Genomic DNA, 49,498 nt, shown 5'->3' with positions numbered 1-49,498 from the left:
ATATCCTACTCGCTTGTTGACTTCTTGTCAACAAGTTTTTGATATTTATTTTTGTCTTCAATTATCTTTCGTTAAGAAAGCGCTTTGTGTTTCGCTTGAAGACATTTACTACTTTACCCCCATTTTTTGTTTTCGTCAATCTTTATTTTCAATTTTCTGCTAATTTTTCTCAGCTTTCATTTGCCAGCTTTTTGCAATTCATCCCTGCTCTGTTTTTAGCCACTCCCCTTTCCCGGGTCTAGCCCAGCTTGTAAAAAGTGAAACAGTTCACTATTTTTGCTTTTTTCTGCGCTTTCATCATTCTACTCTAGCGTGATTGTAAGCATTTACACACTTTAGATTCATTGAAATTTATGGCCTTTTTTGGCTTGACAAAGAAAACAAAGGTACTATCATATTAGGTGAAAAGGTTCACAAGAAATAGTTGGACCTGAGAAAAAATGTAGTAATTTTTAGGAGAGAAAAAATGGTTGATGTAAAGAAAGTTCAGACCACTGTTACTGCTGCCAAGGAATTGTCAGCTGATGAAAAGATGGAAGAAGCCAAGCGCTATACAGGTGAATTAGTTAACAAAGCCTTGGTCGCTGAAGAAGCCTACGCGACCTACAGCCAGGAACAAGTTGACAAGATTGTCGCTGCCATGGCTTTGGCCGGCAGTGAGGCCTCCCTCGCGCTTGCTCATGAGGCAGTAGACGAAACTGGCCGCGGCGTGGTCGAAGACAAGGATACCAAGAACCGCTTCGCTACCGAAAATGTCTACAACTCAATTAAGCATGAAAAGACTGTTGGCATTATCGAAAGAAACCAGGTTGAAGGCTATATCAAAGTTGCTGCTCCTCTTGGCGTTTTAGCCGGGATCGTGCCAACCACCAACCCGACCTCAACAACCATGTTCAAGATCCTGGTAGCTTTGAAGACCAGAAACGCCATCATCTTCTCCTTCCACCCGAAGGCCCAGAAGTGTTCAATCCATGCTGCCCAGATCTTGTATGACGCAGCGCTGAAGGCCGGTGCCCCAAAGAACATCATTCAATGGATCGACAAGGCCAGCCTGGAAAACACCACCGCCTTGATCCGCAACCCAAAGATCGCTTCTATTTTGGCAACTGGTGGTCCCGGCATGGTGCACGCAGCGCTGCAATCTGGCAACCCGTCAATGGGGGTCGGGGCCGGCAACGGTGCTGTTTACATCGACCACACCGCTTTCTTAGACCGGGCTGTTGAAGACATCCTTTTGTCCAAGCGCTTTGACAACAGCATGGTTTGCGCGACTGAAAACTCAGCCATAGTTGAAGCACCAATCTACGACAAGTGGCTGCAAATGATGCAGGACAAGGGTGCCTACCTGGTTCCAAAGAAAGACTACCAAAAGCTGGCCGACTTCGTCTTCAATGACAAGCACGGGGTCAACGGTCCGGTTGCCGGGATGAGTGCCCGCTGGATTTGCGAACATGCCGGCGTTACCCTGCCTGAAGGCAAGGATGTCCTCCTCTTTGAACTTGATCCAAAGAATATTGGCGAAAAGCTGTCATCCGAAAAACTCTCCCCGCTCCTGTCAGTTTACAAGGCCAAGGACCGGGAAGATGGGATCAGAATCGTCAAAGCCCTGCTTGACTACCAAGGTGCTGGCCACAATGCCGCCATCCAAATCGGCTCCCAAAACGATCCGTTCATCGATGAATATGGCAAGGCAGTCCAAGCTTCCAGAGTCCTGGTTAACCAACCGGACGCTTTGGGCGGGATCGGCGATATCTATAGTGATGGCCTGCAGCCAAGCTTGACTTTGGGGACTGGTTCATGGGGGAAGAACTCCCTGTCTCACAACCTATCGACCAGCGACCTCTTGAACATCAAAACCATTGCCAAGCGGCGGAACCGGCCGCAATGGATCCGCCTGCCAGAAAAGATTTTTTACGAAAAAGACTCCATTACCTACCTTTCAGATGAAAATGAGCAGGACATCAAGCGGGCCTTTATCGTCGCTGACCCGGGCATGGTCAAGTTCCACTTCGTTGACAAGGTCTATGAACAGCTGGCTTTAAGAGATGAACACGTCGACACGGCCATCTACAGTGAAGTCTTGCCTGACCCGCCGCTGAGCCAGGCAATCAAGATCGCCAAGCAGATGAAGAAGTTTGCACCAGACACCATTATCGCGATCGGCGGCGGCAGCGCCCTGGACGTCTCCAAGATCGCCCGCTACATCTACGAATACAGCCTGGACCAGGAAGATGGCTGGCTGGACAACTACGACAATGTGAGCGAACTCTTCAAGGAACTGCAGCAGAAGTTTGTCGATATCAGAAAGCGGATCGTCAAATTCAAGCATGAGACCCGGACCAGTCTCGTCTGCATCCCAACCACGTCAGGGACTGGGTCAGAAGTCACCCCATACGCCGTCATCACCGACGACAAGCAGCACGTCAAGTACCCGCTGACTGACTACGAACTGACCCCGCAAGTTGCCATCGTTGACCCGGCCTTCGTCATGACCGTGCCAAAGCATACCGTGGCCTTCTCCGGCTTTGACTGCCTCTCCCACTCTTTGGAAAGCTACGTCTCTGTTGCGGCCAGCGACTTCACCCGGCCATGGTCACTCAAGGCCATCCAGTTGATCATGAACAACCTGGAAGCTTCTTACAAGTACGACCCAAAGCACCCGACTTATGAAGGAGAAAAAGCCCGGGAAAACATGCACTACGCGGCAACCTTGGCTGGGATGGCTTTTGCCAACGCCTTCTTGGGCCTCAACCACTCCATTGCCCACAAGCTGGGCGGGTCCTTCGGCTTCCCGCACGGCCTCTGCATTTCAATTGCCATGCTGCCGGTCATCAAGTTCAACGGTGCCAGCGGCAATGTCAAGCGGACGCCTTACCCAAGATATGAAGTTTACCGGGCCCAAAAAGACTATGCTGATATCGCCCGCAGCTTAGGCCTGCCAGGCAAGAGTGACGCGGAACTGGTTGATTCTCTTTGCAAGCGGATCCGGGAACTGATGAAGGCCTGCGATATTGAGCCCTCACTTTCAGCCAACGGGGTCAGCAAGGAAGCCTTTGACGCCGCCTTGCCAGCCATGATCGACCGGGTCTACGATGACCAGTGCACGGTGCAGAACCCACGCCAGCCAAGCATGGCTGAAATCAAGCAGCTCTTGCTCAGCATGTATTAAAAATACTTTCCCTGGATTTTTCCTAAAATTTTAGTCATCTGTAATCCACCAATAAAACAAAACAAGTCCTGTTTGAGTTGATCAAGCAGGACTTGTTTTTTTAAAAGGAGTTTTCAATTAATTATTGCTTATCCTTGGCAGCCAGCCAGTATGGCAAGGCTACAAAGACGATGCCGCCGACCATGTTGCCCAGGGTTACCCAGAGCAGGTTGTAGAACATGCCGCCGGCTGAAACGGCGCCCGCCCCTTGCACTGGATTCAGCAAGGCAACGATGAAGGTCGTCATGTTGGCCACGCTGTGCTCAAAGCCAGTTGAGAAGAAGGCCAAAAGGCACCAGAAGATCATGATCAGCTTAGCTGAGTCGCTCTTGGTCTGGAAGCCTGACCAAACAGCCAGGCAGACCAAGATGTTACAGAGAATGCCCCGCAAGAAAAGCTGGCCAGCTGGCGCGGCCATCTTAGCAACTGCCGCCTTGGTGAAGACAGTTGCTGTAACCGGCAGATCCAGGCCGGATTTGACAAACATCCAAGCCAAGATGCCAGCCCCCAGCAGGTTGCCCAGCCAGCAAACCAGCCAGAGAAGACCCGCTTGGCCCAGCTTGACCTTCTTTTCCAAAAGGCCCGCACTCATCACGAAGTTGTTGCCAGTAAAAAGTTCAGCTCCGGGAATGACCACCAGGCTCAAGGCAACCCCGAAGATCAGCCCCTTGATCAAGTTGGCAAAGAGGCTTGTCCCTAATTGTCCCCCAACCGTGAAGGCCAGCAAGATCCCGAAACCGATGTACATCCCTGCCAAAATAGAAAGCACGACATAGCCGGCTGGATTAGTCTTCAGCAGGTTAAATTTCTTTTGCGCCGCGCCAGCAGCCGCGGCAAATGATTCCTTATACATTATGTTACCTCTTATTCTTGTGCATGAAAGCACTTAATTCCTATAAATTATTATATGCTTTTCTTCGGGCTGTGTAAACGCTTTTCTTGATATAAATCAAATATTTTTCTAGTCAAAAATATTATCAGCAGGAATATCAATAAAACGAAGTCCCAAAGAAAAAAAGCCCAAACCCGGCAGTCATGCGGGATTGAGCTTTTTACAGATTATTAATGAACCAGTCAATGACCTTGTTCCAAAAATGCTTCCAGTGGTATGAGACCAGTTCCCAGCCGTGCAGGCGGTTGTCATAGTAGACTCTTTCCCCGTCCGGGCTGGTGATGACAAGGTCTTTGAAGGCTCCGTCATAAACGTCGTCAGCGATATTGCGCTGGCTTTGGCCAAAGCCGCCAAAAGCACTCTCCAAAGCTACTCCGCCGGCTGCTTGCTCCTTGATCTGCCGCTGGCAGAGCTTTTGGCCATTAACCGTTAAAGTTAAGCTGCTCCCTTTTACGATCAGCTCAGCTTTAACATCGCCTGGATCCTGGATCTGGATTTCCGGGACATACTCCTTTGCCCCTTCTTTGACGCTCTTAGCCTTCTGCCACTTCTTTTTAAAAGCCTTGAGCTTGTATAAAGAGGCAGTGGTGCTGTTTTGGGCAAAGCGGCCGCGGACATTCAGTTCTGAACTTAAAGCCGCCCGCTTGTCCTCGGGCACGGAGACCGGCTTGTCGTCCTCCAACTTAAACATGTCAACCTTGTATATGGTCTTGATTGCCCCGCCCTGTTTTTGCCGCAGGTAAAGAATGTTGTTTTCTAAAGACAGAGACAAGTAGCTGGAAAAATTGTGCTTGCCCGATGCGGTTCCCTGGGTTTTTAAGTAGACCGTCTGCTGGCCGATCTTGTTGCCCAAAAATTCGCAGTTCAGCTTGCAGTCGCCCACTTTCGCCTTTTTCAAAGTCAAAAGGCCATTGCTCTCCGATTCAGAAGTCAAGGCAATCAAATTCTGTTTGAATTCCGCCGCCCCTTTAACCAGCTGCCATTTCTTATAGCGGCGCTGGCTGCCCTTGACGAACTTGATCTGCTTCTGCTCTTTAGCCGGCAGGTCATCTTTAACCCGCATCAAAAGGTGGTTGGTGTACCACCAGGCCTGAGGCTGAAGGCGGGTCAAGTCATAAGGCGAGGACTTCCGGTTATTGTAGGAAAAGCCTTCCCGGTTGACGTTCAGCTTGAACATCTTTTCCAGACTGGCCGCGTTGGCACTTGAGACATTAGCATTGTCCCCATAGCGGCTGGTGTTGGAGTGCATGATGCAATAGAGGTCCGGCACTGCTCCCACCTGCTTTTTATAGACCTGGTCCATCAGCTGGTAGTCACGCTTGATCCGCTTTTGCATCTCCTTGGTAGTCTCCACCGGCATCCCGTCCTTGTCTCTGATGTAGTCCATCAGATAGTGGTTGTAATTCCGGCCAATATACTGCTTGATCTCCACAAACTCCCTGGAGTCCAGCTGGCCTAAAAAATGCTTGTAGCGGTCATAGCAGTTGATATAAGACAGGCGGTAGCCGTTGGTCCCCAGTTCCCAAAAGCCTTCTTTTTGCAATTTCCGCAAATCCTTGGCAGAGATGAATTTCTGGTCATCCCGTTTGAACTTTTCCCCGTAGGTTAAGATCGTGGCCTGGTAGTTCAATTTCTCCAGCAATTTTTCCGTAAAAAGAACCGTGTCCTTTCTCCCGTCTTCAAACATGAGAAAAAGGGCCTTTTTGGGCAGGGGCTTGCCCCGGTAATAGTAGTCTTCCAGGTCTTTTTGGCTGACCGTCACATAGCCCAGCTGCTTTAAAGCCGTCAGCTCCTCTTCCAGCCTTTGCAAGGAAATCAAGCTGTCAGTGCCTTCCCGGTCAACCCCAAAGTAGGCCAGGGAAATAAAGCCATGGTCGCGGCTGTCAACGACTTCCGGATCGTTTTTGCTGTAAGGCTGGTAGCTTTTAAAAACAAAGAGGGCCTTGACCACCATGACCGCTAAAACGATCAAGCTGACCCATTCAAAAATTGACCGGACTAATTTAACCGCGTCCTTCTTGGTCTGCAGCCAGGGCCGGCGCTTATCCTTTTTCATTTGCACCACCCTCCATCTGCGCTTGCCGCTTCAACTTCCGCTGGCCTTTTTTCTCCTCAGCAGCCACATCGCTCGGCGTCTGCCGGGTTCCCCAGGTCGACTTCCAGAAGGTAAGCCAGGCAATTGGCATCTGCCAGAGCAAGACCAGCTCGTAGTAAATGCAGAAAAGGAAGCCAAAGGTCCAGGTCGTGCTCTTTCTTAAAAGGAGCTGGGCAAAAGACATCATCAAACTCATCAATAAGAGGCCGACCAAAAAAGTCCGCGGGAAAATGTGCTGGGTCAACGGCACATAAAGCAAGTTATAAACCACCACGACCGGAGCCATGATCGGTACAATTAGGCCAATATAAAAATTGACTGCCGCGTAAGGCTCCTTGCGCCACATAAAACGGCCGGCCATCAAGGATTCTCTCAGCCAGGACCGCTTCCAGCGCATCTGCTGCTTCAAAAATACCCGGTGCTTGCGGGGAACGATGGTCGAGCAGACCGCCGTATCCTGGTAGCCGCAGCGGTGGTGGTCAAGGATAAAGTTGGTCATGGCCCGGTCATCGCCAAAAGTAGCCTTGTGGCCCAAAAAGCGCTGGTTAATCCAGCGGTCCTTGTACTTCATGACCAGGTCCCGCCGGTAGCAGGACAAGGGCCCGCTCAAGCAGGTCACCGCGTCAAAGACCCCTTCAGCCGCCTTCATGATCCGGAAGGCGATGTAGTAGCGGACCGACTGCATTTCGGTCAAGGCATTGGTGTAAGTATTAGCCACGTCACATCTGCCTGCGCAACCGCCCATCTTCGGGTCCTGGAAGGGCTGAACCAAGTTGCGGACGGCATCTGGCTCTAAGAAGGAGTCAGAGTCAACAAACATGACCAGGTCAGTATCGGTCTGCTCCACCCCCCGGACCAGGGCCGCCCTTTTGCCGGCATTTTTCTCCTGGACAAAAAGCTTCACCCGGTCATTTACCCGGTAACGGTCCCCTTCCTTGTCGTTCAGCCGCTCTAAGAGCTCATGAATTTTGGCTACTGACTGGTCGCTCGAGCAGTCGTCAACGACATAGACCTTCAGCTTGTCAACCGGATAGGCCTGGTCTAAGCAGGACAAAATCGTCCGCTGGATCCATTTTTCTTCATTAAAGCAGGGAATCACGATCGTCACCGAGGGGGTAAAGTCAGGATTGATCGGAACCGGCCGGTAGAAACTACCGAAAAGGTAGCGGGTCAGCAAAAAGGCAGCCGCGATCAAGGAATAGCTGTATAAGACCGCGTTGTATTTGAAGTAGATGACTGACTCCGCCCGCATCAAGACCACGCAGAGGCTGACAAAGGCCAGGAGGATCGCCGCGCACAGCAATAAATAGCGGTCCTTGTGCCGGTCCATATAGCTGGGCAGGGTCTGGGAAAATTCAATCCCTACTGCCTGGCTGGAGTCGACGCTGCGGACGATTTGCCCGCTGATCCTAAAGCGCATTTCGTGCCCTTCCGGCATGCTGCCGGCTGGAACTTTAAAGTTAAGGTGGACATTTTTGGCCTCTTTTAAAAGATCATAGTCCTTTTCTACAGCTAAAAGCATCCCCGTGTCCGAAATATCCCGGCACTCCCCAGTCACTTTAAAAGGCCGGCCCTGGCTCTCTGCCTTGACTTTGACTGGAAAGCGGCTAATATAGCGGACCCCTAATTCATGTTCTTTTAAAAGGGTCGTCAAGTCTTCGTCGTTAGTGTACTTGCCCCGGCGGTCAAGATTGGTCCGCTGGCCCAGAGGGTCTGGAACGTGCGGCAGCAGCCGGCGGTCGCTTTTTTCTTTTAAGAGGACTTCCTCTTCGTTTGCTTGGCCCTTAGCCATCTTGCTCACCCCTTTTTCTATTACAGGCGCCAGTAAGTCAGACCCAGCGCCTCTTCTTCTTCAGCCGGATAGAGGCCCTTGACATCAACCAGGACCCGGTCTTTTGCTGGCAGGTCTTTTTGGTAAAAGCTATTTAGGTCCAGCCTTTTAAATTCATCATGGGCCACGGCAATGACCAGGCCGTCAAGGTCCTTCATCTCGCTCATCTCCGTTAATTCAATCCCGTACTTTTGCTTGATATCCCGGGGATTTGCATGCGGATCGGCCACTAAAACCCGGACGCCGTATTCTTCCAGGCCCTTGACAATGTCAGCCGCCTTGCTGTTTCTGGCATCAGCCACGTTTTCTTTAAAAGTGATCCCCAAAAGGCCAAGCCGGGCGCCTTTGACCGGCCGGCCAGTTAATGCCAGCAATTTGATGATTTTCTCTACCAAAAAGCCGGCTACCCGGTTGTTAATCTCCCGGCTCATCCGCAAAAGGCTGGCATCGGCATTGACTCTTTCCGCCTGCTGGATCAAATAGTAGGGATCCACCCCGATGCAGTGGCCGCCAACCAGGCCCGGCTGAAAGCCCAAAGCATTCCACTTGCTGTTCATCCCCTTAAGGACTTCCTGGGTATCCAGACCCAATTTGTCAAAAATCGCCGCGCATTCATTCATAAAAGCGATATTGACATCCCTTTGGCTGTTTTCCGTCACCTTGATAGCTTCAGCCGCCTTGATCGAGGAAACCGGCACCGTCTCTTCGATGACCAGGTCATAAACCGCCGTGACCGTCTGGCAGGTCTCCCGGTCCATGCCGGAAACGATCTTTTTGATATTGGTCAAGTGGTGCTGGCGGTCACCGGGATTGATTCTTTCCGGGGAATAAGCAATTTTGAAGTCTTGGCCAATTTTCAGCCCGCTCATTTTTTCCAGGATCGGCCCGCAAAAGTCTTCCGTCATCCCCGGGTAAACAGTCGATTCATAAACAACGACTGCTCCCCTTTGCAAATTCCGGCCCACAGTCTGGCTGGCCCCCTTTAAAGGACGGAGGTCAGGCTCATTGTCCGCAAAAACCGGCGTCGGGACCGCGATGATCACAAAGTCAGCTTCCTTGATCCGCCGCTCATCGCTGGTAAAATCGATCCCGCTTTGACTGACGTCACCCATGGAATGGGTCGGGTCAAGCCCCTTCCGGTAAGCATTCAGCTTGTCTTCATTAATGTCAAAGCCGATCACCGGCACCTTTTTCGCAAATTCCACGGCCAGGGGCAGGCCGACATAACCCAGGCCTACCACGCAGAGCTTGCCCTGCTCTTTGGTCAGTTTATCAAAAATTTTCATTTCCTTAATCCTCCTCTTTTATCTCTTTTTAATTGCTTGCTTTTGCTCTTTGCCGGGAATAAGCCGCCGTATACTGGTCAACCCGGGCAAAGCTGTAGCCCGCTTTTTTCCAAACAGGAATCATAATGTCCAAAACCTGGGCGGTATACTTGGCGTTTTCCAGCATGTGCATGACAATCACGCTGCCGTTTGTGACCTTGTAGTCATTGTCATCCTTGCTCGACCCGTATTTCAGATCATGCAAGTACTTCTGGAAGCTGGTCTGTTCATAGTCATTGGTTGAAACGTCGCCAGATACCGCGTACTGAAAGCCCACATCAAAGGCTGCCTCCAGGCCCTTTTTGGAAACTTCCAAAGTCGGCGGCCGGAAATCCAGAGAGAGGGCCTTTTTCCCGCCAACTTGGACATCACCGACATACTTATTCAGCTTCTGGTAAGACTTAGCCAGGTCTTTCCGCATGGCCGCGGTCTCCTTGGCCGTCAAATTATGATAGGCACCCTTTTTCCTGGTCGCCAGAGGCACGTGAGAGTTAGAGTGGCTGGCGATTTCATGACCATCAGCCGCGATTGCCCGCAGCAGGTTGGGATTTTTGTCCACGTTTTCGGTCAAGACGAAGAAAGTTGCCTTGACGTGGTGCTTTTTCAAGACATACAGGAGCTTATTAATGGATTCATCGCTGCCCCAGTCGTCAAAAGTCAAAAAGAGGACGCGGTCGTTAGTCAAGCGGCCAACTTGGTCTAGGCGGTTAGTTTCCCAGTAGTCAAAGCCCGGCATCTTGACCGGGGAAGTGACGAAATTGCTGCCAACATAGTGCTGCTCCATATAAGCAAACTCCCGCCAGTAGGGCTTGAGCTTGGTCAAGTTCCGCTTGCTGGCGTCTACCAGCTTGCTCTTTTGTTTGTTAAAGCTATAGCAGGCTTTCGAAGACTTAAGCTGGCTGACCGTTTTCAATTTGTAGCAACTTGCAGCTTCTATCTTTTTCCCCCGGGGATGATAGGCAATAGCATCCAGCTTGTCTTTAAGCAGGTCTTGCACCATCTGTCCCATGACGGTTTTCTCCCCTTTTTGCCGGACCTGGTCCGCCTCATAGTAGCCCAGGTTAATTCCTTCAATTGCTCCCCGGCTGAAGCGGAGTCTGGAGACGGCCTGGCGGTTTTTAGCCAGGCTGGAAAAAGTGCTGGCCTGGCTTTTGGCCTTGATCAAAGCCTGTTTAGGGGCAATAGCCGTCAAGCCTGCCGCCTTGACAGCTTCTAAGACTCCGGCCTTGGGCATTTTGCCAGAAACCACTACTAATTTTGGCTGGTAATTAAAGCGCCACTGGCAGTATTCCAGGCAGTTGTGCAAGTACTGGCTACTGCCTTTGAAAGTAGCTGGAAAAGCCTTGCTCTCTTGGTAGACCAAGGCCAGTTCATGACCTTCTTTTAAGAGCCTTTCAATGGTCAAGCCTTCTGCTTGGAGTTCGCCAAAAGAAGCCGCAAAGGTCGCGGCCCCATCCCGGTCCTTGACGATCTGCCCCACTTCCAGGTCAACCGCTGAGTGGCTGAGATTGGTCAAGAGCAGGGACAGGGCTGGTTCTGTTGTCAAAACTTGCGTAAGCGCCGGCTCTTTTTGCCCCTGGTTATCCTTGCGCATTTTGGCTATCTCTTGCTTGCTGAGGGCCTTGATGGCCGGATTTTTGACTAAGCTAGCCAGGGTCGTGAAAGAGTAGCCGGCCTTTTTGCCTTTCTTGGCAAAAGCCGCCATTTTGCCGGCTTCGCCAGCCTTGAAGAAGACAAAGCGGCCAGGCTTTAGTTCTTTAGCTGAATTTTCAGCAACCGGGGCCAAGTCCGTCTGCCAGCAGGCCCGTCTGACGGCGCTGGTCTGGTCACTCTTTTTCAAGACATAAGCAGCGGGTTTAGTAATTTTCGTAAGCCGCTCTTGCCCCTTTTTCAAGGTCTGGTAGGCTGTCCAATTGCTTTTTAAAGCGGTCTGGCTGGACAGCTGCAGGTCATAGCCGTCTTCCTTGATCTGCTTAATCAATGCATCCGGCGTTTTTTCATCGCTTAAAAAAGTTGCTGGAATTCCTACTTTAAGCAATTCTTTTTTAAACTTCCGGTAGCTGCTCTCCTCATGCAGCGGACCAATCACCAAGGCTGCTTCCTGCTTGTTGGTCAAAGAATAGCGGTAAAGCGTGGCCTGCTGGTCATCATCGGCCAGTTGCTCCTTGATATAGCTGGCGGACTTTACCGGCTTGAGCTTGCTTAAAGGCTGGCAGGGAATTTTTTCTGCTTGCAAATCTTGCAAAAGCAGGCGGACGACCTGGACAATTTCCAACTCCTTCTTGGCTTTTTTCTGCTGGTCAGCCAGCTGGGCCTGCTTGTCCAAGGCCGGTTTAGCCACCTTGACGGCTGGCTCCTGGTGAACGGGCTCCTTTAAGCCGGCCAGGTTGACCACAATGATCCGCTGGCCGGACAGTTGCTGGACATAGTTTTTAACATCGCTGGCTTTGGTAAAAGTCTGCCGGTCAAGCACATCCGCATTTTCTGGGCAGACCAGGCCTTCATAGCCGCAAGCCGCGGCCGTTTTAGCCAGGTAGTCGGCCTTGCCAGGCAGATAAAGCAGCTTGACCTCCTGCCGGCTTTCAGCTTCCAGGCTCTTTTTGGCCAATTGCAGCTTAGGCAGTAAGTCTTCCGCCGCCTGGCTGCCTTCTGTTCCCAAGATGCCGCTTCCAATCAGCTGCTGGCGGCTTTTCACCAGGTCTTTGATCAGCACGTCGTTTTCCCGGGCCCGGGCGGCTGGCAGGGCGAAAGATGCGGTAAGGCCAGCTTTTTTGAGGTAGCCTAGAATCTTTTCATTGCTTTCCTGGCTGTCGGTTAAACCGGCGAAGACTAAAGCCACTGACCTTTGCTTCGCCCCCTTTTGGCTGGTCAGGAGGTCAGCTGGCTCAGCCGCGGCATATTTGGCCAGCAGCTTGGTGGAAGCCTTCCCGCTTTTCAATTCTTTTGTGCCATCAACTTTTACGTCAACCTGCCGGCTAAGGCGGGCTACTTGCACTGCCCGGTAGGTCAGCCAGCCGGCTGAAAGCAAGGCAAGGGCAATGACGACAGTCACGATCCCCCAGCCGGTCTTGTCCAGCTTTTTCCTTTTTCTTTCTTCTTTGCGCATTTTTCAATCTCCCCTTTTATTTTTTGAAAAAATTGCAATTGCGTCATTTTATAAGTAATTTGCACTTATCTAACTTTATTTTAATCCAGCTCGGATCATTGACAAAGCGCTAACAGGCAAAACGTCATTTTCATTCAAAATATATTTATTTCCTTCGAGTTATCAAAAAGGTCTTTTAAGAATTACTTGCCGGCGTGGACAAGACCGCTCTTAATGCCTAAAATAAAAGGGATGAAAATTCTAGAACAAAAAAATGGAGGATGTCATGAAAAAGAAAGTTCTCTTGATTGCTTTTGCGGCCCTGGCTCTGACTGCCTGCTCCAGCAAAAAGACCACGACTGACAGCGAAAGCGCTAAGAAGGCCGCGAGCTCAATTTCCAGCTCCAATGTCGTCAAGCAGACCAGCAACAAGATCAATCTCACTAATTACAAGAAGATCAAGGTCGTTGAAAAGACCGGGTCTACTCCCAGCCAGGTAACTGACCTCCTGGGCCGGGAGGCTGACGCCAAGAGCAAGGCCAAAACCAGCAAGCTCAAAGCCACCATCTACACTTGGGAAGGGGTCCAAAACGGCAGTGCCGGCTCCAACCTGGCCGTTGAATTCGCCAACGGGGTGGCTATCGCCAAGCAAATTTCCGGCCTGGTCGTCAACCGGTCCAAGCAAATTACACCCAAAGACTACAAGTCCCTCAAAAAGGGGATGACCCAAGAGGAAGTCGAAGCCATTGTCGGCAAGCCTAACGGCTACTCAGAATCTGACTATTCTAATTCTGACGTGGTCCTCTGGCTCTACACCAGCGGCCTGAAGAGCGACGGCCAGGCCAACTTCTACGTTACCTTCCAGAAGAACAAGCTGGTCGCCAAAAAAGCCCAGAACTTTAACTAAAGCAAAAGAGCTCCCGGATTCCGGGAGCTCTTTTTTGACCTAAGAAATAAGCTGGAGATAGAAAATAAAAAATAAAACAAAAAAGCAAGCATTTCTGCTTGCTTAAGTCATGCCCACTAAAGGAGTCGAACCTTCACTCTGTTGCCAGAACAGCGACCTGAACGCTGCGCGTCTGCCAATTCCGCCAAGTGGGCTTTCCGATGACAATATTTATAATAGCAAAAGTTTTCGGAAAAGGGAAGGGCTTTTTACAAAAAACTTGTCTTAATTACTTCCCCGCTGGACCAGGCCCTGATCTTCCCGCCTTTTTCCAGCAAAAGCCGGCCCTGGTCATCAAAGCCGGCGCAAGTGCCGGAGATGGTCCGCCCAGCAATTTTCAAAGTAACCCTCCTGCCAGTCAAGATGCTCAATTCCCGGTAGCGGGGCAGGCAATCCTGCCAGCTGGCAGCCCGGCAGATCACACAGGCCAAATCATCTGCCAAAAGCGGATCAAAATCCCCCGCTTCCAGCAAGCGGGTTGCTTGGGGCAGGCTGGCCGGAAGTTTCGCGCCCAAGTTGAGGCCCAGGCCAACGACTATCCCGCCTGCCACCTGCTCAGTCAAGATGCCGGCAACTTTTTTCCCTTGATAAAAAAGATCATTGGGCCACTTGAGGCCAATTTCTAAGCCGTACCTGGCCCGCAGAAAGTCAGCTACCGCCGTCCCAACCACCAGAGTCAGCAAGGGATTCTCTTGCTTTTCCAGGCAAACTGACAGGTAAAGGCCATTTTTCGGTGAATAAAAGGGCCGCCCCTGCTTGCCGTAGCCCTGCGTCTGCTCTAAAGCAGTAACGGCAAAAGGCGGCTTTTTCTTTTTCAGCAGCTCTTTAGCCAAGTCTTGCGTTGAAGGCAGGACCGGGTAGCAGTAAATCTCCATCGCGGCCTCCTAGGAGAGGTGAACGCCCTTGTCAACGTAGATGATGTCGCCAGTTAGGCCAGTTGACAGGTCACTGAGCAGGAAGGCGCAGCAGTTACCCAGTTCTTCCAGGCTGACATTGACCCCATCAACCGTCAAGGACCGGGACTGCTCCAAGAGATCCTTGTGCCCGCCAATCCCTGTCACGGCCAATGTCTTCATGGCTCCGGCAGAAATCGCGTTAACCCGGCTGCCAGTCTTGCCCAGATCCCGGGCCAGGTAACGGACGGAACTTTCCAAAGCTGCCTTGGCAATCCCCATGGTGTTGTAATTGGTGATGGCTCTTTCCGACCCGATAAAAGTCAAGGTAACAATTGAGGCCTTAGGAGCCAAAAGTTCCTTTTCCTGGGCAGCCTTAGCCACGGCGATCAAGGAGTAGCTGGAAATATTTTGGGCAGTCAGGTAGCCTTCCCGGCTGGAATTGAGGATGGACCCTTCCAGCTCATTTTTCGGGGCAAAAGCTACCGCGTGAACCAGGCCGTCGATCTGGCCGAACTTTTCCTTCACTTGGTCAAAAGCCGCGTCAATGCTCTCATCGCTGGCCACATCACATTCAACCATTTCTTCTTCTGCCAGACCCAGCTTGAGCAGGCTCTTTTCCAGGCGGTCATTTTGGTAACTGTAGACCACTTCCCCGCCCTGGGCCTTGATTTGCTCAGCGCAGCCCCAGGCAATGGACCGCTTGTTGGCCACGCCCATTACCAAAAACTTTTTTCCAGCTAAAATTCCTGCCATCTTCTTCACCTAAAACTTTCTGAAACGTTCATAGCGCCGGTTAAGCAGACTGCTGACCGGCAGCTTTTGCAATTTTGCTAATTCTTCTTCCAAGACCCGGGCAATTTCCCGGCATTGGGCTGCCTTGCTGCCTTCTTGCTTGATCACGCCTTCGATTACCTGCCCCTTAAGCAGGGATTCCGGCGTCAGGCCCAAAAGCTCTGCTGCTTCAGCCGCCCGGCCTGCGTCCTTCCACAGGATGGAAGCAAAGCCTTCCGGAGACAGGACTGAATACATGGAGTTTTCCATCATCCAGACCTCATCCCCGCAAGCCAAAGCCAGGGCCCCGCCAGAGCCGCCTTCACCGAAAATCACGCTGATAATTGGCGTTTCGGCCTGGCCAATATCCGTCAAGCACTGGGCAATCACCTGCCCCTGGCCGGCATATTCAGCCTCTTTGCCGGGAAAGGCCCCGGCCGTATCGATAAAAAGGAGAACCGGCCGCTTAAAGCGGGCCGCGTCTTTGACCAAGCGGGCCGCCTTCCGGTAGCCGGCTGGTTCCGCCTGGCCAAAGTGCTTGGCCAGGCGCTCTTCCAGCTTATGTCCCCGGCTGGTGGTGATCACGGTCACTGGCTGACCGGCAAACAGGCCGATCCCCCCAACGATGGCCGGGTCATCCGCCCCCTGCCGGTCCCCATGCAGCTCCACAAAGTCACTGAACAAGTGCGCCCGCAGATAGTGAGCCGACAATTTGTCACTGGCCCGGGCGGCCCGGACCGTTTCCATAGCATCAGTCATCCTGCATCCCTCCATACTTTAACAGCCAGGCCAGGGCCTCTTTTTCCTCCTGCCGCAAAACGATCCGGTCGATAAAGCCATGCTTTAAGACCGTTTCTGCCCGCTGGGCATCTTTTGGCAGCTGCTCATGGATGGTCTGCTCAATCACCCGGCGGCCGGCAAAGGCCACCATGGCGTGAGCTTCAGCCAAGGTAATGTCGCCTTCACTGGCAAAGCTGGCCGTCACCCCGCCGGTAGTCGGGTCGGTCAAAACGACCAGGTATAAAAGGCCCGCCGCCTTGTGCCGGTTAACCGCGTTGACCACTTTAGCCATCTGCATCAAAGAGTAGATCCCTTCCTGCATCCGGGCCCCGCCGCTGGCCGTAAAGACCACGACCGGCAGCCGCTTTTCAGTAGCTGCTTCAATGAGCCGGGTCAGCTTTTCCCCGGTCATCTGGCCTAAAGAACCCATGATAAAAAAAGGATCCATGATGGCCAGGGCTGTCTCTTGCCCGCCAATTTTGGCCAGGCCGGTCCAAACCGCTTCATTTAAGCCGGTCTTTTTCTTTCCAGTGGCAACTTTCGCCTCATAATTGGGAAAATGGAGGGGATCGCTGGGCTGAATATCCTTAAACCACTCCTCGCTTTCCTCGCAGAGCCAGGCCAGGCGTTCCCTGGCGGTCAAGCGGAAGCCGTAATCGCAGTCCGGGCAGGTCTTGTACTTGTCCAGGCGGCTGGCGAAAAATTCCAGCCCGCAATTCGGACATCGCTGCATCAAACCACTCGGCACCAGGTCTTCTGCCCTTTTATTAGCCTTGACATGCCGCTCAGAGATCGTGTTTCTTTTTTTAAACAGCCTCATGCTTGTCTACCTGCTCCTTCCAGCGGGGCAAAAATTCCCTCTCTAAATAAGTATTGGTGAAAGTCCCCTGCTTAAATTCCGGATCAGCCAGAATGGCCAGGTGGAAGTCCTGGTTGGTCTTGACCCCCCGAATCACCAGCTCCTTTAAAAGCCGCTGCATCCGGGCGACTGCTTCTTGCCGGCTGCTGCCCAAGGCGATGATTTTAGCCAGCATGGAATCGTAAAATGGCGAAACCACCATGCCCTGGTAAAGGGCGGAATCAATCCGCATGCCCGGGTTGCCGACTGGCAAAAAGAGGTAGTCAACCTGGCCGGTTGACGGCATGAAGTCCCGGCTGCAATCTTCCGCATTGATCCGGCATTCAATAGCGTGGCCCTTAAAGGCTAAGTCGGCCTGCTTAAAAGGCAGCTTTTCCCCGGCCGCGACCAGGATCTGGGCCTTGACCAGGTCAACGCCGGTAACCATTTCCGTCACTGTGTGTTCTACCTGCAGGCGGGTGTTCATTTCCATAAAGTAGAAATTATGGTCCTGGTCCATCAAAAATTCAATCGTCCCCGTATTCAGATAGTCAGCGGCTTCGGCAGCCCGGACAGCAATCTGGCCCAGTTTTTCCCGCTCGCTTTCACTGATCAGCTCACAAGGGCTCTCCTCAATGACCTTCTGCTTGCGCCGCTGCAGGCTGCAGTCTCTTTCCGGGAAGTAGACGCAATTGCCAAAGCGGTCCCGGATGACCTGGACTTCGATGTGCTTGACATTGGTCAAGACCTTTTCCAGATACATCTGGTCATTGCCAAAATCCAGCCGGGCTTCATTTTGGGCCAGGCTAAAAGCATCTGCCATTTCACCAGGCTCTTTAACCTGCCGGATCCCCTTGCCGCCCCCGCCGGCCGCGGCCTTCAATAAGACTGGATAGCCGACTTCAGCAGCAACCTTTTTTGCCTCTTCCGGTGACTTGATAAAGTCCTTACTGCCCGGGGTAACCGGCACCTTATGCTTGATCATCAGCTGACGGGCATGTTCCTTATTGCCCATCTGGTCAATGGTTTCCGCCTTTGGCCCGATAAAGGTCAAACCGCAGGCCGCGCAAAGGCTGGCAAATTCCGCGCTTTCTGACAAAAAGCCATAGCCCGGGTGGATGGCCTGGGCCCCGGTCCCGGTGGCCGCTGAGATAATATTTTTAATGTTCAAGTAGGAGTCGCTGGGGCGGCTTCCCCCCACGCAGACCGCTTCATCGGCCAGCTGGACGTGGAGGCTGTCCCGGTCAGCTACTGAGTAGATAGCGACGGACTTGATGCCCATTTCCTTAAGGGTCCGGATGATCCGGACCGCGGCTTCGCCCCGGTTGGCAACTAAAACTTTGTCAAACATTTTTCTCACCTGAAATCATGAAGGTCAATTCCGCCGTACAGGCCTTCTTCCCGTCGACCCAGGCAATTCCCTGCCCCAGGCCGATATGGCCCTTGACCTTTTCCAAAGTCACTTCCAGCTTGACCTGGTCGCCGGGCTTGACCATCTGGCGGAACTTAGCGTTTTTGATACCGCCAAAATAGACCGTCTGCCCCTTGAAGCAGTCGGCGCTTAACAGGGCCACGGCTCCGGTTTGGGCCAGGGATTCCACGAGCAAGACCCCGGGCAGGACAGGATTTCCCGGGAAATGTCCCTGGAAAACCGCCTCATTATTGGTCACGTTGCGGATGGCCACGGCGCTTTCGCCGGGAACCAGGTCGATGACCTTGTCAATCAAAAGCATGGGATAGCGGTGGGGAATAATTTCTTGTATTTGGCTGGAATCCAATACAGTCATGCTAGGCCTCCTCAATCAAAAAGAGCGTTTGCTCACATTCGACCAGGTCTTCGTTTTCCACGCAGACCTCCTTGACGGTGCCGGTGACATCACTCTTGATCTCCGTCATCATCTTCATGGCTTCCACGATGCAGACGGTCTGCCCGGCTTTGACCTGGTCGCCGGCCTGCACAAAAGCTGGCTTGTCCGGAGCCGGCTGCAAGTAAATCGTCCCCACCAGGGGCGACTTGACAGCATGACCGGATGCAGCTTTTTCTGCTTGAACAATCTCTGGCGCTTCCACTTTTTCGCTTGGCAAAAGCAGACTTTCAGCTTTTTGGGCTGGTAAAACTTGGCCTGCTTCTGCCTCTGTCTTTTGCGTGTATTCGTTCTTGCTCAGAAAAAGCTCTGAACCGTCCAAATTCAGCTTCATTTCCCGGATGCTGGACTTTTCAAACTTGTCCAGCAGTCTTTCAACATCTGTAATTTCCAAAATCAAGCCCACTTTCTAAAAGCTAATACGGCATTGTGACCGCCAAAGCCAAAGGAATTGCTCAAAGCGTACTCAATATCTTGCTCTTGCCCGCCTTTTTTGACCAGCTTGACCGGGCATTCCGGATCCTGGGCAAAGCAGCCGACATTAGCTGGCAAAATGCCTTTTTCCAGGCTGGCGCAGGTAATGACGGCTTCAACTGCTCCGGCGGCCCCTAAGAGGTGGCCGGTCATCCCCTTGGTTGAGGAAACCAGGACCTGGTCGCCAAAGACTTCCTTAATTGCCTTGGCTTCCCCGCTGTCATTGGCCTTAGTCGCCGTCCCATGGGCATTGATATAGCCGACTTGGTCTGGCTTGATGCCAGCTTCTTCAACCGCCAGCCGCATGGCTCTAGCCGCTCCTTCACCTTGAGGATCAGGACTGGTGATGTGGTAGGCATCGCTGGTTGCCCCGTAGCCGACTACTTCAGCCAGAATCTTGGCTCCCCGCTTTTGGGCATGGTCCAGACTTTCCAGAATCAAGGCCCCAGCCCCTTCGCCTAAGACAAAACCGTGGCGATTTTGGTCAAAGGGCAAAGATGCCTCTAAAGGGTCACTGCTGGTTGACAGGGCGGTAAGAGCCGCAAAACCGGAAATGGCCGTTTCATTGACGCTGGCTTCGCTGGCACCGGTGATCATGACCTCAGCCCGGCCTTCCTTGATCTGCCGGTAGGCTTCCCCGATGGAGTTGGTCCCACTGGCGCAGGCCGTGACGATGGAAGTGGAGATATTTTTGGCATTGAAGCGGATGGAAATATTGCCCGCCGCCATGTTGGCAATGGCCATCGGAATAAAGAAAGGTGAAATCCGCTTTGGCCCCTTGTCATGCATCTTGATGACCTGCTCTTCAATCGTGGTCAGGCCCCCGATCCCTGAGCCAAAAATTACGCCCAGCTCTTCTGGCTTCACCGTTTCCGGAGTGAGGCCAGCCATCTCGTAAGCTTCCTGGCAGGCCTGGATGGCGTATTGGGAATACAGGTCCATCCGCTTGCCGTTTTTCTTGCCGACAACCTGGCTGACGTCAAAATCATCGATTTCCCCGGCCACGCTGATACCGGTCTCACTGGCATCAAACTTCTTGATCGGCTTGATACCGACCACGCCATTTAAAGTATTTTCAACAAAAGCCTGGCAGCCATTGCCGTTCGGGCTGACTGCCCCCATGCCTGTAACTACTACTCGCATATCTTCTCCTTAAATGGTCATTCCCCCGTCAACAACCAGGGTCTGGCCGGTAACATAGTCGTTTTCCGCCAAAAAGACTGCCGCCTGGGCAACTTCTTCTGCCTTGCCAAAGCGGGCCAAAGGAATTTGGCTAAGTGCCTGCTCTTTGACCTCAGCTGGCAGGACAGCAGTCATTTGGCTGGCAATCATCCCCGGCGCGATCGCGTTCACGCGGACGCCGCGCCCGGCCGCTTCCTTAGCCGCGGTCTGGGTCAAGGCAATTACGCCGGCTTTTGAAGCCGCGTAGTTAGCCTGGCCGGCGTTGCCATGCAGGCCAACGATGCTGGCCATATTGATGATGGCTCCGGACCGCTTTTTCAGCATTTTCTTCAAGGCCTTCTGGGTCAGCATAAAGCTTGACCGCAAGTTGACCTTGATCACCTGGTCAAAGTCCGCCAGCTTCATCCCGATCATAATCTGGTCTTTGGTAATGCCGGCATTGTTGACCAGGATGTCAATCTCGCCAATTTCTTTAAAAAGCTGCTTGACCGCGCCTTCGTCACTGACGTCAGCGGAAAAATACTGGTAGTCTGCCCCGATTTCTTCCAGCTGGCCAGCGATTTCCTCCGGCAATTCCGGCCGCCGGCCATTTAAGAGCACTTGGCAGCCCTTTTGCGCAAAAGCTAAGGCAGTTGCTGCCCCGATTCCTTGTGTTGACCCGGTCACCAGGACCCGCTTATTTTGTAAATCCATTCTGCTCCTCCTCTACAAACTGCTGGTATTCAGCCAGACTCCCGACCTGCCAGGTCTTGAGGCTCTTGTCTGCCTGCTTGGCAAAAGCTGACAGGGCGTGGCCTGGGCCGATTTCCAAGCTGGCCGTCATGCCTAAGTCCAGCAGGCCTTTGACGCAAGCGTCAAAGTGAGTTGGCACCATCAGCTGAACTTCCAGGATTTTGGCCAGATCTTCCTTGGCAAAAGGCTGGCAAGTAGTATTGCTGATGACTGGGTAAGTTCCAGCAGCAAAAGTTTCACCCTTCAGCCGCTGGCCCATTTTCCGGCTGGCTGTCTGGTAAAGGGAAGTGTGGAAAGCTCCGGCAACATCCAAGGGAATTGCTCTTTTGGCCAGCTTGCGGTCAGCAATTTCTTGGCTCAGTTCTGGCAAAAACTGCTTTTCTCCGGCAAGAACGACCTGCTTAGGTGAATTGTAGTTGGCCAGGTAGACTGCTTGGCCAGCTGCCTGCTTTGCTTGCAAAAAGTCTTCCAGGCCCGGAAGATCCGGCTTGGTCAAGGCCAGCATCCCGCTGGCCGTCTTTTCTGAATCAAGCTGCATGTATTCCCCCCGGTCGGCGACCAGGGCCAGGCCGGCTGGCCAGGTTAAACAGCCGCTGGCTAAAAGGGCCCCGTATTCGCCTAAGGAGAGGCCGGCCAGGCCGCAAATCGGCAGGTCAGTGTCCCGGTTCAGCATTTGCCAGATCCCATATTCAAAGGCCACCAAAGCCGGCTGCACATACTTGGTTTCATCCAGCTGGCCGCGGTCGTTTTTCCAGATTTCCGGCAAGTCTAAGCCGCATGCCTGGCTGGCCTGGTCAATTGTTTCCTTAAACAAGGGGTCACTTAGAAAATCCAGGCCCATCCCGGCCTGCTGGGCCCCTTGGCCGGCAAAGAGAATTCCGAATTTCATGGTCTGGTCCTGTTAGTCCTTTTCCGCCAGCTGCTTTTGCACCAAAGCTACCACGTCGGCAACCGTCTTGGTGTTTTCGTCAGCGTCCAGTTCGATGTCGTATTCGTCTTCCAGTTCGTTGACGATTTCAAACAAGTCCAGGCTGTCTGCTTCCAAGTCATCCTTGATGTTGGCTTCCATGGTCACTTGGTCTTCTTCAACATCCAATTCTTCAATGGCAATCTTCTTTACAGTTTCAAAAATTTCTGCTTCTGACATGTGTCTGCTCCTTTTAAAAAAATAAAAACTAAAAGTAAAAATCAAATCTAACTTATCTAAAACACCAATATTCTTATAGTCTGACCAGCTGGGCGGCCGCGGTTAAGCCCCCGCCAAAGCCGGCCAAGACGACCAGGTCGCCCGCTTGCACCTGCCCCTCTTCGGCCAGCTCGGCCAAAAGAATGGCTTCACTGGCGGCTGAGGTATTGCCGTATTCGGCAATATTGCAGGGGAACTTTTCCTCTGGCAGATCCAGCCTTTTGGCTACCTGCTTGATGATCCGGTAGTTGGCCTGGTGCAAAAGGAAAAGGTCGACTTCCGCTAAAGCCACGCCTACTTCTGCTAAACAGGCGGTGATTACTTCGGGCACCTTGTGGGTGGCGAACTTGTAAACCTCCCGCCCGTTCATCTTGAAGGGGGCCAGGCCCGTTACCGGGCCGGGAAAGGGCTGCGGGCTAGTCTGGCCAGCTGACAGGTACTTGGCCAAGTGGCCGTAGCTTTTCAGCTGGCTAGCCAAGAAATGCGGCTCAAGGGCGTCATTTTTGACCAAGACTCCGCCGGCGCCATCCCCGAAGAGGACGGCCGTCGTCCGGTCCTGCCAGTCAACCAGCTTGGACAGGGTTTCCGCCCCGATGACCAGGGCCATCCCGCCTGGCCGCCGCAGCATTTTTTCCGCCACGTCTAAAGCATGGACGAAACCGGAACAGGCAGCTGACAGGTCAAAGCAGGCCGCGTTTTCTGCCCCAACCGCTGCTTGAACCAGGGCCGCCGTGGCCGGGGTGTAGGCATCCGGAGACATGGTCGCGACAATGATCAAGTCCACTTCTGCCGGATCCTCGCCAGCCAGGAGCTGCTTGGCCACCTGGCTGGCCAGGTCCGAGGTGTTTTCCTGTTGACTGATCCGCCGGCTGGAAATCCCGGTCCGGGTCTTGATCCACTCGTCACTGGTCTCCATGATCTGGCTTAAGTCGTCGTTGCTGACCACGAATTCGGGCAGGTAACGGCTGCTTTTTGCAATTCTGGCGTAAGGCAAGGCAAACCCCTTTCCTGTTCAAAACTATAATTTTATCGACATGTACAAAGTATAGTCCTCGCCTAAAAAATGTCAATACTATTCGTGTATTGTATAGTCTACAAAAGCCCTATAAAGCTAGTATTCATAAAGCTTTTTAGATAGCAAAAAACTTTTTATTTTTTTGCGTACCTGGCCCATGTATAGCTTTTTCTTTTTTATTTTTTGCTGGCAAAAAGAAACAGACCCAGAGACATTTGCTCCGAGTCTGTCGACTAAGTTATTATTTTTTAAAAATTTTATGCTATTTTTCCAGCCGCTTTTGCTCTATCCGCTTCCTGGCCTCCTGCAGCTTCTCCTGCTTGCTGTTGATGTTTTTGACCCCCAGGATATCTAGGAAGAAAGTAAAGATCGGGACACTGACGATCAAGCCCCAGGTGCCGAAGAAGTGCTCGCCAAAGAGCAGGACCACGAAGGTGTAGAAGATCGGCAATTCCGTCTTGCTGGACATGAATTTCGGGTTCAAGATATAGGTTTCCAGGGTGTGCAGGACAGCGATCATGATCAAAATGTAGATCACGTCCTGGATCCCGCCGACCGTGTAAGCCACCAGAGACAGAGGGATTAGGGAAATGATCACCCCGGCTACCGGGACCAGGCTGCAGATAAAGACCATAAGGCCCAGGGCAAAAATCTGCGGCATCTTCATGATGGCCAGGCAGACAATGGTCAAAGCCGTGTTACAGATGGCAATCAAGAACTGGGCTTCTAGCACCACCCCGAAGGTATTGGTGAACTTGCGGCCAAAGTAGGCAATGTCTGCAAAAAGCCAGCCAAAGAGGCCGGACTTCAAAAAAGACTGGCTGAAAGTCTGCATTTCTTTTAACTCAATCGTGTAAAAGAAGCTCAAGACCAGGGCCATGACAAAAGACATGGTGACTGACCCGAAACCCTTCAAGGCCGCCGTCAGCGCCGTTAAGCTGCTCTTGACCTGGCTGGAAATCGTTTTTTCAGAGACATACTTGTGCAGCTGGGTCATCAGCCAGCCCACGTCATTGGTCTGGTAAAAATCGATCACCGACTTGGTCATCTTGGTCACCTGCTTGATTAAAACCGGGACATAGTAGCGCAAGGCAAAATAAAGCAGGACGACGATTAAAAGATAAGTCAAAGCGACAATCAATTTGTCAGAAACATGCTTGAATTTCCCCTGGACGAACTTGACCAGGTGAACGATTAAGTAGGTGAAGATAAAGGTGAGCAGGATCGTGTTCATCATCGCCCGCACATAGTACAGGGCCAGAATGATCATGACCAGGACCGTTGCCCGCCGCAAGTGAATGTTGTTTTTAAATCTGTTCCATAAACTGGCTTCCATAGTGCCTTCCCCAAGTAATTAATTTCCGGAAAAATTATTTTGTTTATTGTAAACTTTTTCACCAAAAAAACAAATCAGAAGGCACCGCCGCCGCTGCCACCCCCAAAGCCGCCGCTGGAGGCGCTGGAGGCCGAGAAATTGCCGCCCGAACCTGAAGAAGAAGAAATCGCCTCATCAAAGCTGGAGGCAAAGGCCCCGTAGCTGGCACCGGCATAGTAGTAGGTCCAGTAAGGATCGGCCGCGATCTCTTCCGGGAATTCCAGCTTCAGCTGCTTAAGGACCTTCTTGGCCAGGCCAAAGGCAATGGCATAAGGCATGACCTGCTCCCACAGGGTCAGTTCCCCGATATCACGCAGCTTGAACTGGCCGATGTCATCTAGCATGGCTTCAAAGCCTAAAGCCTGTTCGGTCGCCCTGGCCCCCTTTTCCGTCAAGGAAGAGAAGCGGCGCAGGCGCAGGTAGGCCAAAACAAAGGCAGCCAGCACCCAGAGGATGGCCGGAAAGAGCCAGAAGGTGTATTTGTCATAAAGGAAGAAGCAGATGACGATGGCTGCCACTGACACAAACATCAAGCCCAGAGTATAGAGGGATAAAAGTTCCTCCCGGTCCTGCAATTTCTGGTCAATGTAGCCCTCCTTGATTAGAGCCTTTTGGCTGGTCTCCTGCCAGTTCTCGTAACTGGAAGTAATCCCCTTGCTGCCGCCATATTGCTTTAAGTCCTTGTTGCTAAAACTTTGCCCATTGCCGACCTTTTTGAAAAGCTTGTTTAAAAGCGGCAGGTCGCCCTTGTACTTGCTGGTCTTGGCGTAAGTAAAGTTCTTCCCCTTCTTGCCTGCCTGGATGGTGATTTCACCCCGGCCGGCTCTAAGCGCGATTTCTCCGGCCAAAGCCTTGCCGTCCGGGTCTTTTTTGGTCACCAGGATCTGGGCCGTGGTTGGGCTGAAGGCGGGAATTTCAAAATTATGGCCAATTTCTTTCTTGGCCTTGACCGGGCTGCCTGACTTTCTGCTCTTGATAAAGACCGGCAGATAAAGGAGCGGTGATAAGGCAAAAAGAGCCAGGCCGATCAATTCATAAACGTTGTGGCGGGCCTTTTTTGCGGCAGTTTCCTTAGCCAGGGCTTTTTCCTGGTCCACGACTTTAGCCGCGGTTTCCCCGGAATGCTGCTTTTTATTCTGGCTGACTAAACTGTTTGGAAAAAGCAGGTGCAACTCCAGAAAAGTCGCCTCTGGCAAAGTGGCTACTTCTGCTTTAACCAGGCCCTTTTCCTTGTCAACGGTCAAATGGCCATTAGCATTGACATGGGCCCAGCCTTTCAAGAAGGACAGCTTTTTATCCTGGAAGCGGACAGTCGCTGTAACATTGGAAATTTCTTTATCCCAGCCGTCCCCGACAATCTTGAAGTTCAGCTCAGAAGCGTCCTCGTAGCTGTCAACCGCTCCGGAAATCTTGTAGCGGTAGACCACCTGGACCTTTCCATCGTCAACATGGTGGTAAACCTTGAACTTGTAGGAATTGCCGGCTTTATTGAAGTGGTAGACATTGCCGCTATCCGCCTGGTTGTTTAAGGCCGGCTTGACGGTCTTTCCGCTGGCCAGGTCCTTGACCTCAACGCTCTGCCCACTGACTTTTTGCCCACTGGCTAAGTTCTGGGTATAGTAAACCCCATTGGCTGAATCGTCGAAGTCATAGACGATCTTCCGGGTCATTGACAAAGAGCCGTCAGAATTAACGACTGCCGTGACATCCATCTTGGTCAGGTCATAATCGGCAAAAACTTTTTCCGGTAAAAAAACAGCCGAAAAGCTGGCCAAAAACAGGGCCAGGCCCCACAAATACTTCCGTTTCATCTTTTTCTCCCTTTCATTTTTCATTGGTCAGACAAACAAGGCATCTGACTTAATTTGAGAATATTTTTTCTTAAAATCATTATAATTCAAGCGGTAATTGCTTGGCAACGCGGAAAACATCAGCATTTATTGCTAGAAAACAAGCCTTTCTTATGCTTACAGCCGCCAGGCGTGGTATACTGTATTTACTAACCTGGTCTAATCGACCAAATTGTGTTGGGAGGAAATACAATGCGCAAACCAATGCTGGCCGGCATCCTTGCCGCTGAACTCGCTTTAGTCGGGGCAGCTGTCTTTTATCACCAAAGTCAGGCTGACAAGAGCAGTCAGTCCGCTAGCAGCAGCAAGACCTACAAGGTCTACAGCAAGGCGGAAAAGGCCAAGGCCGACAAGGAAGACGAAAAGTCCGAATCATCAAGCAAGGCAAAGACTAAGAGCAAGAAGAGCAAAAAGAAGTCTGAAAGTTCATCCAGCTCTTCAGAAGACATGAGCCAATCATCTTCGAGTGAAGACTCCTCAAGTGATTCTTCAAGCTCTTCAAGCGATGAATCATCAAGCTCAAGTTCAAGCTACAGCTACTCCAGCCAGGCCAAGTCCAGCAAGAAGAAGTCTTCTAAGAGCTCAAACAACTCAAGCTCCACTACTTGGGGATCAGCTTACAGCAACTCAACTTACAGCTACTCCAGCCCAAGCAGCTCAAAGAGCTCCACTAAGTCATCCAGTTCAACCGGCTCTTCCAGCTACACGCCTAAGAAGAGCAGCACGACCACCAGTAAGTCCACGGCTGATGATGACGTCAACACGACTGAGGACTTGCCAGAAGAAACTGTCAACAACGACAGCGATAATTAAAGAGTCGGCAAACAAAAATAGTTCAAGATCGTTTATGATCTTGAACTATTTTTTTACCCTTTTTCAGCTTTTTCTTTATTCTTCGTGAGACTTAACATCTTCCGCTGCTTCAGCTTCCAGAGAGGCTTCGTACTTTTCAACGCCTTCCTTGGCTGCTTCAGCGACTTCAATGCCCAGGTCGGTCAATTGCTGGTCAGCAACCGGAGCCGGAGCGTGCATCATTGGTTCGCTGGCGCTGGCGTTCTTCGGGAAGGCAATGACGTCACGGATGTTGTCCTTGCCAGCCAAAAGCATAGCGAAGCGGTCCAAGCCGATGGCCAGGCCGGCGTGCGGCGGGAAGCCCATGTCCAGGGCATCCATCAAGAAGCCGAATTGTTCGTAGGCGCGTTCCTTAGTAAAGCCTAAAGCCTTAAACATCTTTTCTTGGATGTCCCGCTTGTGGATCCGGATTGAGCCGCCGCCCAGTTCGTAGCCGTTCAAAACGATGTCGTAGCTGCGGGCGTGAGCCTTGTGTGGGTCAGTTTCCAAGAGTTCAATCCCCTTGGCGTCGGGCATGGTGAATGGGTGGTGGGCAGCAATCCAGCGCTCGTCACCTTCGTCGTATTCAAAAAGCGGCCAGTCAACAACCCAGAGGTACTTGTAAGTGTCCTTTGGAATGATGCCAGTTTCCTTGGCAGTTTGCCGGCGCAGGTAGTCCAGGGAGTCACAGCAGACCTTCCATTGGTCAGCGATGAAGAGGAGGAGTTCCCCACCTTCCAGGCCGAATTCCTGAACCAGGCCGGCCTTTTCTTCGTCGCTTAAGAAGCGGGAAACAGGACCGGAGAAGTCGCCGTCTTCATACTTGACCCAGGCCAGGCCCTTGGCGTGGTAACGCTTGATGTAGTCCTGCATGGCTTCGATCTTCTTGCGGGAGTAGAACTTAGCCCCGCCCTTAACCGCGATCCCGCGGACAAAGCCGCCGTTTTCCAGGGCAGAAGCGAAGACCTTGAAACCGGACTTGGCAAAAACAGAACCTAAGTCGTGGATCAGCATTTCGTACCGGGTGTCCGGCTTGTCGCAGCCGTACTTGTCCATGGATTCCTGCCAAGTGATCCGCGGAAGAGGCAGCTTGAGGTCGATCCCCTTCACGTCCTTCATAACCTTAGCCAGAAGGCCTTCAGTTACTTCTTGAACGCCTTCTTCATCCATGAAGGAAGTTTCAAGGTCGATCTGGGTGAATTCCGGCTGCCGGTCCCCACGCAAGTCTTCGTCTCTGAAGCAGCGGGCGATCTGGTAGTACTTGTCAAAGCCGGCCCCCATCAAGAGCTGCTTGAAGATTTGCGGTGACTGCGGCAAGGCATAGAAGGAGCCTGGGTAAACCCGGGAAGGAACCAGGTAGTCCCGGGCGCCTTCCGGCGTTGACTTGCCCAGGTCCGGGGTTTCAATGTTGATGAAGCCTTCCCCTGACAGGTAAGCATTGGTAGCGGTCATGATCTGGGCCCGCATGATCAAGGCGTTTTGCAGGGTTGGCCGGCGCAGGTCCAGGTAGCGGTACTTCAGCCGGGTCTGTTCGCTGGCTACCAGATCATCCTTGATTTCAAAAGGCGGAGTCTTAGCCTTGTTCAAAACCGTGATTTCGCTGGCAATGACTTCCACGTCACCGGTCTTCATGTCCGGGTTCTTGCTGGAACGTTCGTTAACGTGCCCCTTGACTTCGACCACGTATTCCTGGCCCAGAGAAGAAGCGACATCCATCAGTTCCTGACCGGAGTCATGGTTGACCACAACTTGGACGATCCCTTCCCGGTCGCGCAGGTCGATAAAGATCAGCTGGCCCAGGTTCCGGACTCTTTGCACCCAGCCGTAAAGAAGGACATCTTGGTCCAGGTACTGGCTGGTAATGTTGCCACAATAATCAGTTCTTTTTTCCATTTGCATCATTTTGCTAAAAATCTCCTATTTTTCGATCTTGGAAAGCAGGTTGGCCTTGTCTTCCAAGTCAGTAAATTCCAGGCTGAACTGCTGCCCATCGCTCAAACGCTTGACAGTTAATTTCCCTTCAGCCAGTTCCTTGGCCCCCAGAGTCACGACATAGCGGGCCCCGACCCGGTCAGCCTTTCTGAACTGGGCCTTGAGCTTCTTCTGGTCAACATCGTATTGGGCGCTGAAGCCAAGAGAGCGGAGCTGGCGGGCAACTTCCACGGCCTTAATGTCCGTGCCTTCACCGATATTGGTGATGAAGAAGTCGATCCCTTGGTCTTCAAACATTTCCGGATTCTGCTTGGAGAGAACCAGCATCAGTCTTTCTTCCCCGATCCCGAAGCCGACGGCTGGGGTTTCCGGGCCGGAGAATTCTTCAACCAGGTGGTTGTAGCGGCCCCCGCCCAGGACAGTTGACGGGCTGGCCCAAAGAGTCGGGTCGTCAACCATGAATTCAAAGATCACACCCGTGTAGTAGTCCAGGCCCCGGACCAGGTCGTCGTCGATGACGTACTTAACGCCCAGCTTGTCCAGGCTGGCCAGGATCTTGTTGAAGTTTTCCTTGGATTCATCGTCCAGGTAGTCCCGGATCTTCGGGGCTTCCGGCAAAAACTGCTGGTCTTCTTCGGCCTTGGAGTCCAGGATCCGGAGGGGGTTCTTGCCCAGCCGTCTTTGGGAGTCTTCTGAGAGCTGGTCCTTAACCGGAGTAAAGTAGTCTACCAGGGCATCGTGGTAGGCCTGGCGGACTTCGCTGTCACCCAAAGTGTTGATGTGCAGCTCGTAGTTCTTGACCCCCAGTTCCGCCAGGAGGTCATGGCCCAGCAGGATGGTTTCCACATCAGCCAGGTAGCCGTTTGAACCAAAGCTTTCCACCCCGATCTGGTGGAATTCTCTTTGCCGGCCGGCTTGCGGACGTTCATACCGGTACATTGGGGCAATGTAGTAGACATTGAAAGGCTTGACATAGTCCGGCCCGTAGATCTTGTTTTCCACGTAGGCCCGCACTACCCCAGCCGTGCCTTCTGGCCGGAGGGCGATGTGACGGCCGCCCTTGTCTTCAAAATCGTACATTTCCTTTTCAACCACATCACTGGTTTCACCAGATGACCGGGAAAAGAGTTCGTAATTTTCAAAACTTGGCGTTCTGATTTCATGGTAGTTGGCCCGCTTGAAGAGGTCACGGGCGGTTTGTTCCACCTTTTCCCACTGGCCGGACGTTTCCGGGAGAATGTCGACTGTACCTTTTGGTCTTTGAACTCTCATAATTTCACCTTTGTTTCCTTGTTTTGACTAAGATAATAAAAAGCGCCCTTGAATTTAATCAAGGGCGCTTGAAAACAGCACGGTACCACCTTTTGCTTGCTGTCATTAACGCTGACGAAACGAACCATTATCTGCTAAAGGGTCACAGCTAGCAGCCATCTGCTCTTTCACCAAACGGGCAGTCTCTAAAAAGGCCGGGCTATCTTCATTCTTTGTCATTGATAATTCTCATTAAGTTTATCCTGTTTTGCCCTCCTAATCAAGGGCTGAGGGGAAAAAATTACAGGTCTAAGACAATGGTAAAAGGACCATCGTTTTCCAGTTCGACCTTCATGTCTGCCCCGAACTCCCCACTTTCCACGGTCAGGCCCCGCTTAACCAGCTCCTGGTTAAAGTCTTCCCAGAGCTGGCTGGACTTAGGCGGCCGCATGGCGTGGACAAAACTTGGCCGGTTCCCCTTCTTGGTATCAGCCAGGAGGGTAAACTGGCTGACGGACAGAATCTGGCCGTCGACATCCTTGATGCCCAGGTTGGTCTTGCCGGCTTCATCTTCAAAGATCCGCAGCTTGGCGATCTTGTCAGCAGCCTTGACCACCTGCTCTTCCCCATCGCCTTCTGCCAGGCCGACTAATAAGAGCAGGCCCTTTTGGATCTGGCCGACAGTTTCGCCGTCGATTCTGACGGCGGCATGGTTGACTCTTTGAATTACTACGCGCATTTTTTCTAAAAATCTCCCTGCTTCTAGCTTAGTTGTCCGTTCGCTTGGTGTCGTAAACGTCTGGAATGTCCCGCAGCTTGGCCATGATGTCGTTCAGCTGGGCGGCATTCCTGACTTCGACCGTGATGTAGAAGTGGGCGATATTTTCTTCGTTGACGCTGGCTGAAACATTGGTAATGTTCTTGGTCAAGGCATTCAAGCGGTTGATGACATCGCCCAGCAGCTTCTGCCGGTTGTAGCCAAAGAGCTCGAAGTTGGCGTTGAAGCTGGCCTGCTTGCCTTCGTCAATGTTATTCCATTCAACATCGATCATCCGCCCTTGGGCAGCCGGGTCCGCGCTGACCACGTTCCGGCAGTCAGCCCGGTGGACAGTGACCCCCCGGCCCTTGGTCACATAGCCGACGATCGGGTCGCCTGGGACCGGGTTGCAGCACTTGGCAAAGTGCAGGTCCAAATCTTCCAAGCCCTGAACTCTGACCAAGCTGTCCGGCTTTTTGCCCTTGGTCTTGGACTTGGCATCGTCTTTTTGCGGAGCGGGCTTTTTAACCACGCTAGAAGCTGTTGCCTGCTGGCCGGCAGACATGATCTGGGCTTCAAACTGCTTCTGCTTCTCCTCTTCCTGCTGCCGGCGCAGGTCGGCCGTCAAGCGGTTGTAGATGGATAAGGCAGACATGTTGCCAAAGCCGATAGCAGCGTACATGTCTTCGTCGGTCTTGAAGCTGAAGTGGTCCAGGACTTCGTCAATGTGGCTCTTGTCCAAAAAGTCCTTGGCGCTTAAGCCGTTTTCCTTGAGCAGGTCAACCAGCTCGCTCTTGCCCCGGGCCACGCTCTCTTCCCGGTCAATATCTCTGAAGTAGCGGCGGATCTTGTTCTTGGCCCGGGAGGTCTTGACCATTTCCGCCCAGTCTCTTGACGGCCGGGCATTGCTTTGAGTCAAGATGTCGACCACGTCCCCGTTCTTCAGCTTGTAGTCTAGAGGAACCAACTTGTCATTGACCTTGGCCCCGATGGCGTGGTCACCGACTTGGGTATGGATGGCATAGGCAAAGTCCAGGGTGACTGATCCTTTAGGCAGTTCGTAGACTTCCCCTTTTGGCGTAAAGACGTAGACCTTGTCGGCAAAAATATCCGAATGAACGGCTTCCATGAACTCGTCAGCGTCGCTGGAATCCTTCTGCAGCTCCAAGATTTCCCGGCCGATATCCAGGGCCCCGCCGTCTTTTTCATCAACGCCTTGGAAGTTGCCCCGCTTGTAGGCCCAGTGGGCTGCCACACCGTATTCAGCAACCTCGTGCATTTCTTCAGTTCTGATCTGGATTTCCAAAGGCTTGCCGCCAGGGCCGATGATGGTAGTGTGCAGGGACTGGTAGCCGTTGGCCTTAGGCATGGCAATGTAGTCCTTAAAGCGGCCAGGCATTGGCTTCCACTTGGTGTGAACCGCCCCTAAAACGGCATAGCAATCCTTGACCGTTGGCACGATCACCCGGACAGCCAGCAAGTCATAGATTTCGTTGAAGTCCTTGTGCTTGTTGACCATCTTCTTATAGATGGAGTAGATGTGCTTTGGTCGGCCGCTGATGTCGTACTTAATCCCTAAAGAATCCAGGGTCCCCCGCAAGTAGTCAATGGCGTCCTTGATGTAGCCTTCCCGCTCACTGCGCTTGGCGTCCATCATGGAGACGATCTTGTAGTACTCTTCCGGGTTCATGTAGTGGAAGGACATGTCTTCCAGTTCCCACTTGATGGTCCCGATCCCCAGCCGGTCAGCCAATGGTGCATAGATGTCCAGGGTTTCAGCGGCAATGCGGCGCTGCTTGTCCGGGCGCAAATGCTCCAGGGTATGCATGTTGTGCAGGCGGTCAGCCAGCTTGACCAGGATGACCCGGAGGTCTTTGGCCATAGCGATCAGCATCTTGCGGTGGTTTTCCGCCAGGAATTCCTTGTGGGACTTGTATTCGTACTTGTTCAGCTTGGTGACCCCGTCAACGATGAAGGCCACGTCGGCGCCGAACTTTTCCTTAATGTCGTCGTTGGTGACCGAGGTATCTTCAACCGTGTCATGCAAAAAGCCGGCAGCCACCGTGTCCGGGTCCAGGCCTAAATTGGCCAGGGTCCCTGCTACCTGGGTCGGGTGGACGATGTAAGGCTGGCCAGAGGCTCTGGTTTGTCCCTCATGGGCCCGGGCCGCGAATTGATAGGCACTTTCGACAAAGGCCAATTGGTCGGCCGTCATGTATTTCTTGCAGGCGGCCATGACCTGCTCGTGAGTCATTTCAGTATACTTTGACATCTAGATCACCAGTTTCTAACATTTAATTAATCAGTACCTGTTATTTTAGCGCAAAAAGTTCCTTGAAAACAAGCCTGAATGCTTGACCGGGCTTACTTATTAAAAAATGAGAGTTTCTTTTGCTTTTATTTTAACGCATTTTAGTCATGCTTGCGGGAAATTGCCAGGCCGATCCAGCGGCCAGCCCGCATCTTGAGGTCAATTTGGAAGCCATTCTCTGCCAGGGCCTGCTCAATTTTTGGCAGCTGCAGGTAATCAATCCCGGAGAAGATAACCTGGCCGTCTTCGTTTAAGTGACTGTCCAGCTGCGGGATGAGGTCCAGGAGGATTTCAGCCAGGATGTTGGCCACGATCAAGTCAAACTTGCCATCAACGTCAGCCAGTAAACTTGTCTTTTGCAAGGCAATATCGTGGATGCCGTTTAAGGCCGCGTTTTCTTCAGCTGCCGTCATTGATTCATCAGAAATATCAGTAGCCAAAACGCTCTTGGCCCCCAGCTTGTGGGCAGCAATGGCCAAAATGCCGGACCCCGTCCCCACGTCAGCGACAGTAAGCGGCTTGATCATGGCCCGTTCAATGCCCAGCATGGCCAGCTGGGTGGTCTGGTGGTTGCCTGTCCCAAAGGCCAGGCCCGGATCCAGGCGGATGATTTCCTGGTCCTTAAAGGCCGGCTGGTAGTCTTCCCATTCCGGCACAATGGCCAGGTGGCGGGACAAGTTGATGACGTGGTAGTACTTTTGCCAGACAGTATTCCAGTCCTGGTCAGCAACATAGTCAACGGAGATTTCGCCAGGAGTGGTCTTTAAGCCATAGCCCGCCAGTTCAGCCAGCTTGTCCTTGAAGCGCTTGACCGTTTCTTCAGGGTCGGTTTCTTCATCAAAGTAGGCAATGAATTCCAGCTCATCAGGCAGGTTTGGGATGTCATCCATGTCAACGACCGTTGAGTCGTGCAGCCAGCCTGCTTGTTCAAAGTCGCTTCTGCGCCGGGCTTCGGTCCCCAGGGCCTTCAAGTCCTCCGTGGCAAAATATGCCAGGGCGTCTTCAACGTCGTAGCTGCTTTCAATCTTAATCTCAAGTAATTTCATGATTATATCTTCTTTCTTTAGCTTCTTCTCTTAAAATGGTATCATGGAAAGCGGTGATAACAATGTCAAAAAAGAAAAAGAATAAATCTAAATTAGACAAGACCCTGGTGGAAAAGATTCTCGACCAGCAAAAAATTGCCTATGAGCAGCACATCAGCGAAATTTCCGAAGACCACGGGGTAGCCCAGGTGGGGACTGGCAACCCTATTTTAGAAGGCCACCCGGTATACAAGACCCTAGCGGTCAATGGCAACAAGACCGGCCCAATCGTCGGCGTGGTGCCTTTGAGCGGCCACTTGGACCTCAAGAAGATTGCCAAGGCTTCCGGCAACAAGAAGTGTGAAATGATCCCCCTCAAGCAGCTGGAAAAGACCACTGGCTACGTGCACGGGGCCAACACGCCGATTGGCATCTACCACAGCAAGAAGTTCCCGATCTTTTTGGATGAGAGTGTCTTAAAAGAAGACGGGATCTGGGTGTCCAGCGGCGAAGTGGGCCGCAGCGTCATGGTCAACCCGCTTGATCTGCAGAAACTGGTCAAGGCCACAGTGACTGACCTGCAAGAATAATACGCAAAAACAGCTTTTACCCTTATTTTTGGGCAAAAGCTGTTTTTTCTTTCTATTTTAATCGACCCGGCGCCACTTCTTGTCGGTCAAAATTCTGGCGATCAAGAGGCCGGCAGGCAGGGACATGACTAGCATCAAAGCTTCAGTCATCCAGGTGGCCCCGGCCCCGACATTGGTCAAAGCCAAAAGGAAGATCCCCCGGTACATGTAGAGGCCAGGCACCATGATGACGATGGAAGGCACGGTCAAGGCGATCCGCGGGTAGCCAACCTTTTCCCGAACATAGCCGGCCAAAAGGCCAGCCAGCAGGGCAGCTAAAAAGGCAGCCAAGGGAGCCGGGAAATGGGCAAAGTCAACCAGGGACAAGCGCATGGTATTGGCAATCGCCCCCACTAGCCCGGCCGCGGCGGCCATCCTCCGGTGGGAGTTGAACATCAAGGAGAAGCCGAAGACCCCGCAGAAGCTGGCTACCAGGCGGCAAGCCGTCAAAATTGCTTTCGGCAGCTGCAAGGCCGGCAGGTCGCCAGGCTTGATCTGGAGAGCCGTAGCCATCACCCAGCCAGTGCCAGTCGCGATCAAGATAATGAAGATGGCGTAAGCCATCCGCTCCAGGCCTGACCGCATGTCCAGCTTGGCGATGTCCAGACCGGAAGTAATAAAGGGAAAACCTGGAATAACGAAGAGCATGGCCCCAATGTAGCCGCGCATATGGATCATGTCGACGTTAAAGAGCAAGTGGCCCAGCATGAAGGCAAGGTAGTAGGACAAGCAAGCCGCTGCCACCCCCACGGCAGTCGTAGCGGCAACCGTGATCCGTCTTTTGGCTAAGCTGCCCCGGGCAAACTGGCCCAGTCCCGCCCCGATAAAGGAGCAGATGATTTCAGGAAGCCCCCCGCCCAGGAGGAAAATGAAGCCGCCGCAGGCCAAAGCCGCGGCCAGGCTGGATCCCCAGAGCGGATAGCGGCCTTTCATGTGTTCAATTTCCCCTAAGCGGCGGCGGACCGTCTTGATTTCAAAGTCACCGCCGGCTGCTTCGAACTGGCGGACAAACTTTTCCAATTCGTTCAGCTTGGCCATGTTGACCCCGGTGGTTGGCAGGGCCAGGCTTTGGGAATATGACTGGTTGTCGACATCGAAGTAGGTGCAGACGATGGAGATCAGACCGATGTCGGTGCTGCAGGTCAAGTCCAGGGTTCTGGCCATGGTGTCCATGGCGTCGCGGACCCGCCAGGCCCCAGTCCCGCAGCTCAGCATCATTAGGCCGACCCGGGAGATGATCGAGCCTTTTTCAATCAAGGTTGCTTCCTTGATCTTGGTCTCGTCATCGCTTTGGAAGAACTCTTCCCACTGCACCCGCATATGGTGGTGGTGAGAAAGGTGGTGTTGGTACTCTTGCTCAGTACTTTCGGTTTTCATGTTGACCGTGTTTGCCTTCTTTCATTTTTCTTTGCATTTCTCAACTTTTTCATTTTAGCATAAAAAGAGACTGCAATTTCCCGCCCTCCCTAGTTAAGCGCTTGCTATACAGATTATTTTTAGCAAAAAACCGCCCCAGCGAGCTGAGACGGTTAGCTTCATATTTACTTTTGCTTGTATTGGCGGACATAGCCTTCCTGGCCGGCCAAGTACCAGGTGCCGTGGTTGGCGTCGCTGGTAAATTCGACATTTTCCGGCAAGGCTTCCAAGCCTTCGGTGAAGATGTCTTCGTATTGGCCAACGCCAAGGCGGATTCTTTCCTTAAGCATGCGGGCGTGCAGGGCTGGGCGCAGGCGCTTTTGGTAGCCGGCAACCACCTTGCCGCTGAAGAATTCAGCCATGGCGCCAGACCCGTAAGAGAAGAAGCCGATCCGGTCGCCGGCTTCAAGGTCGCCGTTTTCCAGCAGGCTCAAGACAGACATGTAGAGGCTGGCCGTGTAGATGTTGCCGACCTGCCGGCTGTACTTAGCTGAGAGCTGGAAGTTGTCGCTGAGGCGCTTGACGGTTTCGTCATCCTGGCCTTCAATGGCAATCTTGTGGGCCTTGTAACCCATCTTGGTGTAAGGCAGGTGGTAGCAGATGCCGGCAAAGTCAGAAACTTGCAGCTGCTTTTCTGCAAGGAAAGGCTTGAAAGTGTTCTTGAAGAAGTCCAGGTAGACATCCCGGCTGTAGTGGCCGTCAACAACGGCAGTGGCCAAGTTGTTTGGCCGCCAGAAGTCGTTGATGTTTTCAGAGTGGGAAGTGTGCCCGTCTTCCAGGGCAATAATTGCCGGATTCTCCTTGATCAGCATGCTGATGGCCCCGGCGCCTTGGGTAACTTCGCCGGCCGTGGCCAGGCCATAGCGGGCGATGTCGCTGCCGATGATCATGGCCGAGTGGTGCGGGTGGGCCCGGACGTAGTCGCGGGCAACCTGCAGGCTGGCAGTCAAGGCAAAGCAGGCTTCCTTAATTTCAAAAGTTCTGATCCGGGCTGGCAGGTTAAGTGCTTCCTTGACAAAGAGGGAGGCTGACTTTGACTGGTCAATCCCGCTTTCGGTCGCAAAGATCAATAAGCCTAATTGCTCCAGATCAACCTGGTCAAGGTATTCAGCCGTCGCGTTGATCCCCATGGAAACAGCGTCCTGGGTCTTGTCAGCGACCGCCATCCGGTCCTGGCCAATGCCGATCAAAAATTTGTTGGGATCCTGGTTTCTGGCGTTGGCCAGGTCAACCATGTCCACAAATTTATTAGGAGTATAAAAACCTATCTGATCAATACCGATATCCATTAATTATTGTCCTCGCAATTCTTTCAAAAAATTCTTAGCTGCTGTTTCGCCATATTTTCCCTGGCTAATCATCATTTGATAAACAGCTTCTTTTTCTTCCGCTGCTGCCGGCAGGGTCTGAACCACGTTGCGGCTCTGCAGGCGCATGTGGCCAGCCTGGATCCCCTTGGTGGAGATGGCGTTTAAAGCCGCGAAGTTGTTGGCCAGGGCGACGCTGGCGGTCAGTTCTGCCAATTCAGCTGCTTTTATTTTACCTAAAATGGCATAGCTTTGTCTAATATCAGGCCGCGCTGAAATGGAGCCGCCGACCACCCCTAAGGCCAGGGGCAGGGTAACTTGGCCAAGGAGCTTATCCCCTTCAATTTTCCAGGAGCTGAGGCTGCGATACTGGCCGCTTTTGGCAGCGTAGGCATGACAGGCTGCTTCAACTGCCCGGTAGTCATTGCCGGTCGCCAGCATGACAGCGTCTACCCCATTCATGATCCCCTTGTTATTGGTTACAGCCCGGTACGGGTCATTGGTCCCGATTTTAGCCAGCAGGGCCATCTTTTTGGCCACCTCCCTGCCCTCTGCCAGGTCCCCTTTTTTACTGAGGAGGCTGACAGGAATTACCACCTTAGCTGTAGTCAGCTGGCTGGGATAGTTGGACAGGATGGCGAAGAGCTTAGCATCTACGCCAGGAAAGGCCAGCATCTTCTGGGCCAGGAATTCCAGGATGGCGTTGGTCTTGTTGGCCCCCATGGCTTCAGCCGGGTCAACCAGGGCCAGGAGGTAGACCAGATCAGCTTCCTGGCGGGCGGTCAGGTCTTTTAAACCGCCCCCGTGCCGGATCAAGCTGGCAAATTCCTGGTTAGCTTCATTGATATAGGCCGGGAATTCCTTTTTAAAGTCAGCCAGGGAAAAAGCTTCCGTGACTTCTAAGACGATTTGGCCGTAGATGCCGCTACGGCGGCTGGTCGCTTTTACGCCGCCGGCTTTAGCGAAGACGGAAATGCCGTGGTTGGCGGCGGCGACGACGGAGGCTTCTTCAGTCGTCATGGGGATCCGCCAATTTTTGCCATTGACCAGGGCGCTGGTCAAACAGCTCAAGGGGAACTTGACCTCACCGACCACGTTCTCGCTCATTTCATCCAGGCGGGCTAAATCAGCGGCAGGGATATCTTCCAGGGCGACCCCGTCTTCTTGCAAAAACTGCCGCCTCTCTTCGGGCGGCAACTGATAGAATTTCATTTTATGCCTTCTCAATTTCAAAAGCGATGGCCAGGCCGCCTCCGATGCAGAGGCTGGCGATAGCGCGCTGGCCGCCTCTTTGCAGCTGGCGGGCAGCGGTAGCCAGAAGGCGGGTGCCGGAAGCGCCGAGCGGGTGGCCCAAAGCGATCGCCCCGCCCTGCTTGTTGACCTTGGCTAAAGGAATTTCCAGGTCGCGGGCAACAGCCAAAGTAGTTGCGGCAAAGGCTTCATTGATTTCAAAGAAGTCGTAGTCGGCTACCTGCCGGCCAGTTTCGTTAAGCAGCTTGCGGATAGCATAGTATGGACCATAGCCCATGAATTCCGGGTCATAGCCCACTTCGGCGTAAGCACCCAGCTTGGCTAAAGGCGTCAGCTGGTATTCAGCGACTTTTTCCGCGGTAGCCAGGATAATCATGCTGGCCCCGTCGGAGATTGGGGAGGCGTTACCGGCAGTAACGGTCCCGTCTTCAAGGAAGGAAGTTTTAAGACCGGCCAGGGCTTCCAGGCTGGTATCCGGGCGGACGTTTTCATCTTGCTTGAGATCTTCAATTTGAATGATTTCGTCGGCAAAAAGCCCTTCTGCTTGTGCCTTGACAGCTTTTTGGTGGGAGGAAAGGCTGAAGGCATCGGCGTCTTGCCGGCTGATGTGGTCGCGCTTAGCTACGTTTTCGGCAGTGATGCCCATGGATTTGCCGGAGAAGGAGTCAACGAGACCATCGCTGAACATGATTTCCTTTGGGGCGTTGGTCATGCTTTCGCTGCCGCCGACAGCAACCAGGCCCAGGTCACCAATTAACATTTGGGCTTCAGCCAGGCGGGCAGCCTTGAGGCTGGAGCCGCAGACTTCGTTGATGGACACGGCGACAGAATCCTGCCGCATCCCGGCGTTTAAGGCGATTTGCCGGGCCATGTTTTGGCCTAAGCCGGCAGACAGGACATTGCCCATGAAGAGGGCGTCCAGGGCTTCGGCGTCAAGGCCGGCTTCTTTCAAGGCGCCGCGCAAGGCGATTTGGCCCAGGTCGATGGCAGAAAAGTCAGCCAATTGCTTGTGGTAACGGCCAAATGGAGTTCGCTTGGCCGCAACAATATAAATATCTTGCATGTGTTTATTCTCCTCAACTAAGTTTTGTTTTGGGGATGCTGAGCTTGGCTCAGCTTTTTTCATAACCAGTATATTCTACTATAATCTTTTCCCGCTTGCTTGGTGAAGCGCTTGATTTAGCGTTTTCTTAAGTTGTTGTGCTCAAACAGAAAAGAGTGCTTCTCAATCATGAAAAGCACTTCTGTCCCTTATGAAATAGACAATCTTCTAAAACGATCACCCCCACCCGCGTGAAATGAGTAGAATCGCCGTCTTAGTATTAGGCCATTATGATGGCCACCCCAACATACGTCGGGAAAATTAACGACATTGAATAAGCAACCATATAAAACTATTTCAATCCACGCATCCAAGTAGCGGTTAAACCTTATTGAATAGACAACCTTCTAAAACCATGACTACTGAATACAAGAAACCATCCGAGGGTTAAACCTTATTGAATAGACAACCTTCTAAAACGTCCAGTAAGTGCTTGGCTTGCTTCGGTCAGGGTTAAACCTTATTGAATAGACAACCTTCTAAAACTCTGACATCAGCGACGAGTACGGATTAGATCGGGTTAAACCTTATTGAATAGACAACCTTCTAAAACCACTGGAGCTGGCACCCGGGCATTGTCTCAAGGGTTAAACCTTATTGAATAGACAACCTTCTAAAACAGCTCCAAGGCCAAAGACAAGCGCAACTACGGGTTAAACCTTATTGAATAGACAACCTTCTAAAACGGGCAGACAAGGCCCGGCCAGGCCGCCAACGGGTTAAACCTTATTGAATAGACAACCTTCTAAAACCATGGGAAGCCGTGCTAGCTTACGACTTCCGGGGTTAAACCTTATTGAATAGACAACCTTCTAAAACAAATACCCTCCTACCCTCCTTCTTATATAAGGGTTAAACCTTATTGAATAGACAACCTTCTAAAACCAAGGAGCTAGCGAGTGATCTCTATGACCAGGGTTAAACCTTATTGAATAGACAACCTTCTAAAACGGGTCTGGAACATAGGTGACTACTTCGTCGGGGTTAAACCTTATTGAATAGACAACCTTCTAAAACCTTCTTTATCACTAACCAGGGCCGGGCCAAGGGTTAAACCTTATTGAATAGACAACCTTCTAAAACCCAGAGCGTGGTGTGCTTCGTCGATCATGATGGGTTAAACCTTATTGAATAGACAACCTTCTAAAACTGGATGCAGACAACAAGGAAGCGGTCACTAGGGGTTAAACCTTATTGAATAGACAACCTTCTAAAACGAGAAATCTTCTTCAAGTTGTTCAGCTTTTTGGGTTAAACCTTATTGAATAGACAACCTTCTAAAACCTTTCCGTTTTCATCCGGTACCATTCGCGGGGGTTAAACCTTATTGAATAGACAACCTTCTAAAACGTCGTCTGTGCAGTACAACCTCAAGTATTGGGGGTTAAACCTTATTGAATAGACAACCTTCTAAAACTCTGGGCCTATGCAAAACCTTAACGAAATGTGGGTTAAACCTTATTGAATAGACAACCTTCTAAAACATGACAAGGATCCCGACGTAAGAAAAGCAGGGGTTAAACCTTATTGAATAGACAACCTTCTAAAACTTGGCTCATCATCAAAGACCAAAGGAACTTGGGTTAAACCTTATTGAATAGACAACCTTCTAAAACATGTTCAAAATCGTAATGTGTTTTATGCGCGGGTTAAACCTTATTGAATAGACAACCTTCTAAAACTGGTATTGGGGGTTAATAATGACATCAGTAGGGTTAAACCTTATTGAATAGACAACCTTCTAAAACGTACCCCTTGCCCATATAGCCGGGTCGCCAGGGTTAAACCTTATTGAATAGACAACCTTCTAAAACTAATGATGAATATATTGAGCAATTGTTTGAGGGTTAAACCTTATTGAATAGACAACCTTCTAAAACTCATGGAAAACGTTAAAGCACTGTTATCAAGGGGTTAAACCTTATTGAATAGACAACCTTCTAAAACAAAAACAACTGAAGAATGTCTAATCTTGTGGGGTTAAACCTTATTGAATAGACAACCTTCTAAAACTCAAAGCGAGTAACTCTTGCAAGATATGCGCGGGTTAAACCTTATTGAATAGACAACCTTCTAAAACCAAGAAGGTGGTGTACATCTCAGAACCCACGGGTTAAACCTTATTGAATAGACAACCTTCTAAAACAAACTGTTTGATTGCATGGTGGCGCCATTAGGGTTAAACCTTATTGAATAGACAACCTTCTAAAACCGGCAACCTGGCCGAGTTTGTCCGGACTGAGGGTTAAACCTTATTGAATAGACAACCTTCTAAAACGTAGCGGTCGCCTTCTTGGCCGTACTGCTCTGGGTTAAACCTTATTGAATAGACAACCTTCTAAAACGCGAATAAATGCTTGCGCTCTTACAAATCCGGGTTAAACCTTATTGAATAGACAACCTTCTAAAACTTCCATCGGTTTCCTCCCACTCATGCGCCAAGGGTTAAACCTTATTGAATAGACAACCTTCTAAAACCCGTGGTATAGTAGTTCACGCCATCTGGACGGGTTAAACCTTATTGAATAGACAACCTTCTAAAACACCGATTTTAGACCGCAAAAAAGAGAGGGCGGGTTAAACCTTATTGAATAGACAACCTTCTAAAACTCCAGCATTCACTTTAAGTGATTATTCTTGGGGTTAAACCTTATTGAATAGACAACCTTCTAAAACAAGTTCCTGTAACATGGGTAACTAAATTTGTGGGTTAAACCTTATTGAATAGACAACCTTCTAAAACCGTTATTTTTTAACACAACTTTAATATAAGGCTAGTACCAATCAACAAGGTCCTCATCGATATAACTGAATTTTGCATCACCATATACAACCTGATCCTTATGGCTACAAAACTCGATAAAAATAATAGACTTTTTTAGCTCTAAGCACAGCTTAGATATTTCTTTAAACTGTTCTGCATCTAAGTAATGAGCTACATTACTAAAAACAACAGTAGACTTAAGATCTAACCTGTCATGTATCCTAAGTACTGTCTCGATTATACCATATGGATCGCGAGTGAGTGTCTTGTTGAAGTGTAGACCACCAAATTTGAAGAGTTTCTTCAAGTCTGTGTCAAAACTTATTTCAAGCGGTAAATCTTCCATAAACAGCTGGTCTTGAACCGCATTTAGTAAATCGCGATAGAAGGTAATGATTTTGTTTCTACCATCTGCGCTTAGCTCATCAACTACATAACTAGTTAATTTGGTCATGTACTTTTGAAGTAAAGATTCACTGATTAATGGATCCCCAAGCCAGTCTATCGCCTTGCTTAACGGAATAGCATCATAATCTTCACTCACCGCACACAGCAGCTCATTCTTTTCTTGCATCCCTTCAATCAAGTTACAGTAGGCAATTGGACTTGACGTTGCAATGACGTTGACCTTTCCATTCTCGATCTCAAAAGATTTGTGTGCCTTGTACGTAATAATCATAAGATTACCGTCCTGTCTGAAGTATTTCTTATGTCCTTCACTGGCTCACCCAACAGAAAATGCATGTCGTTATATTGTTTTTCTGTCAGCATTAAGCTTTGAATGACACCATACTCTGGGACATACCCTTTGATTCTCTTTTCCAAGAGTTGTGCTGCCTTTTTTGAAGCACACACCCTTACATAAACTGAATATTGGATCATTACGAACCCTTCATTAATTAAGTTCTTCCTAAACTGCCGATATTGCTTTCTATCTACCGCCGTATCAACCGGAAGATCAAACATTATCATCAATCGCATCATTTGGTACCTCATAGTCAACTCCCAGCTCAATATCCATCTCAAACAGATTTCCATCTAAATATCTTAAGCAGTCATGCACATACTGATTGATCGCATTTCCTAAAATCATTCGATCACCGTTGTAGATAATTCTAAGGCTCAACAGCTCTACCAAGCCGTACTTGATATCAGGAGTGAATTCCTTTATATTTTTGTGGTCATAAAGCCAGTAATCAACAAACGGCCTAAATGGCTCCATTAAATCTGACCCAAGGTTAAAAGGATTGTGTTCCGATGAATGGTGTACGCCCATATATGTCCGATTACCATCCATAGTAATCTTGCGGTTAACTGCTGACAACAAAATGGAGTATCCATAATTAAGAGCAGCATTTAAAGCATTTGATCCTTCTCTACGCTTGAAGTCTTTACCAAACAATTCTGTGAAATACTTTCTAGCTGTAGTTGCTTCTCTGTTGGATGCATCATTAAGTTCCAATTCCAAAAAATCTTTCTCGATTTCGTCTGTTGGCAAGCCATAAATCCGCAACACATTCATTTGGTTCTGAATCTTCGCTGCCACAATTTTAGTCCAAAGAATCTGTTTTCTGTCTTCGTCCCAATTAAACTGCTTTATCAGCTTTTCAGGATGGCAGTTAGTCGAATAGTAATTTTCTGTCTCACAAATTGGCTCCTGTTTTTCATCAACAAAAATTACCTTCGTCTGCTTTTTGGCCAATTCCGCAATTAAAGCACTAGTAATAACTGCTTGTGTGGTTAAGACCAACAACATGTTGATGTCACTAACCGGGATCTGGTTGACTCCATCTTTTGTATGTACAACCATCATATTAGATGAATACGATAGTTTAGAGTGCTGTGTAATGATCACATTTCTCCATCCCATAATTATCTCCTTGATTATTTTTATCCCAATGTTATAATTAACTTGTCGGGTAGCTCCCGACGTTAGACCTTATTGAATAGACAACCTGATTTAAAATCAAGCAAAGCTCTTCGGAGTGGAGTTTATACATTTGTCCCGCGTATTGCGGGCTTTTTTTATGCAACAAAACAGGGAGTTACACCAACCGTGTAGCTCCCTGTTTCATTTTCTTCAGTTTCCTAACTCAGCAAATCAGAGACCTTGACTCTTCTTTCGAATAATCCAGTTGGTGATTGATAAATGAATATAGCATCATCTGAAATCTTAATTCCATCTGGTGCTTGCATAAAGCCCAAGGCAGTAGTTAACCCTAAATCTGACGGTTTTGTCATTTCAGAGTTTGCATGAAGACCTCGCAGTATATCTTTGACTACCCCAGCTTGCTTTTCGACAGGCAGTTTGACAAACTTCTCTCTACCGTCATGAAGTTTCTTGCGGAAGCCGTTAATGTCAAATATCGGAAGATACTTATCCATCTTATCCAAAATTTCATCATAAACTGATAACAAGCACTTCTTTTCATCGTGGTTATCAATATTCACCATTACGTGTTTAGTGAAGTTGACATCATCAATGTAATCCAGAATATACTTCATTGATTCTTGACTTAAAGTAATCTGCTTAAGGCTGTATTTATAAGTAGAGCTCCCTAACATATACAGCGCTCCGCCTTCCAAAACGGGTTGGCGGTACGGAATATTGTCCATTAAGATTCTGACATCGTTAACACCTTTTTTAGGTTTCCCATTCTTTTTATTAAACATTACCTGCGGCTTAATAATTTCTAACAGCTTTTCAGAATAATTTGTTGAATTCTTCAGAGTGTTTAACGCGCGAATCGGAACACCGACAATCTGCAATGAATGTCCTTTGTCCTTTACAGCCTCTGCCAAGACAAAGTAGGCATCCTTATTACCACTGTACCCACCGTAGATCTCAGTATCCATTCCTTTCTTTCTAGGAATTAAACCAGACCGCTTCTTCGAGTCTCTTTCTGGTGACGGGTAAACCGTTTGATCAAATAAGGCTGATTTTCTAGTAAAGACTTCCTGCGTTACCAGCATCTGCTTAAAAGAGTATGCTTGCTTAAGCTTCGAGATAATATCGTTTCTGTTGAATACAATTTCACCAGTATTTCTGCAGTAAATATTGTCGCCTTGCGTACCACGAAGTAAGTCATCCAAGAAGTTCATTGACTTAACGCGTCTAGCCACATCATGGGCTGATTCTTCAGCATTAGAACTAAACTTCTTAAACTCACCGTAGACGAACATCCGGCGCAAGTTTGGATAAACTTGGTAGAGATAGTTACCAACAATCGTACTTAAGTAGGCATCGATAGCGTGGTGGTAGTCATTAACTTCACGGCTCTTATACAAATCAAATTGCTTACGTACAATCGAGTTATATTTAGCCGGAACTTCAATAATCTTGCTGTCTGGGAACTCACTTTGCAAAATAGTCGCCGTCAACTTAATAACTTGACTAGTTTCAACCAATTGGCGCCGAATAAAGCCTTGTGCTCTATATTCTGTCAGAGCATTTGGATCAGTGAGAAGGTTGCTCAACTTTCTCTTGGAAATCATCCCAAGTTTTTGCCATTTGTCCCACATTTCTCGAACAGTAATTCCTAAATCAGCAACCACTTTATTGCCAAAGAGCAAAGCAGGAACTTTATCAGACTTTTGATTGTTTACTGCTCTCGCAACCAAAACTCGGTTATCTAAGGAATCATCTTTAACGAAAGATTGCGGCATAATGTGGTCAATATCGTAATCTGACAGCCGGTCAATATTCAGTTTCGCACCAGTATAAGCATCCCTACCACCCTGCATAAAGTACAGGTAGTAGCGGTCTTTGAGTGACTTCATTCCGCTAAGCTGCTCTCTGACGCCCTGGCTAACCACTTCATCACTAATTTGATCGTAGACCTTCTGCATTTGATTTACTCTAGCAGTAGTTCTCTTTGGATCATCCTCTTGCGAGCGAGCAAATTCAATAGCAAACTTCGCTGGTACATTGCCGTCACATGCCTTGACAATATCGTGAACAACGCGCATTACTTGACGGATAGCCTTCTTGTTCTGAGGAGAAGTATATGCATCATCCAAAATACTTTCTACTGCATCATCAGACTGGCCATCACGCAAGAGCTTCTGATTTTCTTGTTCAATCTTAGCCTTGATATTTGGATCACTGACAATCTGAACAAAGTTGTCATTGCTATTCCAAAGACGTTCAAGAACATTTTGCCCATCAGCATCTGTCAAACGAGTCAACAATTTGTCAGACAAACGACCCCAGCCTTGCAAGCGCAGACGGCAAAGTTGCTTAATTTGTTCTTCGCTCAGCCAAGCAAAATCAGCCTGTAACTTGTCTTCAAGAATCTTACGGTCTTCAAAGATCGTTGAGTACTCAATGATCTTTTCAAAATCATTTTGCCGATTTGTATCATTAAGCTGATCACCAAAGATTTTCTTAAAGTCGATGTAGGTTGACATTGTCGAGTTGAACTTTGACGGATCCGAAAGGCCTTTAACTTTAATATCAGCGCCTATATGTATTGCTTGCCAATATTTGACAAATTTGTCAGCTTTAACAGTCTTCTGCTTCTTGAACAAGCCTTCAATCACTTGTTCTTTTTCATCACTAGTCAGCTTCTTACCATTAACCCGTAAATTGTTCAGCTCATTCAAGACCGTAAACAACTGGTACTTCAAGCTTGATGCCGGTAAAACATCTTCACCAAGCAAATAAGTATCTTTTGTTGTCATCCGCTTAATAAACTGAGTAGCAGAAGCCATCTTATCAACTTTTTTCTCAAAGTTCCATGGAGTAATCACCTCATGGTCTTGAGGATCTCTACGAACCATCCAAGCAAAGCTGTGGCCGTCCTGTGCTTCCTGTTCATCTTTGGTAATCATCGGCCCCACGTAGTACGGCACGCGGAAAGTCAACAATGCATCCAACTTAGTTGGAGCCTTCTTTTGGGCCTCTTCAGATTCATCTGGATTCTTCTCAGCCAAGAACGGGTAGTACTTACCCTGCTTCTTGATGATCTCATCAAGCTCTACTTGATGAAGCTGGTTTGGAATTACACCATTGTTGTTTGATCTTTGCAAAGGCAGAAAGGTCTTTTCCTCGAGCCTTTGCTTAATCTCAACAGCTTCTGGAGAGTCATCCAACAAACTGGAAATTGCTTTCTTGAGTTCCTCAGGATCAAGCAGTTCGCTTCTCTTCTTAATTCCAGTCAACTTCATTGCTTTTGCCAAATCTGCATGACGGTTGTTGACGTACAAGTCATAAATTGCTTGTAATTTGGCAGCTTTCTTTTTGTCCTTGGTATTCCGAATAACAGCCTTTAAAGTAATCAAGTTTTCTTTATGCTGATCATACTTATCAATCATCGCTTCAGACAGGGTCATTCCGACCGGGACAATCTCACTCAGAACAATAGCATGCCGAATTTCAATAAGGCGATCCACAATATCAGTTTGGCTTTGTTCCAACAAGGATTCCAATTCTTGTACTTTGTCTTCTTCATCCCCGCCTTGTAAAGCAAAAGCAAAGATCTTCTTTTGATCCTTGTCAACATTGGCGAGATTCAGAATAGTTGAGAAATCCGCCTTATAGCCCAACCAGGCTTTAGAAATATTCGTTGCCACATTTTTGATCAGTTTCTTGACCTGCTTTTCCTTCGCTTTGTCATCGAAACTTGGGAAGCTGCTTGGCAACAAAAGGTTACTAATCTCTTTTTGGCTGTCAGCATTCAAATGGCCACCAGTGAGGATATCATTAATTTGCTCAGCTGAAGCAACATTCAATTCGACTTCCTCTGTACCTTCATTTTCAGCAAAGAGATCATTCAACTCTTCCAGAGTTTGAACGCTCAAAATGGTTCTTTCGCTTCGGCCACCCAATGAACTCATCCCTGAACGATACGTTTCTACGGATTCATCATGCAGGAAATTACCGCGTGCTTTAATCATTTGGTGTAAGGCAATGTAGATTTCCCGGATGTCATGCTTTTGATCATCCTTCATCAGCTTGTCGCGTAAATGATAAATCGTCGGATATGCCTCATGGAACTTTCTGTCTTCTTCTGGACTAGGAAAGACAATTGCTGAGTAGCGCTTTCTCTTGTCTTTAGGTGAAATCCAAGATTCGTGCAGTCTTGCGAAGAAACTTGGGTCTACCTTAGCAATTTCTTCATCAAAGAGCTCTTCCAGCAGCTTAATCCGCCATCTTCTTCTTGAGAGACGGCGTCTAGTCGTTCTAAAGCTTCTTCTTTCTGCTGCCACTTTCCCTTCTGCAAATAAACGGGCACCGATTGCTTTTTTACCCTTAATTCGCAGAATATTGTTTTGGTCGTCAGTTACAACCCAGCCAACGGAATTGGTACCGATATCAAGGCCGATTGTATAATCTTTGGGCTTAGCCATTTTTCTTTTTCCCTTCTTTTTCTCTTTCTTTCGCATCCCAGCATAGCGGTTACATTCAAATTATACTATTAACCCTAGCCTCTTTCCTAACAAATTCTAAAATTAGCCAAATAGAGAAAAAACGACTGCAGCAAAAAAGCACCCCGCGAGGGAGCAATGTCATTAAGTTAAGACATTGACTTTGAACGGGGAACGTCTTAGAACACTCATCGGAATTTGATGAGT

General features: G+C 50.2%; 36 protein-coding genes, 1 tRNA gene and 1 CRISPR repeat array. Of the genes, 4 read left to right on the top strand and 33 right to left on the bottom strand.

Annotated elements, in window-relative coordinates; all coding sequences use genetic code 11:
• Positions 1 to 466 precede the first annotated feature (466 nt).
• Positions 467 to 3,169, top strand: coding sequence for a bifunctional acetaldehyde-CoA/alcohol dehydrogenase (gene adhE, locus ACLUXO_RS06590; RefSeq protein ID WP_412136849.1), 2,703 nt, complete (start codon positions 467 to 469; stop codon positions 3,167 to 3,169).
• A gap of 121 nt (positions 3,170 to 3,290) precedes the next feature.
• On the opposite strand, the gene ACLUXO_RS06585 is transcribed toward adhE, so the two are convergent.
• From ACLUXO_RS06585 to ACLUXO_RS06565, 5 genes are all read right to left on the bottom strand, one after another.
• Positions 3,291 to 4,061: a formate/nitrite transporter family protein gene (locus ACLUXO_RS06585; RefSeq protein ID WP_412136848.1), complete on the bottom strand. Its 771-nt coding sequence runs from the start codon at positions 4,059 to 4,061 to the stop codon at positions 3,291 to 3,293.
• A 199-nt stretch (positions 4,062 to 4,260) separates the two neighbouring features.
• The gene (locus tag ACLUXO_RS06580; protein ID WP_412136847.1) at positions 4,261 to 6,156 is read right to left on the bottom strand and encodes a hypothetical protein; all 1,896 of its coding nucleotides are present in this window, start codon (positions 6,154 to 6,156) and stop codon (positions 4,261 to 4,263) included.
• Positions 6,143 to 7,987, bottom strand: coding sequence for a glycosyltransferase (locus ACLUXO_RS06575; RefSeq protein WP_412136846.1), 1,845 nt, complete (start codon positions 7,985 to 7,987; stop codon positions 6,143 to 6,145). Before ACLUXO_RS06575 ends, ACLUXO_RS06580 begins: the two co-directional genes overlap by 14 nt.
• 20 nt (positions 7,988 to 8,007) lie before the next feature.
• A complete protein-coding gene (locus tag ACLUXO_RS06570; protein WP_412136845.1) occupies positions 8,008 to 9,312 on the bottom strand; it encodes a nucleotide sugar dehydrogenase in 1,305 nt (434 codons plus the stop codon).
• A gap of 28 nt (positions 9,313 to 9,340) precedes the next feature.
• Positions 9,341 to 12,457, bottom strand: coding sequence for a polysaccharide deacetylase family protein (locus tag ACLUXO_RS06565; protein WP_412136844.1), 3,117 nt, complete (start codon positions 12,455 to 12,457; stop codon positions 9,341 to 9,343).
• Positions 12,458 to 12,722: 265 nt separating this feature from the next.
• Between ACLUXO_RS06565 and ACLUXO_RS06560 the strand changes: the two genes are divergently transcribed.
• On the top strand, positions 12,723 to 13,343 hold the full coding sequence (locus ACLUXO_RS06560) for a DUF3862 domain-containing protein (protein WP_412136843.1): 621 nt from the start codon (positions 12,723 to 12,725) through the stop codon (positions 13,341 to 13,343).
• Positions 13,344 to 13,453: 110 nt separating this feature from the next.
• On the opposite strand, the gene ACLUXO_RS06555 is transcribed toward ACLUXO_RS06560, so the two are convergent.
• The 15 genes from ACLUXO_RS06555 to ACLUXO_RS06485 all read right to left on the bottom strand — a co-directional run bounded on the left by ACLUXO_RS06555 (position 13,454) and on the right by ACLUXO_RS06485 (position 26,307).
• Positions 13,454 to 13,537: transfer RNA gene (locus ACLUXO_RS06555), tRNA-Leu, on the bottom strand.
• A 54-nt stretch (positions 13,538 to 13,591) separates the two neighbouring features.
• The gene (locus ACLUXO_RS06550) at positions 13,592 to 14,257 is read right to left on the bottom strand and encodes a biotin--[acetyl-CoA-carboxylase] ligase (RefSeq protein ID WP_412136842.1); all 666 of its coding nucleotides are present in this window, start codon (positions 14,255 to 14,257) and stop codon (positions 13,592 to 13,594) included.
• A 9-nt stretch (positions 14,258 to 14,266) separates the two neighbouring features.
• Complete coding sequence (gene fabI / locus ACLUXO_RS06545) at positions 14,267 to 15,031, bottom strand: enoyl-ACP reductase FabI (RefSeq protein ID WP_412136841.1); 765 nt, start codon at positions 15,029 to 15,031, stop codon at positions 14,267 to 14,269.
• A gap of 9 nt (positions 15,032 to 15,040) precedes the next feature.
• The gene (gene accA, locus ACLUXO_RS06540) at positions 15,041 to 15,808 is read right to left on the bottom strand and encodes a carboxyltransferase subunit alpha (protein WP_412136840.1); all 768 of its coding nucleotides are present in this window, start codon (positions 15,806 to 15,808) and stop codon (positions 15,041 to 15,043) included.
• Positions 15,801 to 16,649, bottom strand: coding sequence for an acetyl-CoA carboxylase carboxyltransferase subunit beta (locus tag ACLUXO_RS06535; protein WP_412136839.1), 849 nt, complete (start codon positions 16,647 to 16,649; stop codon positions 15,801 to 15,803). Before ACLUXO_RS06535 ends, accA begins: the two co-directional genes overlap by 8 nt.
• A complete protein-coding gene (gene accC, locus ACLUXO_RS06530; RefSeq protein ID WP_412136838.1) occupies positions 16,636 to 18,018 on the bottom strand; it encodes an acetyl-CoA carboxylase biotin carboxylase subunit in 1,383 nt (460 codons plus the stop codon). Before accC ends, ACLUXO_RS06535 begins: the two co-directional genes overlap by 14 nt.
• Positions 18,011 to 18,454 (bottom strand): 3-hydroxyacyl-ACP dehydratase FabZ, encoded by a 444-nt coding sequence (gene fabZ, locus ACLUXO_RS06525; RefSeq protein ID WP_412136837.1) that lies wholly within the window; start codon positions 18,452 to 18,454, stop codon positions 18,011 to 18,013. Before fabZ ends, accC begins: the two co-directional genes overlap by 8 nt.
• Before the next feature lies 1 nt (position 18,455).
• Positions 18,456 to 18,926 (bottom strand): acetyl-CoA carboxylase biotin carboxyl carrier protein, encoded by a 471-nt coding sequence (gene accB, locus ACLUXO_RS06520; RefSeq protein ID WP_412136836.1) that lies wholly within the window; start codon positions 18,924 to 18,926, stop codon positions 18,456 to 18,458.
• A 2-nt stretch (positions 18,927 to 18,928) separates the two neighbouring features.
• Entirely contained in the window at positions 18,929 to 20,149 is a 1,221-nt protein-coding gene (gene fabF / locus ACLUXO_RS06515) for a beta-ketoacyl-ACP synthase II (RefSeq protein ID WP_412136835.1), read from the bottom strand.
• Between the two features lie 9 nt (positions 20,150 to 20,158).
• Positions 20,159 to 20,881, bottom strand: coding sequence for a 3-oxoacyl-ACP reductase family protein (locus tag ACLUXO_RS06510; protein ID WP_412136834.1), 723 nt, complete (start codon positions 20,879 to 20,881; stop codon positions 20,159 to 20,161).
• Positions 20,865 to 21,809: an ACP S-malonyltransferase gene (locus ACLUXO_RS06505; protein WP_412136833.1), complete on the bottom strand. Its 945-nt coding sequence runs from the start codon at positions 21,807 to 21,809 to the stop codon at positions 20,865 to 20,867. The genes ACLUXO_RS06510 and ACLUXO_RS06505 overlap by 17 nt, the downstream gene beginning before the upstream one ends.
• A gap of 12 nt (positions 21,810 to 21,821) precedes the next feature.
• Positions 21,822 to 22,067 carry an acyl carrier protein gene (locus ACLUXO_RS06500; protein ID WP_412136832.1) on the bottom strand — a complete coding sequence of 82 codons (246 nt, stop codon included), beginning with the start codon at positions 22,065 to 22,067 and terminating at the stop codon, positions 21,822 to 21,824.
• 73 nt (positions 22,068 to 22,140) lie between these two features.
• Positions 22,141 to 23,100, bottom strand: coding sequence for a beta-ketoacyl-ACP synthase III (locus ACLUXO_RS06495; RefSeq protein ID WP_412136831.1), 960 nt, complete (start codon positions 23,098 to 23,100; stop codon positions 22,141 to 22,143).
• A 283-nt stretch (positions 23,101 to 23,383) separates the two neighbouring features.
• The gene (locus tag ACLUXO_RS06490) at positions 23,384 to 24,457 is read right to left on the bottom strand and encodes an AI-2E family transporter (protein ID WP_412136830.1); all 1,074 of its coding nucleotides are present in this window, start codon (positions 24,455 to 24,457) and stop codon (positions 23,384 to 23,386) included.
• Between the two features lie 74 nt (positions 24,458 to 24,531).
• Positions 24,532 to 26,307: a DUF2207 family protein gene (locus ACLUXO_RS06485; protein WP_412136829.1), complete on the bottom strand. Its 1,776-nt coding sequence runs from the start codon at positions 26,305 to 26,307 to the stop codon at positions 24,532 to 24,534.
• Between the two features lie 231 nt (positions 26,308 to 26,538).
• Here ACLUXO_RS06485 and ACLUXO_RS06480 point away from each other — a divergent pair, with 231 nt between their 5' ends.
• Positions 26,539 to 27,159, top strand: a complete 621-nt coding sequence (locus tag ACLUXO_RS06480; protein ID WP_412136828.1) for a hypothetical protein — start codon at positions 26,539 to 26,541, stop codon at positions 27,157 to 27,159.
• Between the two features lie 75 nt (positions 27,160 to 27,234).
• Here ACLUXO_RS06480 and aspS read toward each other — a convergent pair whose 3' ends face one another.
• The 5 genes from aspS to prmA all read right to left on the bottom strand — a co-directional run bounded on the left by aspS (position 27,235) and on the right by prmA (position 34,474).
• Positions 27,235 to 29,079 carry an aspartate--tRNA ligase gene (aspS, locus tag ACLUXO_RS06475; RefSeq protein WP_412136827.1) on the bottom strand — a complete coding sequence of 615 codons (1,845 nt, stop codon included), beginning with the start codon at positions 29,077 to 29,079 and terminating at the stop codon, positions 27,235 to 27,237.
• Positions 29,080 to 29,094: 15 nt separating this feature from the next.
• Positions 29,095 to 30,381 carry a histidine--tRNA ligase gene (hisS, locus tag ACLUXO_RS06470; protein WP_412136826.1) on the bottom strand — a complete coding sequence of 429 codons (1,287 nt, stop codon included), beginning with the start codon at positions 30,379 to 30,381 and terminating at the stop codon, positions 29,095 to 29,097.
• A gap of 280 nt (positions 30,382 to 30,661) precedes the next feature.
• Entirely contained in the window at positions 30,662 to 31,099 is a 438-nt protein-coding gene (gene dtd / locus ACLUXO_RS06465; RefSeq protein WP_412136825.1) for a D-aminoacyl-tRNA deacylase, read from the bottom strand.
• Between the two features lie 28 nt (positions 31,100 to 31,127).
• Positions 31,128 to 33,389: a RelA/SpoT family protein gene (locus tag ACLUXO_RS06460; RefSeq protein ID WP_412136824.1), complete on the bottom strand. Its 2,262-nt coding sequence runs from the start codon at positions 33,387 to 33,389 to the stop codon at positions 31,128 to 31,130.
• A 140-nt stretch (positions 33,390 to 33,529) separates the two neighbouring features.
• Positions 33,530 to 34,474: a 50S ribosomal protein L11 methyltransferase gene (prmA, locus tag ACLUXO_RS06455; RefSeq protein WP_412136823.1), complete on the bottom strand. Its 945-nt coding sequence runs from the start codon at positions 34,472 to 34,474 to the stop codon at positions 33,530 to 33,532.
• Positions 34,475 to 34,536: 62 nt separating this feature from the next.
• Here prmA and ACLUXO_RS06450 point away from each other — a divergent pair, with 62 nt between their 5' ends.
• Positions 34,537 to 35,043, top strand: coding sequence for an aminoacyl-tRNA deacylase (locus ACLUXO_RS06450; RefSeq protein ID WP_412136822.1), 507 nt, complete (start codon positions 34,537 to 34,539; stop codon positions 35,041 to 35,043).
• A gap of 57 nt (positions 35,044 to 35,100) precedes the next feature.
• On the opposite strand, the gene ACLUXO_RS06445 is transcribed toward ACLUXO_RS06450, so the two are convergent.
• The 8 genes from ACLUXO_RS06445 to cas9 all read right to left on the bottom strand — a co-directional run bounded on the left by ACLUXO_RS06445 (position 35,101) and on the right by cas9 (position 49,273).
• The gene (locus tag ACLUXO_RS06445) at positions 35,101 to 36,459 is read right to left on the bottom strand and encodes a threonine/serine exporter family protein (RefSeq protein ID WP_412136821.1); all 1,359 of its coding nucleotides are present in this window, start codon (positions 36,457 to 36,459) and stop codon (positions 35,101 to 35,103) included.
• Positions 36,460 to 36,623: 164 nt separating this feature from the next.
• Positions 36,624 to 37,787 (bottom strand): hydroxymethylglutaryl-CoA synthase, encoded by a 1,164-nt coding sequence (locus tag ACLUXO_RS06440; RefSeq protein ID WP_412136820.1) that lies wholly within the window; start codon positions 37,785 to 37,787, stop codon positions 36,624 to 36,626.
• A gap of 3 nt (positions 37,788 to 37,790) precedes the next feature.
• Positions 37,791 to 39,017: a hydroxymethylglutaryl-CoA reductase, degradative gene (locus ACLUXO_RS06435; protein WP_412136819.1), complete on the bottom strand. Its 1,227-nt coding sequence runs from the start codon at positions 39,015 to 39,017 to the stop codon at positions 37,791 to 37,793.
• Position 39,018: 1 nt separating this feature from the next.
• Positions 39,019 to 40,119 carry a thiolase family protein gene (locus tag ACLUXO_RS06430; protein WP_412136818.1) on the bottom strand — a complete coding sequence of 367 codons (1,101 nt, stop codon included), beginning with the start codon at positions 40,117 to 40,119 and terminating at the stop codon, positions 39,019 to 39,021.
• A gap of 357 nt (positions 40,120 to 40,476) precedes the next feature.
• Positions 40,477 to 42,901: direct repeats of the CRISPR family, unit length 36 nt; unit sequence GGGTTAAACCTTATTGAATAGACAACCTTCTAAAAC.
• Between the two features lie 31 nt (positions 42,902 to 42,932).
• Positions 42,933 to 43,601, bottom strand: coding sequence for a type II-A CRISPR-associated protein Csn2 (csn2, locus tag ACLUXO_RS06425; RefSeq protein ID WP_412136817.1), 669 nt, complete (start codon positions 43,599 to 43,601; stop codon positions 42,933 to 42,935).
• Positions 43,598 to 43,903, bottom strand: a complete 306-nt coding sequence (cas2, locus tag ACLUXO_RS06420) for a CRISPR-associated endonuclease Cas2 (protein ID WP_412136850.1) — start codon at positions 43,901 to 43,903, stop codon at positions 43,598 to 43,600. The genes csn2 and cas2 overlap by 4 nt, the downstream gene beginning before the upstream one ends.
• Positions 43,881 to 44,792: a type II CRISPR-associated endonuclease Cas1 gene (gene cas1, locus ACLUXO_RS06415; RefSeq protein WP_412136816.1), complete on the bottom strand. Its 912-nt coding sequence runs from the start codon at positions 44,790 to 44,792 to the stop codon at positions 43,881 to 43,883. Before cas1 ends, cas2 begins: the two co-directional genes overlap by 23 nt.
• 218 nt (positions 44,793 to 45,010) lie before the next feature.
• Positions 45,011 to 49,273 (bottom strand): type II CRISPR RNA-guided endonuclease Cas9, encoded by a 4,263-nt coding sequence (gene cas9 / locus ACLUXO_RS06410; protein ID WP_412136815.1) that lies wholly within the window; start codon positions 49,271 to 49,273, stop codon positions 45,011 to 45,013.
• Positions 49,274 to 49,498: the final 225 nt, after the last annotated feature.

It is taken from the genome of Lactobacillus delbrueckii subsp. bulgaricus, from assembly GCF_046938665.1.
Taxonomy (GTDB): Bacteria; Bacillota; Bacilli; order Lactobacillales; family Lactobacillaceae; genus Lactobacillus; species Lactobacillus delbrueckii_C.
This window is presented reverse-complemented; position numbering and strand designations above follow the sequence as displayed.

Excerpts from the sequence above, each read along its gene's own strand:
- hisS (WP_412136826.1), bottom strand. The coding sequence starts at position 30,381 with ATGAGAGTTCAAAGACCAAAAGGTACAGTCGACATTCTCCCGGAAACG.
- cas2 (WP_412136850.1), bottom strand. The coding sequence starts at position 43,903 with ATGCGATTGATGATAATGTTTGATCTTCCGGTTGATACGGCGGTAGAT.
- ACLUXO_RS06560 (WP_412136843.1), top strand. The coding sequence starts at position 12,723 with ATGAAAAAGAAAGTTCTCTTGATTGCTTTTGCGGCCCTGGCTCTGACT.
- accC (WP_412136838.1), bottom strand. The coding sequence starts at position 18,018 with ATGTTTGACAAAGTTTTAGTTGCCAACCGGGGCGAAGCCGCGGTCCGG.
- ACLUXO_RS06485 (WP_412136829.1), bottom strand. The coding sequence starts at position 26,307 with ATGAAACGGAAGTATTTGTGGGGCCTGGCCCTGTTTTTGGCCAGCTTT.
- ACLUXO_RS06570 (WP_412136845.1), bottom strand. The coding sequence starts at position 9,312 with ATGAAAATTTTTGATAAACTGACCAAAGAGCAGGGCAAGCTCTGCGTG.
- accA (WP_412136840.1), bottom strand. The coding sequence starts at position 15,808 with ATGACTGATGCTATGGAAACGGTCCGGGCCGCCCGGGCCAGTGACAAA.
- ACLUXO_RS06550 (WP_412136842.1), bottom strand. The coding sequence starts at position 14,257 with ATGGAGATTTACTGCTACCCGGTCCTGCCTTCAACGCAAGACTTGGCT.
- ACLUXO_RS06450 (WP_412136822.1), top strand. The coding sequence starts at position 34,537 with ATGTCAAAAAAGAAAAAGAATAAATCTAAATTAGACAAGACCCTGGTG.
- ACLUXO_RS06445 (WP_412136821.1), bottom strand. The coding sequence starts at position 36,459 with ATGAAAACCGAAAGTACTGAGCAAGAGTACCAACACCACCTTTCTCAC.
- prmA (WP_412136823.1), bottom strand. The coding sequence starts at position 34,474 with ATGAAATTACTTGAGATTAAGATTGAAAGCAGCTACGACGTTGAAGAC.
- ACLUXO_RS06535 (WP_412136839.1), bottom strand. The coding sequence starts at position 16,649 with ATGAGGCTGTTTAAAAAAAGAAACACGATCTCTGAGCGGCATGTCAAG.
- fabF (WP_412136835.1), bottom strand. The coding sequence starts at position 20,149 with ATGCGAGTAGTAGTTACAGGCATGGGGGCAGTCAGCCCGAACGGCAAT.
- ACLUXO_RS06575 (WP_412136846.1), bottom strand. The coding sequence starts at position 7,987 with ATGGCTAAGGGCCAAGCAAACGAAGAGGAAGTCCTCTTAAAAGAAAAA.
- ACLUXO_RS06500 (WP_412136832.1), bottom strand. The coding sequence starts at position 22,067 with ATGTCAGAAGCAGAAATTTTTGAAACTGTAAAGAAGATTGCCATTGAA.
- cas1 (WP_412136816.1), bottom strand. The coding sequence starts at position 44,792 with ATGGGATGGAGAAATGTGATCATTACACAGCACTCTAAACTATCGTAT.
- aspS (WP_412136827.1), bottom strand. The coding sequence starts at position 29,079 with ATGATGCAAATGGAAAAAAGAACTGATTATTGTGGCAACATTACCAGC.
- ACLUXO_RS06490 (WP_412136830.1), bottom strand. The coding sequence starts at position 24,457 with ATGGAAGCCAGTTTATGGAACAGATTTAAAAACAACATTCACTTGCGG.
- ACLUXO_RS06510 (WP_412136834.1), bottom strand. The coding sequence starts at position 20,881 with ATGGATTTACAAAATAAGCGGGTCCTGGTGACCGGGTCAACACAAGGA.
- csn2 (WP_412136817.1), bottom strand. The coding sequence starts at position 43,601 with ATGATTATTACGTACAAGGCACACAAATCTTTTGAGATCGAGAATGGA.
- ACLUXO_RS06430 (WP_412136818.1), bottom strand. The coding sequence starts at position 40,119 with ATGCAAGATATTTATATTGTTGCGGCCAAGCGAACTCCATTTGGCCGT.
- cas9 (WP_412136815.1), bottom strand. The coding sequence starts at position 49,273 with ATGGCTAAGCCCAAAGATTATACAATCGGCCTTGATATCGGTACCAAT.
- adhE (WP_412136849.1), top strand. The coding sequence starts at position 467 with ATGGTTGATGTAAAGAAAGTTCAGACCACTGTTACTGCTGCCAAGGAA.
- ACLUXO_RS06480 (WP_412136828.1), top strand. The coding sequence starts at position 26,539 with ATGCGCAAACCAATGCTGGCCGGCATCCTTGCCGCTGAACTCGCTTTA.
- fabI (WP_412136841.1), bottom strand. The coding sequence starts at position 15,031 with ATGGCAGGAATTTTAGCTGGAAAAAAGTTTTTGGTAATGGGCGTGGCC.
- ACLUXO_RS06460 (WP_412136824.1), bottom strand. The coding sequence starts at position 33,389 with ATGTCAAAGTATACTGAAATGACTCACGAGCAGGTCATGGCCGCCTGC.
- fabZ (WP_412136837.1), bottom strand. The coding sequence starts at position 18,454 with ATGACTGTATTGGATTCCAGCCAAATACAAGAAATTATTCCCCACCGC.
- ACLUXO_RS06585 (WP_412136848.1), bottom strand. The coding sequence starts at position 4,061 with ATGTATAAGGAATCATTTGCCGCGGCTGCTGGCGCGGCGCAAAAGAAA.
- ACLUXO_RS06440 (WP_412136820.1), bottom strand. The coding sequence starts at position 37,787 with ATGGATATCGGTATTGATCAGATAGGTTTTTATACTCCTAATAAATTT.
- ACLUXO_RS06580 (WP_412136847.1), bottom strand. The coding sequence starts at position 6,156 with ATGAAAAAGGATAAGCGCCGGCCCTGGCTGCAGACCAAGAAGGACGCG.
- ACLUXO_RS06505 (WP_412136833.1), bottom strand. The coding sequence starts at position 21,809 with ATGAAATTCGGAATTCTCTTTGCCGGCCAAGGGGCCCAGCAGGCCGGG.
- ACLUXO_RS06435 (WP_412136819.1), bottom strand. The coding sequence starts at position 39,017 with ATGAAATTCTATCAGTTGCCGCCCGAAGAGAGGCGGCAGTTTTTGCAA.
- ACLUXO_RS06565 (WP_412136844.1), bottom strand. The coding sequence starts at position 12,457 with ATGCGCAAAGAAGAAAGAAAAAGGAAAAAGCTGGACAAGACCGGCTGG.
- dtd (WP_412136825.1), bottom strand. The coding sequence starts at position 31,099 with ATGCGCGTAGTAATTCAAAGAGTCAACCATGCCGCCGTCAGAATCGAC.